The sequence below is a fragment of the Mesorhizobium sp. M0001 genome (genome assembly GCF_040324255.1).
Classification (GTDB): domain Bacteria; phylum Pseudomonadota; class Alphaproteobacteria; order Rhizobiales; family Rhizobiaceae; genus Mesorhizobium.
Window position 1 is genome coordinate 645,762 of record NZ_JAMYVS010000002.1, and the last position, 57,671, is coordinate 703,432.

The window sequence follows — 57,671 nt, forward strand, 5'->3', positions numbered from 1 at the left end:
CTCCTCATTGATGTCGACCATGCGGGCAAGCCGCTCCTGCGGCGCCGGCCTGATCTTCTGACGAAGATCGTCGAGTGGAGTCGGGCCTGGGCGGCTGCCGGGCAAGGCAGCCGGCGCCTGTTCGGCGCTGGCGGCTTCGGGTGTCGGCAGTGAACGCTGGACGTCGTCGAAGCTCGGACCGGCAAGTGCCGGCGTCGGCCGCGCGCTCAGCGCGGTGGCCATCGGCCTCAGGCCGAAGAAGGCGACCAGGAACACCACGACGATGAAAGCGCCGGCGTTGATCATCGTACCGGCATGGGTTCCGATCGACGCCATTATGCCCGGCTGTTCGACCGCCTCGCCGTCGAGCCCGTCGATGAACTCGACGGCCGAGACATCGATGATGTCGCCGCGCTTGTCGTCGAAGCCAGTGGCCGAAGCCACCATCTTCTGGATGTCGGCAACGCGCTTGGCGATCTGCTCGGGCGTTGCGTCCTTGCCGAGGATGGTCATCAGCCGCTGCTGATTGACGACGACGGCGATCGACATCTTGGTGACGGAATAGCCGTTCGAGACTGTGGCGATCTTCTTGGAGTTGATCTCGTAATTGGTGATCTCCTCCTTGCGATCATTCTCCGATGACGTCTGCGGACCATCGGTGCTGGTCGCCTGGGTCTCGGGCAGGTTCTGCTCGACGGTGGCCGGGGTCGAGGCCTGCCTCTGATTGCTGTTTTCGTTGGCGCGCACCGACTGCACGGAACGCTCCACGCGTGACTCCGGATCGAAGATCGTCTCTTCGGTCTGGCGGGTGTCGGTGTTGACATCGGCCTTGACGCTGGCGCGGAAATTGTCGGGGCCGAGATAAGGCGTCAGCGCGCGGCGGATGTTGTCGCCGATCTGCGCCTCGACGGTCTGCTCGACGCCGAGCGTGCGGGCAGCACTTGTGTTGGAGGGATCGTCGCCGGCGGCGAGAAGGTTGCCGTTGGAATCGAGCACGGTAACCTTGTCGGCCGACAGGCCCGGCACGGCGGCGGCGACGAGATGGCGGATCGACATGGCGCTCTTTTCGGCGTCGATGCCGGAATAGCGGATGACCACCGAGGCGGAGGGTTGCTGTTCGTCGCGGCGGAAATTGGCGCGCTCGGACATGACGATGTGAACGCGGGCGGCCTTGATGCCGGATATCGACTGGATGGTGCGGGCGATCTCGCCTTCCAGCGCGCGCACGCGGGTGATCTGCTGCATGAAGGAGGTCAGGCCAAGAGAACCGACATTGTCGAACAGTTCGTAGCCGGCATTGGCGCTGGTCGGCAGGCCCTTTTCGGCGAGCAGCATGCGCGCCTGCGCGGTGGTGCCGGCCGGCACCAGCACGGAGGTGCCGTCGGAGCCGACGTCGAAGCCGATGCCGGCTTCGCCGAGCACCAGGCCGATCTGGTTCACGTCGGAGCGATCGAGCCCGACATAGAGCGTCTCATAGGCCGGGCGGTTGAGATAGACCGAGCCGATGCCGATGACGGCCATCACCAATGCGGCAATGCCGGCCAGCATGGCAAGGCGCCTGACGCCAAATGCCCTGAGATTCGAGATGATGCTCTGGATCTGTTGCGGCACGATTCAAGCGCTCCCAGCATGATATTCCGTGGGAACACTAGACCGCGAAGCTTGTGCGAAGATGATAGAGCATGTCGCCCGGAAGTGTGCAGCGGTTCCGGGTCAACGACATGCGTCAAAACACACCCATACAGGAAAGGGCCGCGCTGTTGGCGCGGCCTATTCAAGGAAGAGAAAGCCGGGTCAGGCTTACTGCTTGAACAGCGCCAGGATCGACTGCGAGTTGCCGTTGGCGATCGACAGCGACTGGATGCCGAGCTGCTGCTGGACCTGGAGGGCCTGCAGCCGCGTGGATTCCTTGTTCATGTCGGCGTCGACCAGCGCGCCGACGCCCTTGTCGATGGAGTCCGAGAGGTTCGACAGGAAGCTCTTCTGGGTGTCGATGCGCGACTTGGCGGCGCCGAGATAGGCGGCACCCGTGGACAGCTTGGCAAGCGCCGTTTCAACGGCGCCGAGTGCGGTGTCGATGGCCGCCGGGAGGACCTGGGTGGTGCTGGGATCGAAGAAGGTCGTCGCCAGCAGAGCGCCGACGATGCCGCCAGTGCCAGGAAGATCGAGAACCTGCGTGTCGGCCGCCTTGACGTCGATGGTGTCGATGGCGACGGTCGTGCCGGTGCGGTTATAGGACGCGACGATCTTCAGGTCGGAGGTCGCAGCAGCGTCGTTCTGCAGCAGGTTCGAGCCGGCATAGGAGGCGTTGGTGACCGACGACTTGATCTGGTCCTGGATGGCCTTGATTTCGGTCGCGATCTTCTGCTGGTCGTCCTTGCTGGCGCTGCGTGCAGTGACCAGCTTGGCCTTGATCAGGTCGACCTGGTCCTTGATGTCGGTGATGGCGGTGTAGGCGGTATCGACCTTGCCGGCGCCGAGGCCAAGCGCGTCCTGAACGGCCGAAAGCGCCTTGTTGTCGGACTTCATCGTGGTGGCGATCGACCAGTAGGCGGCGTTGTCGCTGGCGGTGGCGACGCGGTAGCCGGTCGAAATGCGTGACTGGGTGGTTTCAAGCTGCTTGTTGGTGTTGTTCAGGCTCTGCAGCGCGGTCAGAGCCGAAGCGTTCGTCATGATGCTAGCCAAGATATTTACCCCTTTTCAAACACTGGCGTGTCCCGAACACGCCGGATCAACTTCATCAAGGGGGTAGGCATAAGCCCATCGACCGTATGGTCTGCCCGCCATGGAATGGTTAACCATGACTACCGGGATATGGTTAACGGCCTGTTAAACCAAGCCATTCAGGGCGCTGGCCAAGAGCAAAAATCGGCAGCCATTCAGCAAGACAATCAACAGCCGCAAAAGAAATCGGGCCGCGCTGTTGGCGCGGCCCGACGGATGGTGTCAGTCGTAATGTCGAGAGATCAGCCGCGGAAGAGCGACAGGATCGACTGCGAGTTGCCGTTGGCGATCGACAGCGCCTGGATGCCGAGCTGCTGCTGGACCTGCAGGGCCTGCAGCCGCGTCGATTCCTTGTTCATGTCGGCGTCGACCAGCGCGCCGACGCCCTTGTCGATCGAGTCCGACAGGTTCGACAGGAAGCTCTTCTGGGTGTCAATGCGCGACTTGGCGGCGCCGAGCGAGGCAGCGCCGGTGGACAGCTTGGCAAGCGCGGTTTCAACAGTGCCGAGCGCGGTGTCGATGGCGGCGGGGGTAACCGCCGTGGTGCTCGGGTCGAAGAAGGCAGCGGCGAGCAGGCCGCCGACGATGCCGCCCGTGCCGGCGACATCGAGAACCTGCGTATCGGCTGCCTTGACGTCGATGGTGTCGATGGTGACGGTCGCGCCGGTACGGTTGTAAGCCGCAACGATCTTCAGGTCGGACGCAGCGGCAGCGTCGTTCTGCAGCAGGTTCGAGCCGGCGAAGTTGGCGTTGGCGACCGAGGACTTGATCTGCGCCTGGATGGCGTTGATTTCGGTCGCGATCTTCTGCTGGTCTTCCTTCGAGGCGCTACGGGCAGTGACCAGCTTGGTCTTGATCAGGTCGACCTGGTCCTTGACGTCGTTGATGGCGGTGTAGGCGGTGTCAACCTTGCCGGCGCCGAGGCCGAGGGCGTCCTGCACGGCCGAGTTGGCCTTGTTGTCGGACTTCATCGAGGTCGCGATCGACCAGTAAGCGGCGTTGTCGGAAGCGGTGGCAACGCGGTAGCCGGTCGAGATGCGGGCCTGCGTCTGCTCGAGGGATTTGTTGGTGTTGTTCAGGCTCTGCAGCGCGGTCAGCGCCGAGGCGTTCGTCATGATACTGGACATGGCTACTCGTACCTTGATTTTTACAGGGTGTTTTTGACATACCGGCTTTTCCGGTATGACGGAGCGGCATCATGCCAATGATCGTGAGACCCGATCACCCGCCATCTGCGAGCAATATGCGGGCAAGTCCCTACCAAAGGGCTAAACGGGACGGTTAACCGGAAATATATTGCATAAAACTTTAGCAAGGCGCCAACGGCGCGCGGACGGTCAGGTGAAGGAGCGCACCAGGCTGCCGACAAGCAGGTTCCAGCCGTCGATGAGGACGAAGAACAGGATCTTGAAGGGCAGCGAAACGACGGTCGGCGGCAGCATCATCATGCCCATGGCCATGGTGATGGTGGCGACGATCAGGTCGATGACGAGGAACGGCAGCACGATCAGGAAGCCGATCTCGAAGCCGCGGCGGATTTCGGAGATCATGAAGGCCGGCACCAGGATGCGCAGGTCGACGGTGTCCCTGGCAACGACCTGGCCGCGTTCGCGGGCGAGATCGGCGAACAGGTCGAAGTCCTTGTCGCGGACATTGTGCAGCATGAAGGTGCGGAACGGGTCCGAAATCTTTTCGAACGCCTCGGTCTGGCTGATCTGGTTGTCCATCAGCGGCTTGACGCCGGTGTTCCAGGCCTGGTCGAAGGTGGGCGCCATGACGTAGAAGGTCATGAACAGCGACAGCGAGATCAGGATCAGATTGGCCGGCGTCGACTGCAGGCCGATGCCGGCGCGCAGGATCGAGAAGGCGATGACGAAGCGGGTGAAGCTCGTCACCATGATCAACAGGCCCGGCGCCACCGACAGCACGGTGATCAGACCGAACATCTGGATGATATAGCCGACGGTGGCGCCGTCGGCCTTGCCGATGCCGCCGAGATCGAGCTGCTGGGCGGCGGCGACAGAGGTGGCGGCGACGACGATCGCGGCGGCGAGGACGAGTTTTCTCATTCGAGCAGCAATGTCCTGATCAGAACCTGTTTGGCATGGCCACCGCTGCGGATTGCGGCGCGCTCCTCGAGGTCGGCTTTCAAATGCTGGTAGCCGCTGGCGCCTTCGATCTGATGCATCTTCAGGGTGCGGACCATGGCAAGCAGGTCCTGGTGAATGCTTTCGGTAAGTTCCGGCGGCTGCGGCGCATCGTAGACCACCGACGCTTCCAGCCTTATCCAGGTGTCGGCAGGCGAAGCCAGATTGGTGGTGATCGGCGCCAGCTGGACAAGCGTCGGCCCGGTGCCGGGCGCATGTTCGGCCGCCTTGCTCGGTTGCTCGGCGTTGGACTGGTTCTCGGGCGCGGCGGGCACCGGCACCGGTCCCCCGACGCCCTTCAGATAGCCGCCGGACATCCAGCCCATGCCGATCGCGGCGCCCGTCATCGCCAGCAGCATCGCAAGCTGGATGACAAGCGACGGGCCCTTTTTTTGCTGAACCTGTTCGACATTTGCCACGGCGCCGTTCTCCAGTCCTAAAAGGGGAGGACTTGGTCGAGGATCTGCTGACCGTAAGCGGGCTGCTGGATTTCGCTGACGCGGCCGCGGCCGCCATAGGAGATGCGCGCCTCGGCGATGCGTTCATAAGAGATGGTGTTTTCAGCGCCGATATCGGATGGACGCACCATGCCGGCGATGGTCAGCACCCTGAGCTCGTAATTGACGCGCACCTCCTGTGAGCCCCGGATCATCAGATTGCCGTTGGGCAGGACTTCGGTGACGACGGCGGCGACGTTGAGCTCGAGGTTCTCCGAGCGCTTGATTTCGCCGTCCGCATTGGTTTCGGTGGTGGAGCTCAGCCCCGCGTCGCCCTTGCCGCTGGTGGTGGCACCTTCCCATCCGAGGTTGACGTCATAGCCGAGCTTGCGCCCGGCGGTGCGGCTGCGGTCGTTCTGGTTCTTGAAGTTGGCCTTGTCGTTGAGCTTGATCCTGACGGTGAGGATGTCGCCGTCGCGCAGCGCGCGTGGGTCGGTGAACAACCGGCTCTGGCGATCATCCCACAGCGAGAATTTCTTCACTGGCGCGGGTGGCGTTTCGGGATAGGAGTAGGGCGCATTGACGCTGCCGGTAATGCCGGTGCCAACCGGCGACAGCGCCGGCTCCCTGCCGATCTCCCTGGGGTCGGAGGCGCAGCCGGCAAGTGAAGCGGTGGCGACCAGGGCGAGTATATGCGACTTCATGACGGGTCTACCCTTCGCGCCGCGCTGGCCATGATGCCGGTGAGCGTGGCTGCCGCCTTCTGGTCCATTTCGTTGAGAATGACGCCGGCCTTGCGCGAATCGAGTTTCATCAGGATGGCGGCGGCGAGATCGGTGTTGACCATGGCCAGGCGCTCGGCCGCGGCATCCGGTTTCATGCCGGCATAGATCTTGACGACGCCATCCTCGGCGCGGGCCAGGAAAACTTCACGCCGCTTCAGCCATTGCTCGTATTCGGCGCGCTTGTCGTCCAGCGCCTTCATGCGCTGGTCGATGCCAGCCTGCAACTGCTTCAACTCGTCGGCCTGCAGCGCGTAACGGCGGTCGCGGGCGGCGTCGGCGATGTTGGAGCAGAAGCGCTGGATCTCGCTTTCATCGGGCACCTTCTCGCGGACCAGCTGCTGCACTGCCGCCGGCTGTTGCCCGCCAGGAAGAACCTGCCGCACCGCTTTTTCCGCGCGAACAGTGCCGCCGGCAAGGACGGTGGCGGCGATGACGCAAGCTGCCAAGGCTGCGCTTCGGCGGTGCTGCTTTTGGGAAAAGAAATCGATCATCGGTATGGCCTATTGGAGAACCAGATCGGCCTGCAAAGCGCCGGCCGACTTGATGCCTTGCAAAATGGCAATGATGCCGTCCGGCTTGACGCCGAGACGGTTGAGGCCCGACACCAGCGTTTCGAGGTTCGGTCCGTCGAGCACATTGACGCGGGCGTCAGGCCGCGTGGCATCGATGGTGGTGAAGGGTTCCTCCGCTGTCACGCCCTTGGAGAACGGTTCTGGCTGGACGATCTTCGGCTGTTCGGTGATGCGCACGGTGAGCGTGCCGTGGCTGATCGCCACCCGCGAGATCTTGACCTCGTTGCCGATGACGATGGTGCCGGTGCGTTCGTCGATGACGACGCGTGCCGGCGTGTCGGTCTCGACCACCAAATTCTCGATCTCGGCGTAGAAGCGCGCCGCCGAAACATTCTTCGGCCGCCTGATCTGCACGGTACGTGCATCGCGCTCCGCCGCCATGCGCATGCCGAAGCGTTGCGAGGTGTAGCCGTTGATGGCGTCGGCGATGCGGACGGCAGTGGAGAAATCGGGGTTGCGCAATTGCAAGGTGAGCAGCGCCTGGTCCTCGAATTCGGCGCGCACAGTGCGCTCGACGATGGCGCCGTTGGGCACGCGGCCGGCCGTCGGCACGCCCTGCGTCAGCTTTTCGGCATCGCCTTGGGCAGTGAAGCCGGAAACGATGACCGAGCCTTGCCCGACAGCATAGATCTCGCCATCGGCCGCCTTCAGTGGCGTCATTATCAGCGTGCCGCCGGCAAGCGATGTGGCGTCGCCCATGGAGGAGACGTCGATGTCGATGCGGGCGCCAGACTGCACGTAAGGCGGCATGTTGGCGGTGACGATGACGGCGGCGACGTTCTTGGCCCGCGCGCTGCCACCTTCGGTGGCAATGCCGAGATTTTCGAGCATGGCGCGGATCGACTGTTCGGTGAAGGGCGAATTGCGCAGGCTGTCGCCCGATCCGGCGAGGCCGATGACGAGGCCGTAGCCGACGAGCTGGTTGTCGCGCGAAGCCTGCAGCTGCGCAATGTCCTTGATGCGCGATGCGACCTGGCCGGGTGGCAGAGAGCTTGGGCCGTTGGAGACCCTGAACATGCGGTTGGTGGTGGCCGGATCGTATTCGGGATCGACAAAGGCGCCGCCATTCTGGCCGGCAAGATCGCGCTTTTGCTTCGGCGTAAGACCGTCGGCCAGCGCCGGCTGCAGGCCGACAACGGCCGCGAGCAGAAGGGCAGCTCCGCGTCTCATGACGCGCTGACCCGGATGGTGCCGTCAGCCATCACCGTGCCGGAAAAGATCTTGCCGCTGTCTGTGTTGCGGACCTTTATCAAATCGCCGGCGGCACCCGGCTGCAGCGACACCGCCGTGGCCGAAATGGTGAGGTCGCCGGCGATGAAATAGACCTGCACGGCGGCACCCTGTTCGACCAGCCAGGCGTCGCGGATGGCGGCGACCGGGATATAGCGGCCGGGCAGCAGCGTGCGCTTGGCGACCTTGCCCTGGAGTTCCATGGCCTGCGTGGCGACCGCATCCGGCCTGTGCTTGCCGGGGAGCAGCGTCACCGGCTTCAGCGCGCCGGTGTCGATCATCTCGCCGGGATAGATGACCCGGTTGGGGATCAGCACGATCTCGCCGGTTGCCTGACTGCTTGCGACCTGGGTGGTGGTCTCCTGATTTGCCGCTTCCTGCGCAAACGCCGGCACACCGCCGGCTACCAGCGCGAGCATCAGCGCGGTGCGGCAAAGCGCGGAGCGGGAGGCCGGAGAGACCATCAAACCTTACCTGATGTTCTTGGACACGACGGAGGCCATGTCGTCGGCGGCCTGGATGACCTTGGAGTTCATCTCATAGGCGCGCTGCGCCGAGATCAGCTCGGTGATTTCCTTGACCGGATCGACGTTGGAGGCCTCGAGATAACCCTGCTCGACCGAGGCGAAGCCGGGATCGCCGGGCACGCCGACATTGGCCGGGCCGGAGGCCGGCGTCTCCTGGAACAGATTGTCGCCGAGCGGCGCCAGGCCGGCTTCATTGGCAAAGTTGGCGAGCTGCAGCTGGCCCAGCAGCTGGAGGTCGGTCTGGCCGTCGATGCGGGCAAAGACCTGGCCGGTCTTGTTGACGACAACTTCGATGGCATCGGTCGGCACGGTGATGGCCGGGATGACATTGGCGCCGTCGACGGTCACCAGCTGGCCGGTGGCGTTGGTATTGAAGGCGCCGGCGCGGCTGTAGAGCGTGCCGCCGTCGCCGCCCTCGATCTGGAACCAGCCGCGGCCCGTCAGCGCCATGTCGAAACTGTTGCCGGTCGAAGTCAGTTCGCCCTGCGTATGGACGTTGCGCACCGCCGTCGTCTTGACGCCGAGGCCGATCGACACGCCTTCCGGCACAAGCGATGAATTGGAGCGGTTGGGCACGCCCTGCGTGCGGTCGACCTGGTAGAGCAGGTCGGAGAATTCGGCGCGCGCGCGCTTGTAGCCGGTGGTGTTGATGTTGGCGATGTTGTTGGCAATGACTTCCAGATTTGTCTGCTGGGCATTCATGCCGGTCGCTGCGATGGCGAGTGCTTTCACGGCAAGTTCTCCTCAGATGCCCATACGGCTGATTTCGAGATAGGCGGAGACGACCTTGTCGCGGATCGCGATCGTGGTCTGCAGGGCCTGCTGGGCGCTCATGACGGCGTCGACGACCTGACGGGTATCGGCGTCGCCCCTGAGTGCCTGGATCGACACCTGCTCGGCATTCTGCAAGGTGTTGACGGTCTTCGAGGCGGCCTGGCTCAGCGCCTCGGCAAAGGTGGTGCCGATTTCGCTGCCGGCCATCGGCGCCTTGGTGCCCTGGAACAGGTCGGTCGTGGTATCGGCGCCACCGATCTCCGGCTTGAGGGGAAGCGATCCGATACCGCCAATGCCGCTGATCATTACTGGTTCCTCATCAGGTCGATGGTCATGGAGATCAGATCACGCGCCTGCTTGATGACCTGAAGGTTGGCTTCGTAGGAGCGGTTGGCTTCGCTCATGTCGGCCATCTCGACCAGCACGTTGACATTGGGCATCTTGACGTAGCCCTTGTCGTCGGCGGCCTCGTTGCCGGGCTGGAATTCGACGGGAAAGTCGCTGGGGTCGCGGTCGATGGAGTTGACCTCAACCGTCGTGCCACCCGAGGCACGATCGAGTTCCGAGACGAAACTGATGGTCTTGCGGCGATAGGGGTCGGCGCCCGGGGTGTTGCCGGTCGACTGCGCGTTGGCAAGGTTTTCCGAAACGACGCGCAAACGGTCAGACTGGGCGCTGAGGCCGGACGCGGCGATCTTGAGGGCTGAGGTCAAGGCGTCCATGGTCAGCTCTTCACCGCCATCATCATCATCGAATGGAAGGCCTTGACGATCGCGGTGTTGAGTTCAAACGAGCGGCGGACCTCGCCGGCCTTCATCAGTTCGTTCTCGACCACCACCGTGTTCTTCGAGGGCATGATGGCGCCGGTCGTCTCTTCTGGCTTGACCGTGAAGCCGGCATTAGTGGCGGCAGTGCCGAGGTGGCCTGCCTGGGTGGCGGTCAGCGACACTGCCGTGCGGTCGAGCACCTTCTCGAACGGCTCGACATCGCCGGCGGTGTAGCCCGGCGTGTTGACGTTGGCGATGTTGCCGGCAATGGCCGACTGGCGCACCGACAGCCATTGCGACTGCTTGGCGGCGAGATCGAAAAGATTGACGGGCTCCATGGGGATCTCCGGGCTGGTACGTACAAGACTAGGCTGCCAGTCTTGCGCGGACCTTGCGCGGCTCGGGGGTAAATCCGGTGTGCCGCTATTTGGAGAGTTCGATCACCTGGTCGGTGCTGGTGACCATGACCCACTTGCCGCCCCGTTGCTCGATCGACGAGACGACGCTGGTATCGGGCAGCTTCGAGCCGCGCTGGACGATCCACAGGCCGGCATCGTCCTCGATCATGGCGCGGCCATTGGCGACATGAACCATGCGAAATTTGGCGTCCGCCGGGAAGGGCTGCTCGTCGACGCCGGGAGGCTGGGTCTTGTCCTCGGGGTCCTGCAGCGTGCCGGTGGCGAACAGGTCGACATCGGGAACATCGTTTGCCGTCAGCGGCTGACCGCTGTTCTCCATCTGCGAGCCGCCGCTGACCCGCCCTGCATTGGTGCCGCTGCCGCCGAACTTGATCGCCTGCACGCCGAACTGGTCCTGATTGAAGAAGATATACCAGGGAAACAGCGCGCAGATCAGGCCAAGCGTGATGCCGAGCGCGGCAAAGACGATATCGCTGCGGCGGTCGGATTTCTTGTCGAGCCTGGGATATTGCGGCCTTGGCGGCTGCGGCCATTCGGTGACCGGGAACAGCCCGTCGAGAAGCGAGTCACGACTGGTCTCGATCGCTTCTTTGGGGCCGGCGCGAGGGGTCCTTGGCAATTCAGGCTTGACGACGCTGGGCAAGGCAGGCTCGGCCAAGCGAGGCACAGTGGACTCGACTACGCTGGCTACCCTGGGCAAGAATGGCCTGGCGGCCCTGGCCAGAATGGCCTCAGCCTTGGCGGCCTTGTCGAGATCGGCCTTTGCCCTGACAGCTCTCGCTTCGTTGGCCCGGGCTTCCTCGGCGGCACTGGCCTCTGCGATCATCTCGCGCAAAAGCCGCTCGGTGTACTGAAGCTCAGTCTCCTGCATCGACACTTTGCTTGCCTTTCAGATGACGGGCGAGGTCGGAGAATGCGTCGCTCGAGGCGCGATCCCTGGGCGACTGCGTCAGCGCCTCGTAGATCAGCGGCACCTGGCGCACGGCAATATCGAGCTCGGCATCGGCGCCGCCCTGATAGGCACCGAGCAGGCGGATGTCGCGGGTGTCCTCGAAGCGCGAGATCATCGATTTCAGCCTGGTCACCAGCATGCGTTGCTCGGGGCTCCATGCCTTGTCGGCGAGGCGCGAGATCGACGACAGCGGATTGACCGGGGGGTAGCGGCCCTGTTCGGCAATGGCGCGGTCGAGCACGACATGGCCGTCGAGGATGCCGCGTACCGAATCGGCGACCGGGTCGTTGTGGTCATCGCCGTCGACCAGCACCGAGATGATGGCAGTGATCGATCCCTGTCCTTTGATACCGGGGCCTTCAGCGCCAGGTCCGGCGCGTTCGAGCAGCTTCGGCAGGTCGGTGAAAACCGAAGCGGGATAGCCCCGGGCGACCGGCGGCTCGCCGGTGCCGGTCGCCACCTCGCGCAGCGCATGGGCAAAGCGGGTAATCGAATCCAGCACCAGCAGCACGCGATGGCCCTGGTCGCGAAAATGTTCGGCAACGCGCATGGCGGTATCCGGCGCGCGCCGGCGCATCATGGCGCTCTCGTCGCTGGTGGCGACGACGGCGACCGTCTTGGCCATGCTCTCTGCGCCGATCGTGTCTTCGAGGAATTCGCGTACCTCGCGGCCGCGCTCGCCGATCAGCGCCACGACCACGGTGTCGAAGGCGTCGGCGCCGGCCAGCATGGCGAGCAGCGTCGACTTGCCGACGCCGGAACCGGCAAAAATGCCGAGGCGCTGGCCGAGGCAGAGCGGCGTGAAGATGTCGATGACCTTGACCCCGGTCGTGAAGGCGGTGCCGACGCGCTGCCGCGCCATGGCGCCGGGCGTGGTGCCGTCGCCGCTCGCAGCCTCGCCGATCCTGATCAGCGGCGGGCCGCCATCGATGACGCGGGTCAGCGCGTCGATGGCGCGCCCGCGCCACGAGGCAAGCGGCGTTACCGTCAGCGGGCCGCGGCGAAACACGGCGCCGCCGATGCCGGCGTCGGCGCTGCGTTCGAAGGGGGCGATGACGACTTCGTCGCGGCCGATCCTGACGATCTCGCCGCGGCGCGTGCCGGCATTGCCGCGCTGTTCGACGAGGTCGCCAAGCCTGGCGACTTCAGACAGGCCGCGCACCTTGTAATGCGTTGGCGAAACCTCCGAAACACGGCCGCCGCGCCGCAGCAACGTCTCGGTGTCATCGAAGCGGCGCCAGATCCGCTCCAGCGCAGCCAGCCGGTTTTCCGGTGCTGTCTCCGGTTGCCGTTCAAGCGCGCGTATCGATGATTTGCTGCTCGACATGCTGCTACGACTTGGAGCCGAGCGTCTTGATGGCGTCGTCGGTCGAGGCATCTGTCTGGCGCATCAGCGCCGCCGTGTTCTCGAAGGCGCGCTGGACCATGATCAGGCGCGTCATCTCCAGCACCGGATTGACGTTGGATTCCTCGACATAGCCCTGCGCGACGCCGAGATCGGAACGGTCGGTGACCGGCTCCGGCGCACGCGCGGGCACGATGCCAGAATTGCCGTAGCGGACGAAATTCGGGCCGGGATCGAAATTGAACAGGCCGATGGCGCCGACGAGCTTGTCGCCCTGGCGCAGCGAGCCGTCGGCGCCCGCCTTGGGTGGGCCGTCGCGCGGGTCGAGCTGGATCGGCGCACCGCCGGCGTCGAGCACCGGATGGCCTTCGAGCGACATCAACTCGCCGTTCTCGTTCATCGAAAAACGTCCGTCGCGCGTCATCACGGTGCCGGCCGGGGTGTCGATGCCGAACCAGGCATCGCCCTGGACGGCGAAGTCGAACGGGTTGCCGGTCTGCGTCATCGCGCCATGCGCGCCGGACAAATAGGTCTTGCCGGAGGAGGCGAAGGACACCGATTTGGGGCCGCTGCCGGAGACGACATCCTCGAACTTCACGCCGGTGGCGCGAAAGCCGATGGTCGAGGCGTTGGCGACATTATCGGCGATGGTGTCGAGACGGCGCTCAAGCGCGATCTGCGAGGAAAGGGCGACGTAAAGGCTGTCCTGCATGGTGTTCTCAGAATCTCAGTTTCTGCATGGCCATCATCAGATCGGTCGAGATGCCGACGGTGGTCGGCTGCGCAAACAGCACACCGATCGATGTCTGGGCGGTCGAGGTCGGATGATTGATTTCCCAAAGGCTGGTGAAGCGGGTGAGGAATTTCTCGAGCTTGGCCGGGTCGGTGAAATCGGTGAGGTCGAGCTTTGCGTCGAAGGCCTGCGCCTGCTTGTCGATATCTGCGGCAGCGAAGGAATCGGGCAGGCCGATGGCGGTGCGTACCACGCTGGCCAGGGCCGTGTCGGCCAGCACGTCGTACCAGTTGGTGATGGTCGAGGCCTTGCGCTCGAAATAGAGCGCCAACCGCACGCCCTCATTGGTCTTGCCGGCGTCTTCTTCCAGGGTCTGGCGCATGTATTTGTCGACCACCGGCTGCTGCGACGGGCTGCGGGTCGTTGCCGCTTCGCCGTAGGCCTCGAAATTCAACGAGGTGGCGAGCCTGGCATAGGCCTTGTTGGAGAGCTTGTTGGCGACACTGGCGGGATCGCGGACACCGCCCTCAAGGACATCACGGACGAGATCCTTGTTGGTGGTCGCCGGATCGAGCCCGCTTGCGGACAGAGCATAGTTATAAAGGCGGCTGTCGGCCATCAGGTCGTCGACCGATTTCACCTTGGTGATGTTGGCGAGGTAGTAGCTGGTCTCGGCCTGGACGGCGTCCGCATTCGGCTTGATGAGGCCAAGACTGGACTCGGTCGTGTAGAGCTTCGGCGTGGTCTTCAGCACCGCGTCGCGCGTGATCGTCTGATCGCCATACTGGGCAAAATCAAAGGCGCTGACGAAGTTGGCGTAGCTCTTGTCGGTCAACAGGTTGGCGGGACTCAACGGATCGGTGACGCCGCCATTGACCATGGTGCGGATCTGCTTCGTCGTCTGGGTCGATGCATCAAGCCCATAGGCAGCCATGGCGAAGGTCAGCAGGCGCTTGTCCTTCAGCAGGTCTTCGATGGACTTCACCTTGGAGATGTTGGCTGCGTAGTAGTCGGCCTCGCCCTTGATGTATTGCGCGGTCGGCTTGACGAGCAACAGTCCGGTTCCGCCGATCACAGCCTTCGGCACCGCCTGCTGGACGGCGTCGCGCGCCGTAGCCTGGTCGCCATATTGGGCAAAGTCGAAAGCCGCGACGAAAGCCGCATAGCCCTTGTTTGTCGACGTGTTTGCGGGGCTGTTCGGGTCGGTGACGCCGCCTTCCAGCATGGCCCGCACGGTCGCAGCCGGCTCGGCGTCGGCGTCCAGGCCGAACGCGGCCATCGCATAGGTGAGCAGGCGATCGTTGCCCATCAGGTCGTCGATCGATTTTACGTTGGAAATGTTGCTCAGGTAGTACGAGGTTTCGCCCTTGTAGTAGGTGAAGCCGTTCTGCGAAGGGCCGACCGAGACCTGGAGACCATAATTGTTGGTCACGCCCTGCTGTGCCGAATTGTAGCTCGTGGCATTAGCGCCAAGTGCGGCGAAATTGAAGGCCGACACGAACTCGGCATAACGCTTGTCGCTCAGTTTGTTGGCGAAGCTGTCGGAATCCGACACCCCTTCCTTCAGGGCTTTGACCATGAAGGCCTTGGCGTAAGCCATGTCGCCGAGACCGAAGGCTTTCATGGCATATTTGAACAGCCGGTCGTTCTTGACGAAATCGTCGATCGATTTCACGCTGCCGATGTTCGCGAGATAGTAGTCGGTGTCGCGCTTGGTGATCGGCTCCGCCTCGATGCGGTCGATCGCCTTGGGGATGTCCCTGGCGATGAGCTGGTAGCTGGTAAAAGTGCTCAACACGACATGCCTCCGGTCGCAGCTTCAAAAGCAAGACTATGCGGACTTGCTTGCGCGAGGCTGAATCGCCTCACCTTGCATGATTCAAGCCTCACACAAGGCACGGGGGCTATCGGTTAGGCCTGACGTGATGCGGAAGGATCTGGCGTGGGCATTCTGATCGGACTTGTGGTGACGCTCGGCTGTGTTCTCGGCGGCTTCATGGCGATGGGCGGCCATCTGCATGTGCTGATGCAGCCTTGGGAAGCGGTGGTCATCTGTGGCGCCGCACTTGGAACCTTTCTCGTCGCCAACCCGATGAAGACGGTCAAGGACACCGGCAGGGGTATCCTCGAAGCGTTCAAGCAGGCGGTGCCGAAAGAGCGCGACTATCTGGAGACGCTGGGCGTGCTGCACAGCCTGATGCGCGAACTGCGCTCGAAGTCGCGCAGCGAGGTCGAGGCGCATATCGACAATCCGGAGGAGTCGGCAATCTTCCAGGCGTTCCCGACCGTGCTCAAGAACCACGACCTGACGAATTTCATCTGCGACTACTGCCGCATCATCATCATCGGCAATGCCCGCTCGCATGAGATCGAGGCGCTGATGGACGAGGAAATCCAGACCATCAAGTCCGACAAGATGAAGGCTTACCATGCGCTGGTGGCGGTGGGCGATGGTCTGCCGGCGCTCGGCATCGTCGCCGCCGTGCTCGGCGTGGTCAAGGCGATGGGCGCGCTCGACCAGTCGCCCGAAATCCTCGGCGGCCTGATCGGCGCTGCCCTTGTCGGAACCTTCCTCGGCATCTTCCTGTCCTATGCGGTGGTCGGGCCGGTCGCCACCAAGATCAAGACGGTGCGCGAGAAGAAGAACCGCCTCTATATCATCGTCAAGCAGACGCTGCTTGCCTACATGAACGGCGCCCTGCCGCAGGTGGCGATCGAGTTCGGTCGCAAGACCATCTCGTCCTATGAGCGGCCGACGATCGATGCCGTCGAGCAAAGCACGATGAACACAGCTTCCGCCGAGAAGAAAGCGGCTTGAGCCATGCATGACGACAGACAGGACCGCACGCCGTCATGACAAGTCCTGGCAGCCCCTCGCAAGCCCGCTCGCTGATCATTGAGCGTCTGGTCGGTGACAGCGGTGAGGCCGCTCATGTCATCGGCACCGGGCGCTCGATGGGCGAGCGCGCCCTGCCGCTGCTGCAGAAGAGCCTGGCCGGCGAACTCGGCGCACCGGTCACCGTCGACCTGCGCGCGGTCGAGATCAGCCGTGTTCCCGATGCCCGCACGAATGCCGGCGATGCCTTTGCCATGGCCATCATAGCATCGCCGACGTCTTCGGATGCGATGACGCTGGTGGCTGATGCGCCGGCCATCGCCGTGATGGTGTGCGCGCTGTTCGGCGGCGATCCGGATCAGCCGGTTTCGCCGATCGAGCGCGCTCTGTCGCAGATCGAGACCGATGTCGCGACCACGGTCTTCCAGGAAGTTGCGCAGGCGTTGAACGGATCGGGCCGGCGCTCGCTCGAGCTGCGGCTGCCGGTGCCGCGGGCGCTTTCGGGCAGCGAAGCCAAGCGTCGCGTGCTGCGCGATGGCGCGGCGGTGCGCATCGTCTTCGGCATCTCGACGCCCACCGACAGCGGAACGGTCACGGTGATGATCCCGCAGCGCATTCTGCTTGCCACACGCGGTATCGCCGATGTCCACGACAGCGAAGGCACGACCTCCGACTGGCGGGCACGTTTTTCCGAAGAAGTGATGCGCTCGACGGTGACGCTCGAAGCGACCATGCCGCTGGCCCGCCTGACGCTCGGCGATCTCGCCGGTTTCGAGCCAGGCCAGGTCATCGAGTTCGAGGAAACCGCGCAGTCGCAGGCCAAGCTGAGCGCGCGCGACAAGACGCTGTTTGTCTGCGAGTTCGGTAAACTCGGGCAGAACTACACCGTCCGGATCAGGCATCCTTACGATGCTGGTCAGGATTTTATCGATGGGCTCATGCCGGGCTGACGCCGGGCAAGCCCAAGCATTTGGAGACGACTGATGGCCAAGACCAAGGTGGAAGCCAATATCGACCAGCCGGACGAACAGCTCGACCGCGCCATCGAGGAATTGCGCGGCGTCCTCCAGGAGGAGGAAAAGCGCCCCGACGCCGCCTTGCGGGCTGCCACGTCCGGCGCCAATTCCAACATCATCATGAGCATCCCGGTCGATGTGCAGATCATCCTCGGCAGTACGGAAATGCCGGTGTCGGACCTGATGGCGCTGCAGAAGGGCTCGACGGTGGCGCTCAACCGGCGCATCGGCGAACCGGTCGATGTCGTGGTCAACGGCCGCAAGATCGCGCGCGGCGAGATCACCGTGCTGGAAAGCGATCCGTCGCGCTTTGGCATCAGGCTGACCGAAATTATCGCGGCGACCAAGGGCGCTTGAGCAATGAATGACATGCGGTCTCAGCAGGAGCGGATGCCATGACGACGCCGGTGACGCTCACGCGCCCGCAAAAGGCCGCCGCCATCCTGGTGGCGATGGGCAAACCTTCGGCCAGCCGGCTGCTGAAATTCTTCAAGCAAGAAGAACTGAAGGCACTGATCGAAGGGGCGCGGCTGCTGCGCACCATTCCGCAAAGCGACCTCGAACGCATCGTTGCCGAATTCGAGGCCGAGTTCACCGAAGGTGCGGGCCTGCTCGATTCCGCCGACCGGATGGACACGATCCTCAATGAATCGCTGTCGCCCGAAGAGATGAGCGCCATCATGGGCGACAAGCGCTTCGAGGTTGCGCCGGAAGGGCCACCGCCGATCTGGCCGGAGCTGGAAAAGCTCGAACCGACGCGTCTGGGCACATTCCTTGCCGCCGAGCATCCCCAGACCGCGGCCATGGTGCTGTCGAAGCTTGCGCCGCAAGCCGCCGCCAACATTTTGCTGACCATGGAAAAGCCGATGCGCAGCGAGATCATCAAGCGCATGGTGACGATGGCGACCATTCCGGACGCGGCCACCAGGATCATCGAGAACCAGCTGCGCGCCAGCGTGCTGGCGCAGACCGCGACCAAGGATATCTCGGCGGGACAGGCGCGCGTCGCCAGTATGCTCAACGAGATGGACAAGCCTCAGTTGGAAGAGGTCATGCAGGATCTGGAAGAGGCCGGCACGCCGGACCTCGGCGGTGTTCGCTCCAGGTTGTTTGCCTTCGACGATCTGCCGCTTTTGACGCAGAAGGCGAGGGTACTCCTTTTCGACGGGCTGTCGACCGAACTGATCACGCTGGCGCTGCGCGGTGCGGCGCCCGCATTGACGGAATCGGTGCTGTCGGCGATCGGCGCACGGTCGCGGCGCATGATCGAGTCCGAGCTCGGCCAGGGCTCGGAAGGCATTCAGCTTGCCGACATCATGACGGCGCGCAAGAACATCGCGGTGGCGACAATCCGGCTTTCGCGCGAGGGGGCTTTCGAACTGCCCTCATCGCAGCAGAGCGAAGCGGCTTAACGCCGAGCGCTGAATGGCTGAAGCGGCGGACAAAGACTCCAAAACCGAGGACGCGACCGAAAAGAAGATCCGCGACACCGTCGAACAGGGCAAGCTGCCCCATTCGCGAGAGGCCGCACTTCTGGCGTCCTTCATCGCCATACTGGTGTTCACCGTCTTCTACGCCAAGGACGCGGTCGTTGATCTCGGCATGTTCCTGTCGATGTTCCTGGAAAAGCCCGAGGCGTGGCCGATGGACACCGAGACCGACGTCATCGCGCTCTACAAGACCGTGATGATGGAAATAGGCAACGCCGTCGTCAGCCTGCTGGTGCTGCTGGTGGTGGCCGGCATCGGCGCCTCGGTGCTGCAGAACATGCCGCAAGTCGTCGGCGAGCGGATCCGGCCGCAACTGTCGCGCATCTCGATAGCCAAAGGCTGGACCAGGATGTTCGGCATTCAGGGCTGGGTCGAGTTCCTGAAATCGCTGGGCAAGCTCGGCTTCGCCAGCATCGTGCTCTACTTCACGCTATCGCAGGACTACCGCCAGCTCCTGGCCGGCATGATCACCAACCCCGTCGCTTTCGGCCTCGTCATCAAAAGCATCACCGTCGACATATTGGTGGCGATCGTCTTCGTCATGGGGCTGATCGCGGCGGTCGACGTCGTCTGGTCGCGCTTCCACTGGAAGCAGGATCTGCGGATGACCAAGCAGGAGGTCAAGGACGAGTTCAAGCAGTCCGAGGGCGACCCGATCATCAAGTCGCGGCTGCGCTCGCTGGCGCGCGACCGGGCGCGCAAGCGGATGATGACGGCGGTGCCGCGCGCGACGCTGATCATCGCCAATCCGACGCACTTTTCCATCGCGCTCAGATATGTCCGCGACGAGGATTCAGCACCCATGGTGCTGGCCAAGGGCCAGGACCTTGTGGCGCTCAAGATTCGCGAGATTGCCAAGGAGCACAACATCCCGATCTTCGAGGACGTGGCGCTCGCCCGCTCCATGTACAAGCAAGTTTCGGTTGATAGCGTGATCCCGTCGCAATTCTACCAGGCCGTCGCCGAACTGGTGCGGATCGTCTACTCCAAAAAGGCTGAGCGGAGACAAATTTCATGAACCGCCAACCGCACGCAAAATCCCGCGAACTCATCGTCGCCAAGGCCATCGAGCAGGTGGTCGACGAGTTGCGGCTGATCGACGTCGCCGACTACATCGCCTTCATCCGGCTCGAGCATTTCGCTTGCCTGTCGGATCTGGTGGATTCGGCTGTGGAGCTTTTTTTCCTCCCAGGCACGCTCAGGCTCGGCCATGGCGGAGAGGCACATGTCGACTGGAGCGGCAGCCCGCGCATCGTGCTCGATCTCGAGCTTCGGCCGCCGGGCGTCACCGTCTATTTCCAGCTGACGCTGAGCGAGGAGAGGTCTTCGGTCGCGGTCAACTATGTGTCGTTCGAAAAGCCCGGGGAAGACCCCGAGCACAACACCGCTTTGCTGGAGACGGTGATCGAAGAGGCGCGAATCCGCAGGACCGAGCCGCTCGCCTATCGCTGATCTTTTGTCTTACTCCAACTGCCAGACGCGATCACTCGATCAGCCCCAGCCGCAGCGCCTTGGCCACCGCCTGGTTGCGGTTGACCGCGTTGAGCTTCTGCGTCGACTGGGTGAGATACTGGTTGGCGGTGTGGACCGACAGCTTCAACAGCCTGGCGATCTCTTCGCTGGTGTTGCCGTTGGCGGTCAGCTTCAGGCACTCCAGTTCACGCTTGGAGATCGACCGCATCCGGCCGGCATCGTTCGGACGAATGCGGGCGACGGCGGCGAACAGCGAAAAACAGCGGGCGTGGATTTCGTAGAGCGTGTCCTCCGGCAAAGCGATCGTCGAGCCGAGGAACACCACCAGCCCGCAATGGCCGCGATCGGCATGGACGGGAAAGCCAATGCCGTTGGTGCCCGGCGCCAGCGGCTCCGTCCGCTCCGCCCAGGCGAGGTTCTTGAAGACGGCGTCCGAGCCGGCGATGCCGTCATCGGCCCACCAGCGCGGCGCTGTCGAGGCGCCGCTGTGGCGAACCATCTCCTCACCGTTGGCGCCGGCAATGAATTTGGTTGTCACCGCGGTGGCGGGATAGTCGGAATCGAAGCTCGGCACCAGGCGCGCCCGTTCCGGCGAGGGGCTGACGAAGTAGAGGCCAAACGCCGACGCGTTGATGTCGACGGCGATCCAGCGGCAGCGGCGCACCGCGTCCGGGATGGTAACGGCATGGTGCGTCTCGGAACCGATGGAGAAGGCGCCGAACGGATTGCGCTGCTCGTTGAAAAGGGCTTCGGCCGCCGCCTTGATGTCAGCATGTTTCAAATGATGCCGCTCCTGATCGCCGTGGCGATGGCCATCGCGCGGTTCGACGCCGCGAATTTCTGGATGGCGTGGGTGATGTAGCTGTTGACGGTGTTGGACGAGACCCCGAGGATCACTGCGACCTCATCGGTGGTTTTGCCTTCAGACACCCAGAACAGGCATTCGCGCTCGCGGTCGGACAGCGGGTCCTGCATGGCGACGGCGGCGATCAATTGCGGGATGGCGGACAGCGCGTAACAGCACTTCAACTGAGCCTTCATCAGCGCCGGCTGGTCGATACTGCCGGCCTCGGCCGCCGAGAAAAGCGCAAACAGCCGCTGGCGGCCGACATTGAGCCGCAGTGAATAGACTTCGGCATGTCCAAGCACGTCGAGCAGGCGCGCCTCTTCGCCTGTGAGCAGTCCGCCGGCGTCGGGTGCCGCGGCGGCGACCAGGGGCCTCGGGCGGATGCCAGGTGCAACGGTCAGCGGTCCCTGGGCAAGGCCGGCGATCAGCCGCTTGCCGATCAGTTCAATGGCGTCGAAGATCCAGTTGGATGAGACGATGCGGGCGTCGTTGCGGTCCTGGTCGTGGACGATGGCGACGAGCATGTAGCTGTCGGCGCCGATCTCGGCGGCAAGCTGCATGAAAAAGGAGGTGAGATCGCCGCGCGATTCGAGGCGCGAGCCTAACGTATCGGATTGGAGAAGCGCGGCGGAACTGCTCATTGGATGCTTTGGTTGTATGTCATGGCCGGAGTCTTTTCTTGAGCCCGGACGCTGGGGTTAGCAGCGGCCGAACTTGAAGACGCATCACGTTTACGAAGCACTCACACGGCGCGGCGGTCGCGCTGATCGCCGAATCCATTCAGGGAACGCGAAGCCGTCCGCGTCTGGTGCCGGTCATTGGCCGGAACTTGAGACTTTGGGTGGTCGCCGCGCCCCCCAAGGACCGGCTGATTCGGGTCTAATCTACCCGCAGATGAATCCGACATCAAACGCGATTTGACAAAATCAATATTATTGGACTCAAGCGACTCAGGGGCTGCTTTCGCGGCCTTTTCCGCCGCAAAAGGCCTGAAACGCCGACACGAAAAAGCCAGAGGGTGTTGCGATACTGCCGTATCGAGGGCCGATCGATTCCGATAGGGTCTCGGCAGCCGGCAGGGGTGGGCATCCCTTCGGTCATACGGCGGATTTGGCGGCGCTTGCTCGCGGCCATCAGCATCGGGGGTCATGATGAAGCAGGTTTTCCTGGCGTTCACGGTGGTGCTTGCGGCTCTTGCCGGCATGGCAGCGCCCGCCAAGGCTGAGCCGACCGTTACCTATGCGCTCGACAACGGGCTGCAGGTGGTGCTGGTGCCCGACCATCGCGTGCCGAAGGTGGTGATGAACCTGCGCTACCGCGTCGGGTCGATGAATGAACCCGCGGGACGCTCGGGCTTTGCGCATCTGTTCGAACATCTGATGTTTTCCGGCACGCCGGCCTGGCCGAACGTGTTCGGCGCGCACGCCGCGCTCGGCAACGAGATCAATGCCTGGACCACCGAAGACGGCACGGTTTATTACGTCGACGGGCTGTCGTCGTCACTGCCGATGATCTTGTCGCTGGAGGCCGACCGCATGGCCAATCTCGGCCGCTCGGTGACTCAGGCCAAGCTCGATCTGCAGCGCTCGGTGGTCAAGAACGAGATGCGCCAGAACGTGCTCGACAAGGCCGGCGCATCCGGCTGGGAAGCTTTCTGGTCCGGGCTGTTCCCGAAGCCGCATCCCTATAGCCGCATGGTCATCGGCTCGGTCGCCGATCTCGATGCGGCGACGCTCGACGATGTCAGGGGTTTCTTCAACAGCTACTATCTGCCCAACAATGCGGTGTTGGTGCTGGTCGGCGACTTGGAGATCGACGACACCAAGGCGCTGATTGCCGACACGTTCGGCCGCGTGGCGCGCGGCGCCGATGTGGCGCGGCCCGCCGTGCCGGAACCGACGCAGGCCCGGCTCAAGCTGGTGCTCGAGGATCGCGTGCCAAGCCCCATCGTTGTGGTCGGCTTCAGTGGCCCGGTGGCGCAGTCGCCCGACAATGGTGCGCTCAGCATTGCCGCCGAACTGCTCGGCAACGGCGAATATGGTTTTTTGCGCAACCGGCTGGTTTCGCAGTTGGGCATTGCCACCTATGCCAGCGCGAGCTGGACCGGCGGTCTGCTCGGTGGCCGCTTTACCTTCGAGGCGGGTGCCGCCGAAGATGTGGCGCCGGAAGCGCTGGAAAGCGCGATGAAAACGGCGTTTGCGGATTTCCTGAAGACCCCGCTCGATCCGGTCGATGTCGAGCGTGCGCGCACCGGCATCTTGCAGGCAGCGCGGCTCGGCAGCGAAGCATTGAAGGATCGCGCCGGCGTCGTCTCCTACAATGCCGACGTGCTCGGCGATGCGCAGAGCGCGCTGGTCGACGACCCGCGGGTGAAGGACGCCAGCGTGGCGGATCTCGAGGCAACGATGAAGCGGCTGTTGAAACCGGAAGACGCCAGCGTGCTGGTGCTGAAGCCCGGCCCGCGCGGCGGCTATCCCGATGCACTGATCGGCTCGTCCGGCACACCGCAGCCGTTCACCGCGCCGGAGCGAGCGGCGATCGACATTCCGAAGCATGCGGCCGGGCAAGCGCCTTCGGCAACACTGCCCGCCATGGAAACGGCGACGCTCTCGAATGGCATCAAACTCGTCCACTACACAATGCCGGAAGCGCCGATGGTCTATGTCGCGGCCAGTGCCGCCGGCGGCTGGAACAGCGTGCCGGAAGGCAAGGAGGGATTGCTGGAGCTTGCAGCAAGCATGGCGACACGCGGGGCCGCCGATCGCGGCTCGGCTGATTTCGCCAAGGCGGCCAGCGACATCGGCGCCGGCGTCAGCCACCAGGCCGGAACGCTGGCCACGATGATGACGCTTGGCGTGCCGCCGGAAAAGCTCGACCAGGGTATTGGGCTGCTCGCCGACGCGGTACTGAAGCCTCGTTTCGACAAGACCGAATGGACGGTGCTGATGGCGCAGACGGTCGACTGGCTAAACGGCCGCGAGGCGGATCTGCCCGGCGTTGCCGGCCGCATGGCAAAGGCGACGCTGATCCCGCAGGTGCCGGGCAAGGCAGCGGTGGACTGGTCGGCAAAGGCGCTGGCCTCGATCTCGCTCGACGAGGCGAGGGACGCATTCAAGGCGGAGTTCACGCCGAAGGCGGTGACCTTCTACAGCGTCGGCCCGATGCCGGTCGCGACCGTCGCCGCCAGCCTTGAAAAAGCATTTGGCGCGTGGACAAGCGACACCGCCGGCTATGCCGTCGAGCCGTCGCCGGCGGCGCATTTCAACGGGGGACAGAAAGTGCTGCTGGTGCCCGAACCCGGCGCCAGCCAGTCGGCGCTGTTCGTGGCGCGGCCGGCGCCCGGCACCGACGAGAGCGAGCGCGCTGAATCGACCGCGGTCTCCAACCTGCTTGGCGCCGATTTCTCCAGCCGGCTGAATTCGGTGATCCGCGAGGAGAAGGGCTACTCCTATGGCGTGTCGAGCTATCTGATGAGCCCGATGAAGGCCGGCTCGGGATTGGTCGTGGCAACCACCGTCGAGCGCGCCAACACCGGGCCGGCGATTACCGAAATCCTGAAAGGATTTGCCGGCCTGACAACCTTGCCGGTAGCGCAGGACGAGGTCGACCGCACGGTGACCGTCTATCGCCGGGCGCTGGCTGGATCGGCCGAGACGTCGGCTGGTCTGTTCTCCTCGCTGATTGGCGCGGTCGGCAGCGGATCGACGCTGGAGGACCAGCAAACCCGCATGGCGGCGCGCACAAAGCTGACGCTCGATGCGGTTCAGAAACAGGCGCTGGCCCTGGCGTCGCTCGATCCGTCGCTGATCGTGGTGGCGGGCGACCCCGATGTGGTGATGCCGCAGCTTGCCGCGATCGGCCTCAAGGACGTCGAGATCGTCAAGCGTGACGAGGCTGGCGAAGACACGGCGATGCGGGCGCTCGATCTTCTCGGGGGCAATCGCCAGGCGCCGCTGTCTGCCTCGCCGTGGCGGGTTGGCGATGGCGGCACGACACGCGCGGTGCACGCCTGCGCCGGCGACAGGGATTGCGGCGCGCAGATCCACGCCGACTGATCGATACGAGGCGGCCGCCGGCCGCGTTTAAATCTTGGGCAACTTTGTTTCGGGGAAACGATGAGCGATTCATTTCGGGAAGTAACGTCCGTCTCGTGGTTCGGGCGGATCAAGCGCGCGGTCGGCGGGGTCATCTTCGGCCTTATCCTGATCGTGCTGATGGTGATCGGGCTGTTCTGGAACGAAGGCCGCGCCGTGCAGACGGCGCGCTCGCTGGCCGAAGGTTCTGGAGCGGTGGTTTCGGTCGGCGCCGACAGCGTCGATACCGCCAATGACGGCAAGCTGGTTCATGTCAGCGGACTGGTGACGGCGGACAGCGGCCTGGCGGATCCGGATTTCGGCATCGCCACGCAAGGGCTGCGGCTGTCGCGCAGTGTCGAGATGTATCAGTGGAAGGAAGAGTCCAAGTCGGAGACGACCAAGAAGCTCGGCGGTGGCGAAGAGACGGTGACCACCTACAGCTATTCCAAGGTGTGGGACGACAGCCAGATCGACTCGTCGGACTTCAAGAAGCCGGACGGCCACCAGAATCCGCCGATGGAAATCCACGGCCGGACCTTCCAGATTCCTGAGGGCAAGCTTGTCGCCTTCGATCTCGATACGCCAGTGCTGGACCGTATCGAGGGTGACAAGGACTATTCGCTCTCAGCCGACCAGTCGGCGGCGATAAAGGCTGCCTATACCGGAACGAAACCGCTCAGCATCGTCGATGGCAAGATTTTTCTCGGCAATGACAACACGACGCCCGCTTTGGGCGACTATCGCATCGGCTACGAACTGGCGCCGCTGGGCGTGATCAGCATCATCGCGCGCCAGGCCGACAGCCGCTTCGAGCCCTACCAGACGCAAGCCGGCGATGCGCTGCTGATGGTCGACACCGGCAACGTCCCGGCCGAAAAGATGTTCGCCGACGCCGTCAGCGCCAACACGCTGATCACCTGGCTGCTGCGCGGCGCCGGCTTGCTGTTGCTGACCATAGGCTTTGCGCTGTTCCTCAGCCCGATCGGGGTGATCCTCGATGTCATACCCTTCCTCGGCAGCATGGCGCGGATGGGTACCGGCATTATCGCCTTCGTCCTGGCGATCCTGGTCGGCACGGTGACGATTGCGATTGCCTGGTTCTGGTACCGGCCGTTGCTGGCGGTGGCCATCCTGGCGACAGGCGTGATTGCGGCGGTGATTGTCTACCGCATCGGCCGGTTGCGAAGGCCAGCCGTTCCGGTGGTTGCACCCAACCCGGCTGCGGCCGCCTAGATGGTCGGGGCGGCCGGAGCCGCCCCATATCTCCTTGGCGCAATTCCGGCCGGAAAACCGCCTCACACTTATCCTGGAATTGCTTTCCTATTTGTCCTCGAAGCCGGTGAGCACGCCGACGGCGTTGATGCCGATCTCCTCGACGGCGTAGCCGCCTTCCATCACGAACAGCGTCGGCAGGCCGAGCTTGGCGATGCGATGGCCGATCTTCGGATAGTCCGGGCTTTTCAGCTTGAACTGGCTGATCGGGTCCTTCTCGAAGGTGTCGACGCCGAGCGACACGATGACGATATCGGGGGCGTAGGCGGCGAGCTTGGCGCAGGCATCCTCCAGCGAGGCGTTCCAGGCGTCCCAATTGGTGCCGAAGGGCATGGGATAATTGACGTTGAAACCTTCGCCGGCGCTGGCGCCGCGTTCATCGGCATGGCCGAGGAAGAACGGATACTCCACCATGGGATCGCCATGCAGGTTGAGAACCTGCACGTCGGCGCGTTCATAGAAGATCTCCTGCGTGCCATTGCCGTGGTGATAGTCGACGTCGAGGATCGAGACGCGTTTTGCGCCCTGATCGAGGAACCACTGCGCGGCGACCGCGGCATTGTTGATGTAGCAGTAGCCGCCCATGAACCCGGCACCGGCGTGATGGCCGGGCGGGCGGCAGAGCGCGAAGGCCGACCGCTCGCCACCCTTGACCAAGGCCGCCGCCGTCAGCGCCACGTCGTAGGACGATTTGATCGCGGTCCATGTGCCTTCGACGAAGGTGGCGCCGGCGTCGAAGGAATAGTAGCCGAGCAAGGCGTCGACGCGCTTGGGTGGCACGTCGCCGCGCAGGCCGCGCGTCGGCCAGGTGAAGGGCATCGCCGTGCCCTCGAAGCCGGCGGCCTTCCACGCCGGCCAGACGGTCGGCAGGAAGTCGATATAGTCGGCCTTGTGGATGCGCTTGGCGGCTGTGAGATCGTGCTCGACCGGTCCGATGATCGGCCCCAGCTTCTCGCTCTCGACCCGCGCCTTGATGAACTCGGCCCGCGACGGCTTTTCGAAACCCGGCACGATTGCCGACGTGACCAGTTCCATCTGGCCGGCATGGCCGGTATGAAGCGGCGAATAGACAGTCTTCATGAATTTCCTCTCGAAATAGCGAAATCAGTCAAGGTTGAGATAGGGGGTGACCAAAGCGAGCCACATTCTTTCCACATCGTCCTCGATGAGGTCGTATGTCTTGCGATCCCGCTTCAACCCCACAAGCCGGCAGGCGTGCCCGACATCCATCATCAGCACGCCGAGCCGGCTGGCGATCTTGTCTTCAAGGGCCGGGTTCACATGCTGCAGCCACGCGGCGTAAAGCGCGATGATCTGCTCGTCATATTCGTCCTGGATCGGCCTGAGGTCGGCATTGCCGGATATCGCCTCGATCACCGGCATCAGGGTGGCGTTTTCGAGATATATTCTGGAGGTATCGATGAAGAGCTTGCGCACCTCCTGCCGAAACTCGTCGCGGTTGGTGGGTGGGGTGACCTCGATGCGCCTGGCGATCACCTCGGGAAACGACGACAGCCAGCGCCGGGCGAGGTCGAGGAGAATGGCTTCCTTGTTGGGAAAGTACTGGTAGACCGAACCGACCGACAGGCCCGCGCGCCGGGCAATGGCGAGCGTCGTCGGCGTCTTGGTTCCCTGCTCCCGCGTCAGGATCAAAGCCGCGTCGAGTATCCGGTCGACCACCTTGCTCGACCGTTCCTGCCGCGGCTGCTTGCGCGGTTCGAGCGCCATCCTGGTTTCGCGGCTGAGACTGCGCTTCACGGATTGATGCCTTCGTTCCCTGCCGGTTTCAACACAGGTCCCGGTCTCAACATTGGCGTGGTGTGTTGTCCACAATACATTCGAAATTCGGCACGTTGACAAATGCGAATAATTAGTCGCATTCTTTTATCCACGCTGTTTTGAGAGATCACAAGGGGAATTTCGAAACAGCGCACTGGCATCAGTTTTCGTCCGATAACGCCGCTCCAGCGGAGTGGCAGCTTGTCGGACAAGAGGGTTGTCGGTCTCAGCCAGTCGTCAAAAGCGCGGAGTCGCGATGTCTGTCACGGGTGCGGGTCAAAATGCTGATCTGATCGTCATCAATGGTCGCGTGCGGACCATGGACGATGACAATCCCGCCGCCGATGCGATTGCCGTCAAGGACGGCGCCATCATCGCCATAGGCAACCACGCCGCCATCGAAAAACTCAAGGGAACGACCACAGAGGTGATCGACGCCAAGGGCGGTTCGGTCCTGCCCGGTTTCATCGAAGCCCACATGCATCTGTTCTCGGGAGGGGCCGAGCTCGCGCATCTTCAACTCGGCGGTATCCATGGCTTCGAGGCGCTTCAAAGCGCCATCCGCGACTACGCAACGACGCGGCCCGAGGCGAAAATGCTTGTGGGCCAGGGCGTCGACTACACCGTGCTCGGCGACGAGCGGGTGACACGCCATCATCTCGACGCCATCCTGCCCGACCGCCCCTTCTGCATGGCAGCGCCCGACCACCATACGATGTGGGCCAACACCAAGGCGTTGGAGATAGCCGGCATCCTGAAGGGACGCACGCTCGGTCCGGGCAACGAGATCGTGATGGGTGGCGACGGCCTGGCCGCGGGCGAATTGCGCGAGGGCGAGGCCTTCGGTCCGGTGCTCGACCTTGCCGGCGAAAGCCGGGTGCGGCTGGGGCTGTCGACCGGCGGTGAGCCCGACCCAATGCCGTCGGCCGCCGAGCGGGCCGCTGACCGTGACATCATGCGGCGCGGGCTTGCATGGTCCGCGCGCCACGGCATCACCTCGATCCAGAACATGGACGGCAATCTCTACCAGCTCGAACTGCTTTCCGAGATCGAGGCCGAGGAGGGATTGCCCTGCCGCGTCAAGATCCCGTTCCACTACAAGAATTTCATGACACTCGACATGCTCGAGAAGGCGTCCGTCATGGCCGAGCGCTACCACAGTGAGTGGCTGTCATCGGGCATGGTCAAGGTGTTCTATGACGGCGTGCTCGATTCCTGGACCGCTGTTATGGTCGAACCCTATGCGGATCGTCCCGACTGGGTCGGCGAGCCGCTGTTCACGCCGCAGCAATTTATCGATCTCGCCGTGGCTATCGACAAACGCGGGCTGCAGATCGCGGTGCACTCGATCGGTGACGGCGCGGTGCGCGCAGTGCTCGACGGTTACGAGGCAGCGCAGAAGCTCAATGGCAAGCGCGACAGCCGGCACAGGGTTGAGCACATCGAGGTCACCACAGCAGCCGACGTGCCGCGTTTTGCCGAACTCGGCGTCATCGCCTCGATGCAGCCGTCGCATCCGCCCGGCGCCATGGATTTTCCACTGGAGCCGACGGTGTCACGCATCGGACCGGCCCGCTGGCCGCTGAGCTATGCCTGGCGCACCCTGAAAAGCGCCGGCGCCCATGTCGTGTTCGCCTCGGACTGGCCGGTGGCGGCGATCGACCCGATCCTGAGCATTCAGGCGGCAGTGCAGCGCAAACCATGGGCAGAAGGCGATCCTGACCAGAGTTTCTCGCTGCAGGAAGCGATTGCCGCCTACACGGTCGAGGGCGCCTGTGCCGAATTCGCCGAGCATCGCAAAGGCGTTCTGAAACCCGGCTACATGGCGGATCTGGTGGTTTTGTCGGCCGATATCGAGAAGACGGCGCCCGCCGATCTGCACAAGCTGCGACCGGTGACGACGGTCTGCGGTGGCAAGGTCACCTACCAGGCCTGACAATGGCATGCGGCTTGCACAGCTTGCCGCTTGCAAGACGAAATGACCGACTGAACTGTGATTCAATGCCGGACTTGCCAACCTACCGGCCGTGTGGTCACATCGAACAGGGGAAAAACTCCGCCAGCAAGAGCGGGGTCAACAGTGAGGCGTATCGTGCCGGAAAAACCGGATCGGAATGCAATTGAAGTCGTAAACGTCAGTAAAATTTTCGGATCGGGTGAGGGGCAGGTCGCTGCCCTCGATACGGTCTCGGTATCCATCCGCGAGAATGAGTTCTTCACCCTGCTGGGACCATCCGGCTGCGGCAAGACCACGTTGCTGCGGCTGATTGCCGGCTTCGACTTTCCAACCGCCGGCGAAATCCTCCTCTACGGTCAGGACATCGCGCCGTTGCCGCCCTTCAAGCGGCCGGTCAACACCGTCTTCCAATCCTACGCGCTGTTCCCGCATATGACGGTCGCCGACAATATCGGCTTTGGCCTGGAAATGCTGGGCAAGCCGAAGGCCGAGATCAAGGCGCGCGTCGCCGAGATGCTGAAACTGGTGAAGATGGAGGCGCTGGCGGGTCGCCGAACCAGCCAGATCTCCGGCGGCCAGCAGCAGCGCGTGGCGCTCGCCCGGGCGCTGGCGCCGCAGCCCAAGGTGCTCCTGCTCGACGAACCGCTCTCGGCGCTCGACTACAAGCTGCGCAAGGAAATGCAGATCGAATTGAAGCGGCTGCAGCACGAGACGGGCATTACCTTCATCTTCGTCACCCACGACCAGGAGGAAGCGCTGACCATGTCGGACCGCATCGCGGTGATGTCGTCGGGCAAAATCCTGCAGGTCGGCTCGCCGCGCGACATCTACGACCGGCCGGCCGAGCGTTTCGTCGCCGACTTCATCGGCGAGTCGAACTTCCTCAAGGCGGATGTGGTTAGCGCGACTGGTGGCCGGGCGACGGTGAAGCTGCCGTCTGGTGTGGAAATCCCAGCCTCGCTGCCGGAAGGCTTCAGCCCCAGCGGCAAGGTCACCATCGTCGTGCGTCCAGAGCATGCGCAGTTGGGCACGGCCAGCCCGATCGCTTCGCTGTCCGGCACCGTCGAAAACATCGTCTATCTCGGCACCGACACGCACTTCCATCTGCGCCTTGCCGGTGGCGAGCCGTTCATCGTGCGGCGTCAGAACAGCCGCGGCGCCGGTGACGGCTTCGTGCAGGGCGGCCAGATCGGCATCATGATCGGCAACGACGCCGCGCAAGTGCTGAAGGACTGATCATGGCGACCGCGGAACAAGTCGCCAAGGCAGCGGAGCGGCGCGATGTGCGCGACCGCTGGCTGCTGTCAGCGCCAGCCTTGCTGGTGATCTTCCTCGCCGCGACCGGCCCCTTGCTGATCGTGCTGATCTACTCGTTCCTGACGCCTGGCCCCTATGGCGATGTGAAGTGGCAGTTTTCGCCCGATGCCTGGCTGTCGGTGTTCATGGAACGCGACATTTTCGACGATACGCTTTCGCTTGCGGCAGCGCATGTCACCATCTTCTGGCGCTCGATCAAGCTGGCGGTGATAACGACGATCGCCACTTTGGCGTTGGGGTTTCCAACCGCCTATTTCATGGCGACGCGCAGCGAGAAAACCAGGGATCTCTGGCTGTTCCTGATCACCATTCCGTTCTGGACCAACCTTCTGATCCGCACCTTCGCCGTGCTGCAGATCATCCGCAACGAAGGCATCATCAACACCATCCTTATGAAGCTTGGTATCGTCTCAGCGCCGGTGCAGATTCTCTTCACCGACACGGCGATTCTGATCGGCATGGCCTATGTCTATCTGCCGCTGATGGTGCTGCCGATCTATGCCAGCATGGAGAAGCTTGATTTTCGCCTCGTCGAGGCGGGCTACGACCTCTACGCGACCCGTTTCAATGTATTGCGGAAGATCATTTTCCCGCTGGTCAAACCCGGCGTCATTGCCGGCTCCATCCTGGTCTTCATTCCAGCCCTTGGCGCCTATGTGACGCCGAGCGTGCTTGGCGGCGGCAAGAATATGATGCTGTCCAACCTGATCGAATTGCAGTTCGGCCAAGGCCGCAACTGGCCGCTCGGCTCGGCGCTGTCGATCACGGTGATGATCATCGTCATGGTGGCGCTGCTTGCCTATGTGCGCAATGCCGGCAAGTCGGGGGCGCGGCATGGCTAAGAACTTTTCCATCAAGCACCAGACCGGCTTCACGGTGATCGCTGCGACCTGTTTTATCGTGCTCTATCTGCCGATCATCGTGCTGGTCGCCTATGCCTTCAACGCGGCGAACTCGACGTCCGAATGGGGCGGCTTTTCGATGCGCTGGTTCCAGTCGGCTTGGCAGAACGTGCAAGTTATCGACGCGACGCTACGCTCGTTCCAGATCGGCGCCGTCGCTGCGGTGCTGTCGACAATCTTTGCCACCATGGCCGCGCTCGCCACCACGCGCACCGCGTCCTATCCGGGCCTCACCTTCAAATATGCGGCGATCAACCAGCCGCTGATGGTACCCGAGATCGTCACCGGCGTGGCGCTGCTGATCTTCTTCTCGCGCATCAAGATCTTCACCGGCTATTCCGGCATTGGCTATCTGATCGCCGCGCACACGGCGTTCTGCATCCCGTTCGCCTATCTGCCGATCCGGGCGCGGCTGGAAAACATGGACCTGACGCTGGAGCGCGCGGCCGCCGATCTGTACGCGACGCCTTGGAAGACCTTCCGCCGCATCACGCTGCCGCTTTTGTGGCCCGGCATACTGGCCGGACTGATGCTGGCCTTCGTCATCTCGCTCGATGACGTCGTCATCACCGAGTTTGTCAAATCGGGCGGCCAGGATACGCTGCCCACCTACATGCTCGGCCAGATCCGCCGCGGCATCACGCCTGAGATCAACGCGATATCGACCGCCTTCCTGCTGCTTTCGGTCGCGATCGTCACGTTGTTTTTCTTCGTCAGCAGGAAAAGAGACTGAACCGACAAATGGGAGCTAAAACCATGAACTGGAAAACAACGACAGCCGCCATCGGGTTGGCGCTGCTCGCAACGACGAGCCTGGCCCGCGCCGATGGCGAGCTGAACATTTACAATTGGGGCAACTATACCAGCCCCGATGTGATCAAAAAGTTCGAAGCCAAATACAACGTCAAGGTGACGATCACCGATTACGATTCCAACGATACGGCGCTCGCCAAGGTACGCCAGGGCGGCACCGGCTTCGACATCGCCGTTCCGTCGCAAACCTACGTGCCGATCTGGATCAAGGAGGGCCTCGTGCAGGAGACCGATCCGGGCAAGATGGAGAACTTCAAGAACGTGGCGCCGGAATGGGCCAATCCAGACTTCGACCCCGGCCGCAAATATTCCGTGCCGTGGGCGCTGGGCACCGTCGGCGTCGTCGTCAACACCGATGCCTACAAGGGACCAGCCGACAGCTGGGGCATCATCTTCAACACGCCGGACGAGCTGAAGGGCAAGACCAATGTCGTTCCCGAGATGAATGACGTTATCTTCGCGGCGATCAAATATGTCGGCGGCCAGCAGTGCACCGACGACAAGACGGTGCTGAAGAAGGTGCGCGACACGCTTGTCGCGGCCAAGCCGAACTGGATCGCCATGGAATACAACACCATCGAAAAGATGGGCGCCGGCGACTTCAAGGCGACCAGCGACTGGAACGGTTCGGCGCTGCGTCAGCGGCTGGCCAATCCGGCCATCCATTACAATTATCCGAAGGAAGGCTACGGCCTGTGGAGCGATAACGTCGTCGTTCTCAAGGAAGCCAAAAATGTCGAGAACGCCAAGCTGTTCCAGAACTTCATCATGGATCCGGAAAACGCGGCCGGCCTCTCGGCCTTCCATCGCTACGCAAACGCCATTACCGGCTCGGACAAGTACATGCCGGCCGATATGAAGGATGCCCCGGAAGTCGTCATTCCGGAGGCTGCGAAGGCACAAGGCGAATTCCAGAAGATGTGCGCGCCTGAGATCCAGGACATCTACACCAAGATCTGGACCGAACTGCAGAAATAACCGCAGTCTGACAGACCCGGCGGCATGCGCCGCCGGGTCTTTTCTTTTCCGGAATGGCTTTCATGGACTCCTATCGCAACAGCGATCCGCGGCCGTCGATCATGCAGGGCTCGCCGCCTCAAATGGTGCTGCCGAAGCTCGACTGGGACCGGCCGCCATGGAATCGCTGGGCCTTCCAACACATCCGCGAATTCCTGCCGACCATCGAGGTCTGGCGCGGTAACGGCCATCGCCATCGTCTTGAGCGCGCAGAGACCGATCTCGACGCGCTGCCGGTGGAAGACAGCAAGGGCCGTCCGACGACGCTCGTTGGCCTGCTCGACGAGACCTACACGGACGGCTTCCTGGTGCTCAAAGACGGCAAGGTCGCCTATGAGCGCTATTTCAACGGCATGGCCGAGCGCACGCTGCATCTGTCGCAGTCGATGGCGAAGTCGGTAACAGGCACCGTGTTCGGTATTCTGGTTGGGCGCGGCTTGATCGACCCGGCCAAACCGGTGACCGCCTATCTGCCGGAGCTCGGCGCGACCGGCTGGGACGGCGCCAGCGTGCAGCATGTGCTCGATATGACCACCGGCGTGCGCTTTTCCGAGGAATACACCGACCGTTACTCCGACATCGGCCAGGTTGATGTCGCCACGGGCTGGAAGCCGGTGCCGCCGGACAGCGATCCGGATTTCCAATGGCCGCCGCATCTGTTCGAGTTGATCCTGCAGCTGAAGGACAAGGTGCGGCCGCATGGCGCCGCGTTCGAGTACCGCTCGATCGAGACCGACGTGCTTGCCTTCATCATGGAGCGGGTCACCGGTAAACGGCTGGCGCAGCTGGTGTCCGAGGAGCTGTGGCAAAAGCTCGGCGCCGACGAAAGCGCTTGCTTCACGGTCGACAGCGCCGGCTATGCGCTGGCCGATGGCGGCTTCAACGCGACGCTGCGCGATTACGCCCGCTTCGGCCAGCTGATCCTCGACAAGGGCCGCGGCATCGTGCCGGCCGACTGGGTCGAGGCGACGCGCAACGGCAGGCATGGGCCGGACTTCAATCCGAGCCTGCCCGAAGGCAGCTATCGCAACCAGTTCTGGATCGAAGACCCGCGCTCACGCGCGCTGATGTGCCGGGGCGTGTTCGGGCAGATGATCCATATCGACTGGGACACCGGCATGGTCGTGGTCAAGCTTTCAAGCTATCCGGATTTCAGCAATGTCGCCTATTCGGTGGCAACGCTGAAGGCGGTGCACGCCATCGCCAAGGCGCTTGGTTGACCCACAACAAATCATCCCTCCGAGGAAACGTTCATGACTGGCAAGACTGCGTTCGAGATCCGCTACGGCTTTGCCCGCAATGAGGTGCTGCTCTCCAACTGGCGCGAAAACCCCTTCAACCGCTGGTCATTCCAGAACCTTGGCGAACTGGTGCCGACCGCTCCCGTGGCGGCGACGCCGGGAAGCGTCGAAGCGCCGGTGCGGGACCTGAGCGGCCTGCTCGGCGAAAAGGTTTCGATCGCCAGCGCCCCGGAAACGGTGGCCGAATTCCTCACACGTTCGACCAGCGACGCGCTGACGGTGATGAAGGCTGGCAAGGTCATCGGCGACTGGTTCGCGCCCAATATGGATTTCGGCGCCCGTCACATCATCTTTTCGATCAGCAAATCGGTCACCGCGATCATCGCCGGAATACTGGAAGGCGAGGGCGTGTTCGACCCGGAAGCGCCGGTGACCCAGTACATTCCGGAAGCCGTCGGTTCGGCCTATGCCGATGCAAGCTGCCGGCATGTGCTCGACATGAGCGTCAGCCTCGACTTCGAGGAGGCCTATCTCGATCCCGAAAGCGCCTTTGCCCGTTACCGTCGCGCTACGCTGTGGAATCCGGGCGGCGGCACTGAAAGCTTGCGCGAATTCATTCTGACCTTGCAGCGGCTCGAAGAACCGCACGGCAAAACCTTCCGCTACCGTTCGCCCAATTCCGATCTGCTCGGCCTGTTGCTCGAACGAGCTTCCGGCCAGCGCTTCCCGGACCTGATGCGCGAGAAACTGTGGCTACCGCTGGGTGCTGTCAGCGAGGCTTCGATCGGCGTCGACATGGAAGGTACGGCGCGCACCGCCGGCGGCATTTCGGTGACGCCGCGCGACCTGGCGCGTATCGGCGAGATGATGCGGCAGGGCGGCACGGCCAATGGCCGCGGCATCGTGCCGGAAGGCTGGGTGCGGGATACGACCGTTGCCGGCGGCAGCGCGGAGACTTGGCAGCGCGGCACGATGGTGCATCTGTTCCCGAAGGGCCGTTACCGTAACAAATGGTACCAGACGGGGGCGGCAAACGGCGCCTTCTGCGGCATCGGCATCCACGGCCAATGGCTCTACGTCGATCCGAAGATGGAAGTGGTGATTGCAAAAATGGGGTCGCAGCCGGTGCCTGAAGATTATCCGCTCGAACGCGAGATCGTTGCCTTTTTCGAGGCGCTGAGCGGGATGGTCTGAGGACGAGCCAAAGCAAGGCGCTTTCCTGTGGACCTCTTTGACGCTTGAGAACACTGCGGTTGGCGTGACGGACATCAGCGCCTATGGTCGCCGCTCTTTGCGACAGGGACCAGCATGGCAGCAGACAGCAAACGCATCGCATCCATCATCGCGGCAGAGATCGGGGCGCGGCCGGAGCAGGCATCGGCAGCTATAGGGCTGCTCGATGAGGGCGCGACGGTGCCGTTTGTGGCGCGCTACCGCAAGGAGGTCACCGGCGGGCTCGACGACACCCAATTGCGCGACCTTGCCGAGCGATTGGCCTATCTGCGCGAACTCGATGCGCGCCGCGATACCATTCTCGGTTCGATCCGCGAGCAGGGCAAGCTGACCGAAGAACTTGAGGCCAAAATTGTGGCTGCCGCCACCAAGGCTGAACTGGAAGACATCTACCTGCCCTACAAGCCCAAGCGGCGCACCAAGGCCGAGATCGCCCGGGAGCGCGGGCTGGGGCCATTGGCGGAGGCTATTTTGGCCAACCGGTCGTTGGTGCCCGCCGAGGCGGCGCTGGCTTATGTGACCGAGGATGTGACCGACGCCAAGGCCGCACTGGAAGGCGCACGCGACATCCTGTCGGAACAGTTCGCGGAAAATGCAGATCTGGTCGGCAAATTGCGAACCTACATGAAGGAGCGCGCTTTCATGCGTGCCCGTGTCGTCGACGGCAAGCAGGAGGCCGGGGCGAAATTCTCCGACTATTTCGACCATGTCGAGCGTTGGGCAAATGTTCCGAGCCACCGTGCGCTGGCCATGCTGCGCGGCCGCAACGAAGAGGTGTTGTCGCTCGACATCGAGGTCGATGCCGACCATGCCTCGCCGGTGAAGCCGGTCGAGCGGATGATCGCCAATGCCTACGCCATCGGCGGCAGCCTGCCGGGCGACCGCTGGCTGATGGAAGTCGCCGGCTGGACCTGGCGGATCAAGCTTTCGCTGCACCTGACGCTCGATTTGATGCGTGACCTGCGCGAGCGGGCGGAGGAAGAGGCGATCCATGTCTTTGCACGCAACCTCAAGGATTTGCTGCTGGCAGCGCCCGCAGGATCGCGTCCGACCATGGGGCTCGATCCCGGCATCCGCACCGGCGTCAAGGTCGCGGTGGTAGATGGCACCGGCAAGGTGCTGGCGACGACGACGGTCTATCCATTTCCGCCGCGGAACGATGTGCGCGGCACACAGGCGGAGCTCGCCAAGCTCATCCGCCTGCACAAGGTCGAGCTGATCTCGATTGGCAACGGCACCGGCAGCCGCGAGACTGAAAAGCTGGTCGCCGACATGCTGTCCGACATGCCTTCGGATGGTGGGCCAAAGCCGCTCAAGGTGATCGTCAGCGAAGCCGGCGCCTCGGTCTATTCGGCCTCCGCGACAGCGGCGGCTGAGTTTCCCGGGCTCGACGTGTCGCTGCGCGGTGCGGTGTCGATCGCCAGGCGCCTGCAGGACCCGCTCGCCGAACTGGTCAAGATCGAGCCGAAATCGATCGGCGTTGGCCAGTACCAGCATGATGTCGACCAGTACCGGCTTGGCCGCTCGCTGGAGGCGGTGGTGGAGGACGCGGTGAATGCTGTCGGCGTCGATCTCAACACCGCCTCGGCGCCGCTCTTGGCCCGCGTGTCAGGCCTGGGCGCGTCGCTTGCCGATGCCATTGTCGCGCATCGCGATGCGACCGGGCCGTTCGCCAGCCGCAAGGAACTGCTCAAGGTAGCGCGGCTCGGCCCGCGCGCGTTCGAACAGTCCGCAGGCTTCCTCCGCATTGCCAATGGCAGCGAGCCGCTCGACGCCTCGTCGGTCCATCCGGAAGCCTATGGCGTGGCCAAGAAGATCGTCGCTGCCTGCGGTCGCGATGTGCGCTCGCTGATGGGAGACAGTGCCGCGCTCAAGGCGCTCGATCCGCGCGTCTTCGTTGACGAACGGTTCGGCCTGCCGACGGTGCGCGACATCATTGCGGAGCTGGAAAAGCCCGGCCGCGACCCGCGCCCCGGCTTCAAGACGGCGACCTTTGCCGACGGCGTCGACGATATCAAGGATCTGAAGCCCGGCATGCTTCTCGAAGGCACCGTCACCAATGTCGCGGCCTTCGGCGCCTTCGTCGATATCGGCGTGCACCAGGACGGGCTGGTGCATGTCTCGCAACTGGCCGATCGTTTCATCAAGGACGCGCATGAGGTGGTGAAGGCGGGCGATGTGGTGAAGGTGCGGGTCGTCGATGTCGACATCAAGCGCAAGCGCATCGCGCTGTCCATGCGCAAGGACGGCGGCGAGGGCGGGACGCCGAAGGGGCCGCGCGACAATGGCGGCGGCAAGCCGGCGCAACCTTCGCCGATGCCGCAGCGTCAGCCGGAAGGACCGGCACAGCAAGGCGCGTTTGGTGCGGCGCTGGCCGATGCCTTGAAGCGGAAGTAGCCTCGAATGGTTCCTTGCAATCGCTAGAGCGTTATCTACCATCCTTGTGTGGAGATACGCGCGATATGGCAAGTTTCGAGAAAGTGAGTGTCCAAGAGTTGGGGCGTCTTTGGGACGGGGGCATGGCGAGTGGCAGTTCGGTCGATGGAGACCAGGCTTTCGCCCGGATCAAAAGCAAGCTCGATGCGAAAGTTGCCGAACGCAAGTCGCAAAAACGCTGCGCTTCCAGCCGGAAACCGAGCCGATGAAGCGGAAGTAGCTACCAGGCCAGAACGGCCGGTTCCTTCTCAACCTGGCCCAGCAGCCAGTCGCGAAAGCTGACGACGGGCGGGTGGCCGCGCTTGTCGTTCGGGACGACGAGGTAGTAGGCGCTGCGGCTTTGCATCGGCTGTCCCGGCGCCTGCACGAGCTGACCGCGCTGCAATTCGCCGGCGATAAGAACTTGCGGCAGGAGCGCGACGCCAAGCCCCGCCATGCAGGCTTGGGCAACGGTGCCGAATTGCTCGAACTGCATGCCGGGTCCGATCGGTGCGCTCAAGCCCTGTTCCTCGAACCATTCGCCCCAGGCCCCGGGACGCGTCGCCATGTGCAGCAGCGGCAGGCGGCTGATGTCGGCCGCCGTGGTGATATCGCGGCTGGCAAGGAAGTCTGGCGAGACCACCGGCATTACGGTCTCGCGCATCAGAAGCGTGGAGTCGGCGTCCGGCCAGTCGGGCTGGCCATGATGGATGGCGGCGTCGAGCCGCTCGCGGGCGAAGTCGAAGCGGCCGATGCGGGTGACAAAGTTGATGGTGATGTCAGGGTTTTCTGCGACGAAATCCGGGATCAGCGGCATCAGCCAGCGCGTGCCGAAGGTCGGCAGTATGGCGAGGTTCAGCATGCCGCTATGCCGATTGCTCATCAATCCGAGCGCGGCGTCGCGCAATTGCCCGAGTGCCGCCCGCACGGCTTCGGCATAGATTTCGCCCGCCGTGGACAGCCGAACATTGCGGCTGTCGCGCTCGAACAGCCGGCGGCCGAACTGTTCCTCCAGAAGTGCTATCTGGCGGCTGACGGCCCCTTGGGTCAAATCGAGTTCCTGGGCGGCAGCGGTGAAGGAGCCAAGGCGGGCCACGGCCTCGAAGGCGGCAAGGGCGCTGGTGCTGGGTAAAAGCCGGCGTTGGACGTTCATGATCCATTACTAAACCTCATTGATCTGTGATGCAATTTTGTTTGATTTTTCCGAAGCGGAGGTGGATAAGCCCGAGCACTTCAAGATTTTGGGAGAGAGCGAAGCCATGGCCGCCGACAAGAACGCGTTCGTCTGGGAAGACCCCTTCCTGATCGAGAACCAGCTTTCCGAGGATGAGCGCATGGTGCGCGATGGCGCGGCCGCCTTTGCCGCCGACAAGCTCGCGCCGCGCATCGAGGAGGCCTATCTCGAGGAAAAGACCGACGCCGGCATTTTTCGTGAGATGGGCGAGGCCGGCCTGCTCGGCATCACCATTCCCGAGGAATATGGCGGGCTCGGCGCCAATTACGTCACCTACGGGTTGGTGGCGCGCGAGGTCGAGCGGGTCGATTCCGGCTACCGCTCGATGATGTCCGTGCAGTCGTCGCTGGTGATGTATCCGATCCATGCCTATGGCTCGGAAGAACAGCGCAAGAAATTTCTACCTAAGCTGGCCTCCGGCGAATGGATCGGCTGCTTCGGCCTGACCGAACCGGATGCGGGTTCCGATCCCGGCGGTATGAAGACGCGGGCCGAGAAGACCGCGAACGGGTACAGGATTTCCGGCTCGAAAATGTGGATCTCCAACGCGCCGATCGCCGATGTGTTCGTCGTCTGGGCGAAGCTCAAGGGCGACAACGGCAAGGACGAAATCCGCGGCTTCGTGCTGGAAAAGGGCATGAAGGGGCTTTCGGCACCGAAGATCGGCGGCAAGCTCAGCCTTCGCGCGTCGATCACCGGCGAAGTGGTGATGGAAGGCGTCGAGGTTGGCGAAGATGCGCTGCTGCCCAACGCCAAGGGCCTCGGCGGTCCGTTCGGCTGCCTCAACCGCGCGCGCTACGGCATTTCCTGGGGCGCGATGGGCGCGGCCGACGATTGCTGGCGCCGGGCGCGGCAATATGGCCTCGACCGCAAGCAGTTCGGCAAGCCGCTCGCCGGCACGCAGCTGTTCCAGAAGAAGCTCGCCGACATGCAGACCGAGATCGCGCTGGGCCTGCAGGCCAGCTTGCGGGTCGGAAGGCTGATGGACGAGGGCAAGATGGCACCGGAGATGATCTCGATCGTCAAGCGCAACAATTGCGGCAAGGCGCTCGACATCGCCCGCCAGGCCCGCGACATGCATGGCGGCAACGGCATCCAGATCGGCTACCACGTCATGCGCCACGCGCAGAACCTGGAGACGGTCAACACCTATGAAGGCACGCATGACGTGCATGCGCTGATCCTTGGCAGGGCTCAGACGGGGATACAGGCGTTTTTCTAAGCTGTGCCGAATTCAAGTGAGGCCGGCCTGCAAATGGCCGATACCTGCGCTTCCGGTGCTCGCGTACCAAAAGTACGCTCTGCTCCGGTTCTCGGTATCAGCCATTTTCGACTCGGCCTGACCTGAATCTCGACACAGCGTAGCCGGCTTCGGCTGCTTAATTTAGGTGCAGCGCAACATCTCTGCTTGGAGAATGGCCAATAGATGTGTCAGGGTTCGGCTGAAGAAACGCCGATCTCCGGGGCCCCATGGCAATACTGGCAGCCGTCTACCACCTGACCCATTACAAATATGACCGGCCGGTGGTTCTCGGGCCCCAGGTCATCAGGCTGCAGCCGGCACCGCATTCCCGCACCAAGGTGCTCAGCCATTCGCTGAAGGTCGGGCCGGCGAACCACTTCGTCAATCTGCAGCAGGACCCCTACGGCAATTTCCTGGCCCGCTTCGTCTTCCCGGAACCGGTGACGGAATTGAAGATCGAGGTCGACCTCGTCGCCGACATGACGATCTACAATCCGTTCGATTTCTTCGTCGAGCCATCGGCCGAGACCTTCCCGTTCGAGTACCCCGAAGACATCAGGGACGATCTCGCCATCTACCGCACGCCGGAGCCGGCGGGGCCGCTGCTGTCTGCTTTCCTCGCAACCATCGACCGTAGCGCCACCAACACCGTCAATTTCGTCGTCGACCTCAATGCGCGGCTGCAGCGGGAGATCGCTTATATCGTGCGGATGGAAACCGGCGTGTTCTCGCCGGAGGAAACGCTGGCCGCGAAAAAGGGATCGTGCCGGGATTCGAGCTGGCTGCTGGTGCAAATCCTCAGGAATCTCGGCCTCGCCGCGCGTTTCGTCTCCGGCTATCTGATCCAGCTGAAGCCCGATCTGGTCGCGCTCGATGGCCCAGCCGGAACCGCTGTCGATTTCACCGACCTGCACGCCTGGTGCGAGGTCTATCTGCCGGGCGCCGGCTGGATCGGCTTCGATCCGACGTCCGGCCTGCTCACCGGCGAAAGCCATGTGCCGCTGGCGGCCACGCCGCATTTCCGCAACGCCGCGCCCATTTCCGGCATGGCGAGCTTTGCCAATGTCGAGTTCGGCTTCGACATGCGTGTCGACCGCATTGCCGAACATCCGCGCATCACCAAGCCATTCTCGGACGAAAGCTGGCAGGCGCTGGATGCGCTGGGCAACAAGGTCGACGCCGCACTTCAAGCGGGTGATGTCAGGCTGACCATGGGCGGCGAGCCGACCTTTGTGTCGATCGACGATTTCGAGTCCGCCGAGTGGAACACCGCCGCCGTCGGCCCGACCAAGCGCGAAAAGGCCGATGCGCTGATCCGTAAATTGCGCGAACGCTTCGCGCCGGGCGGCTTCCTCCATTACGGCCAGGGCAAGTGGTATCCGGGCGAAAGCCTGCCGCGTTGGACCTTTTCGCTCTATTGGCGCACCGATGGCCAGCCGGTATGGAGCGATCCGTCGCTGATCGCGCGCGAAAAGAGCGATGCGAAGGTCGGGCCGCAGCAGGCGGAAAACCTGCTGACGGCAATCGCCGGCGAACTCGGCATCGACAAGGCGATGGTCAGCGAGGCCTATGAGGACCCGGCCGAATGGCTGCTGAAGGAAGGTAAGCTGCCCGACAATGTCGATCCGTCCAACTCCAAACTGGAAGACCCCGAAGAGCGCAGCCGCATGGCGAAAGTGTTCGAGCGCGGGCTGACCAAGCCATCCGGCTATGTGCTGCCGGTCCAGCGCTGGAACAGCCAGGCATCGGACCCGCGCTGGCGCTCGGAGAAATGGAAGACGCGGCGCGGGCGGCTGTTCCTGGTGCCGGGCGATTCCCCGGTCGGCTACCGCCTGCCGCTGGGCACGCTGCCTTATGTGCCGCCGGCACAGTTCCCCTATATCGTGCCGGTCGATCCGTCGCTGCCGCGTGGACCGCTGCCGGCGCGGGAAGCCATACTGCCAGAACCGGCTCCGGCCGAACTGGAAGGCGCCGACGAGATGGCGCGGCGCCAGCAGGCGGTATCGTTCACTGCGACGACCGGCCAGCAAGACCGGGTGGAGCAGGAGATCACCGAGATCGGCGGCGCGGTGCGTACAGCACTTTCGGTCGAGCCGCGCGACGGGCGGCTTTGCGTGTTCATGCCGCCGGTCGAGGCGCTGGAAGATTATCTCGAACTGGTCGCAGCCGCAGAAAACGCGGCCAAGTCGATCCGCCTTCCCGTGCATATCGAAGGCTATGGACCGCCGCACGATCCGCGCCTCAACGTTATCAGGGTGGCACCCGATCCCGGCGTCATCGAGGTCAACATCCATCCGGCTGCCAACTGGCAGGACTGCGTGGCGACGACGACGGCGATCTACGAGGAAGCACGGCAGACGCGGCTTGGCGCCGACAAGTTCATGATCGACGGCCGCCACACCGGTACCGGCGGGGGCAACCATGTCGTCGTCGGCGGCGCGACGCCCAATGACAGCCCGTTCCTGCGCCGGCCCGATCTGTTGAAGAGCCTGGTGCTACAATGGCAGCGGCGCCCGTCGCTGTCCTATCTATTTTCCGGCCTGTTCATCGGCCCGACCAGCCAGGCGCCGCGCTTCGACGAGGCGCGGCACGACTCGCTTTACGAACTCGAGATCGCGATGGCGCAGGTGCCGCATCCGGGCCAGGGCAACACACCGCTGCCTTGGCTGGTCGACCGACTGTTTCGCAACCTGTTGACCGATGTCACCGGCAATACGCACCGCTCGGAAATCTGCATCGACAAGCTGTTTTCGCCCGATGGCCCGACCGGCCGGCTTGGGCTTGTCGAGTTCCGCGGTTTCGAGATGCCGCCCAATGCGCGCATGTCGCTGGCGCAGCAATTGCTGGTGCGCGCCATCATCGCCCGTGCGTGGAACAACCCGCTTGATGGCCGCTTCGTGCGCTGGGGCACCTCGCTCCATGACCGGTTCATGCTGCCGCATTATGTCTGGGCGGATTTCCTCGACATGCTCGACGACCTCAAGCTCAACGGTTTCGAATTCCGGCCGGAATGGTTCGATGCCCAGCTGGAGTTCCGCTTTCCGTTCTGCGGCGAAGTCCAGCATGCCGGCATCAAGCTGGAACTGCGGCAGGCGCTGGAGCCGTGGCATGTCATGGGCGAGCAAGGCGCAATCGGCGGCACTGTGCGTTTCGTCGACTCCTCGGTCGAACGGCTGCAGGTCAGGACCGAAGGCCTCAACCCGGAACGCCATGCCATTGTCTGCAATGGCCGAATCGTGCCGATGAAGGTCACCGACAATCGCGAGGTCGCGGTAGCCGGTGTGCGCTTCAAGGCCTGGCAGCCTTCGTCGGGCCTGCACCCGGCGCTGCCGGTCAACACGCCGCTCGTCTTCGATATCTACGACCGTTGGTCGGGGCGGGCGGTGGGCGGCTGCGTCTACCATGTCGCGCATCCAGGTGGGCGCAGCTACGACACGTTCCCGGTCAACGGCAATGAGGCCGAGGCGAGGCGTCTCGCCCGCTTCGAGCCGCGCGGCCATACGCCGTCGGCCTATGTGCTGCGCAATGAAGAAGCCTCTGAAGACTTCCCCATGACCCTTGACCTCAGGCGGCCAGCAAGACTCTGATCAGCGATGGCAAAGGGGAATCAGAAAAAGGTCCGCGGCAAGCCGCTGAGGCACAGTCTGCTGGAGCACTACCAGCCGATTGACGGCGTCGTCGACGAGATGGTCGATGCTTCGGGCCATCCGCGTCCGGCCTGGGCGCCCTTCATCGAGGCGCTGGAGGAGCTGGGTCCCGAAAAGCTGGGCCAGCGCTTTGCCCGCGCCGACCAGTATCTGCGCGACGCCGGCGTTTATTATCGCGTCTACGACAAGGCCGGCGCCAACGAGCGCGAATGGCCACTGGCGCATATCCCGCTGCTGATCGAAGACAAGGAATGGGCCGGGATCAGCGCCGGTCTCGTCCAGCGCGCCGAGCTTTTCGAGGAGATAGTCGCTGATATCTATGGCCCGAACCGGCTGATCGAGAAGGGAATCCTGCCGGCAGGCCTGATTGCGGCGAGCCCCGAATATTTGCGCCCCGTCGTCGGCACCATGCCGGCCAGCGGTCATTTCCTGCATTTTTGCGCCTTCGAGCTCGGCCGTGGACCGGATGGAAGCTGGTGGGTGCTGGGCGACCGCACGCAGGCACCGTCGGGCGCCGGCTTTGCGCTGGAAAACCGCGTCGCCACGACGCGGGCTTTGTCCGACATCTATGGCGAGATGCATGTGCATCGCCTGGCCGGTTTCTTCCGTCGCTTTCGCGATGCTCTGATCGGCATGGCGAAGGAGAATGACGGCCGCGTCGCCATTCTGACGCCGGGGCCGCTCAACGAGACCTATTATGAGCACGCCTATATCGCCCGCTATCTCGGCATCATGCTGCTCGAGGGCGAGGATCTGACCGTCGCCGGCGGCAAGCTGATGGTGCGCACGGTTTCGGGGCTGATGCCGATCAGCGTGCTGTGGCGGCGGCTCGATGCCGCCTTCGCCGATCCGCTGGAACTGCGGCCAGACTCGCATATCGGCACCCCGGGGCTGGTCGAGGCGATCCGCCGCGGCACGGTTTCGACGGTCAATGCGCTGGGTTCGGGCTTGATGGAAACCCGGGCGCTGCTCGCTTTCCTGCCGAAGATTTCGCGCGCATTGCGCGGCGAAGAACTTCTGTTGCCAAGCGTGGCGACCTGGTGGTGCGGGCAAGCAACCGAACGGGCCCATGTGCTTGCCAATATCGATCGCATGGTGATCGGTCCGGCGCTGTCGACGCGGCTGGCCTTTGAGGATGACGGCCAGACCAGGCTCGGTTCGGCACTGACGCCGGAGGAACGCATCGCGCTGATCGCGCGCATCGAGAGCGATGGCAGCGGTTTCGTCGGCCAGGAAGCGGTGACGCTGTCGACGACGCCGGTCTATGTCGGCGGCTGGCTGGAGCCACGGCCGGCAAGCCTGCGCGTTTATCTCGCGCGCACGCCCGATGGCTGGACGGTAATGCCCGGCGGTTTCGCCCGTGTCGGCCTTTCGCTCGACCCGACGGCCATCGCCATGCAGCGCGGCGGCCAGGCGGCCGACGTCTGGGTGGTCAGCGACCGGTCGGTCGAGCGCGAGACGCTGCTGCCGCAGGAGCATGACAGCTTCGTCCGCACCATGCCGGGCAGCCTGCCCAGCCGCGCGGCGGAAAACCTGACCTGGCTCGGCCGCTATATCGAGCGTTCGGAAGATACGGTGCGTATCCTGCGCGCCTATCATGTGCGGCTGGCCGAGACGTCCGATCCTGACATGCTGCTGCTCGCCGATATCAGGGACTATCTCGAACCCTTCGGCATCGATCTCGAAGCGGCCATTCCGCCCGGATTGATCGGCACGCTGGACAGCGCCGTCTACAGCGCCGGACAGATCCGCGACCGCTTTTCGCCCGATGGCTGGCTGGCGCTGAAGGACCTGTCGAAGACCATTCATCAGTTCGCCACCACGGTGGCGCCGGGTGACGACGCGACACGGGCGATGACGGTCATGCTGCGCAAGCTCGCCGGTTTCTCTGGCCTGTTGCACGAGAATATGTACCGTTTCACCGGCTGGCGTTTCCTCGAGATCGGCCGGCGGATCGAGCGCGGCATCCAGATCGCCCGTACGCTAGCCCGACTGACAAGGTCCGGTGCGCCGGACGGCTCGCTCGACATGATGCTGGAGATCGGCGACAGCGTCATGACCCACCGCCGGCAATATCCGGTGCGGGCCGGACGGCGCACGGTGATCGACCTCTTGGCGCTCGACCCACTCAACCCGCGCTCGATCCTGTTCCAGCTCGAACGGCTGAAGGCGGAGATCGGCCTGTTGCCATCGGTTGGGCCGGAGGGGCATATGTCGGTCGCGGCCAAGGAAATCCTGCAGCTCAACACGGCAATTGCCGTCATGGAGCCATCGGAGATGTCGGCGGAGGTGCTGGACGATCTCGCAACTGAGATCGGCAACCTCTATAGCAGCCTGGCTAAAGCGTATTTCGGTTAACATGCTGTACGATATCAGGCTTCATCTCAGCTACGATTATGACGCCGCGGCCGGTGGCAGCCGGCATCAGGTGCGTGTATTGCCGCCGACCATTGCCGGCGTGCAGCGCGTGATCGCGGCCTCGCTTTCGTTTGTGCCGACCCCATCGGAGCGCACGGATTTTGCCGATTTCTTCGGCAACAATGTCACCGCGATCGCCTTTCGCGACGTCCATGACGGGCTCGACATCAGAATGAGCGCGCGCGTGTCGGTGTCACGGCCGGAGCCTGGGCTCGACGTGTCGCCCGATCTGCAGCGCCTGCGGGAAGAACTCGGCGCCGTACGGTCACTGGCGCCGGATGCACCGCATCACTTTCTCGCCGCCAGCGATCATGCCGGCATCGATGCGGCGATCACCGCCTATGCCCGCGACAGCGCCGGCGGCTCGACGGTCGGCATGGCCATCGATCTGTGCAACCGCATCCACCGCGACTTCACCTATGACGGGGAAGCGACCACGGTGCGTACCGGGGCCAGCGATGCCTTCCGTTTGAAGCGGGGCGTGTGCCAGGACTTCTCCCACATCATGATCGCCGGCCTGCGCGGGCTAGGTATTCCTGCGGGTTATGTCAGCGGCTTCCTGCGCACCATTCCCCCGAAAGGGAAGCCGCGGCTCGAAGGCGCCGATGCCATGCATGCCTGGGTCAAGGTGTGGTGTGGGCGCGATGCCGGCTGGCAGGAATTCGACCCGACCAATGGCATGCGGGCCAGCAACGACCACATCACCGTTGGCTATGGCCGCGACTATTCCGACGTGGCTCCGATCGTCGGCGTGCTGAAAACCACCGGCGGCCAGGTCGGCGACCAGGCCGTCGACGTCATCCCGGTCGCGCTCGAGAAGGCCTGACAGCCTCGAAGCACAGCTTCTCAACAACGGCCATGCCCGTTATGCTCGGTCGAAACTTCGGGGAGGATCGGTCGGCAGGCATGCTGATGCGGAGTTCGGTATTGACGGCAATCAGCGTCATCATCCCGGCGCACAATGCGGCGGCAACCATTGCGGCCACGCTGGCCTCGCTTCGTTCCGAAGCCGAGGTTATCGGCGAGGTGCTGCTGGTCGACGATTCCTCCTCGGACGGGACGGCAGAAGCCGCGCTGAATGCCGCCACGCAATTCTCGTTGCCGTTGCGCGTGCTCAAGAGCAGCTGCCGGGACGCGGGCGGCTCCCGCAATGTGGCGCTGGCGCAGGCGCAATGCTCCTGGATCTACCTGATCGACGCCGACGACTTGCATCTGGAGGGCGGGCTGCGGTCGATGCTGGTCCGGGCGGGGGAGCAACCGGCCGCCGACATGGTGATCGGCGCCTACCGTCGGCGCACCGATGGCGAGAACCGGAACCTCAAGCTTCCAGCCGGCTACATAGAAGACGGTATAGCCAATGCCTCGGCCTATCTGGAAGGTCACATTCGCTCGATCGCCGTGGGCAGTGCGCTGGTTTCCCGGCGCGTCGTCGGCGACACGCGCTTCCCGACCGGGCTTGCCTATGACGAGGACACGCTGTTCTGGTCCAGGCTGATGGGCAGGGCGTCGCTTGCCCTGATCGTGCATCCCGTCATGATCTACCACGTTTCGGCAGTGCGTTCCGATGATCGCTTCATCACCAGGCCGGTGCGCCGCTTTCTCGACTGGCGGCTGGCGCTGCGCGAGCTGACTGACTGTGGCATCCCACTGTCGTCGCTAAAGACCAGGGAGGGGCTGGTCGCCCTCAAGATCGCCCGGGTTCACTATGCGCGCGGCGATCTGGAGACGGCGGCGCGGTTCCTGAGGATCGCGGCGGCGGCGCCGAAGGTGCGGTCGAACACCTGGCGTTGCAGGCGCTACCAGCTGAAGCTGGCGCTGCGGCGCTGGTTTTCCTCTCCGCGCGTCCAGTTGCAACGTGCCTGAATCAGCCCCGCCGCAGCTTGCCGTCATTGTCATCGGCTATCGCGCGCCGGCTCAAATCGTCGAGGCGGTGACATCCCTGCTGGATCAGGATGAGCCGCTCGAGATCATGGTGGTCAACTCGGGCGGAGGCGAGGTCCTGGCGCTGCTGACCGGCGCCGGGGTCAAGGTGCCAGTGATCGAGGTCGGTCGAAGGCTGTTTGTAGGCGCAGCCCGCAACCTCGGCATTGCGGCCACCAAAGCGCCTTTCGTTGCCTTTCTTGCCGATGATTGCCTCGCCTGTTCGGGCTGGGCCGAGGCACGGATGCAGCGGCATCTGGCTGGCGACCGCGCCGTGGCGAGCGCGATGGTGAATAGCCATCCGCGCAATCTGATCGCCTGTGCGGCTCATCTGATCATGTTCATGCGACGGCTTCCCGGTCTGCCGTCGGATCGTGCGCTGCGTTACGGCGTGTCGTTCGATCGGCGGCTGTTCGATGAATTTGGCTTGTTCGATGAAACCATGCCTGCTGCCGAAGACACCGAATTCCTGGGGCGGCTGCCGCAGGAACTGCAGCCGGTGTGGGAGTCTAAGGTGCAAACCGTTCATCGCAACGAAACCCGGCTGTCCAGATTGCTTGCCGATCAGTACAGGCGCGGCTGTCGCCGCGGCGATTACCTCGCAGCGTCCGCCCTGAACACTCCGTTTCGGTGTTTTCGCGACACGTTTCGCGATCGGCGGAATGCCCGCAAGCTGGCGAAGATCGGGCTTTCCGATCGGGATCGAACTTTCGCGATGATGTCGATGCCAATTGTCTGGCTTGCCCTGCTGGTCAAATCCGTGGGTGTCTATATTGGCGTGCGAAATCGCGTGAAAGCGGCAACAAGAAAATGATAACGAGCCAAATCAAGCCTCGACGCTGGCGACGGAGCCGACTGTTCTGGACGCGGCAGAGAACGGTCGCAGTTTTCAGCTATCGTTATGACGCGCATCTGGTTGCCGATCTGATCACCAATATCGATCCGGTAGTTGACGGCTGGATTGCCTATGACGATCGCGGGGCGACCGGCGTGTTCAGCAGCGAGCCGCAGCGGCGGCGGATCTTGCTCGACGCAGCGCATGAAGCTGCCGCCGACTGGATCCTGGCTATTGATCCCGATGAGCGGCTGGAACGCGGTACCGCGGAGCGGATCGGACAGCTGACGGGGGATTACAGGCGCATGGCCTGGGGGTTCCGGCTCCGCGAATTGTATTCGCCGACCGAGTACCGGGTCGACGGGCTGTGGGCCGAAAAGTTCCAGTATCGTCTGTTCAGAGCCTACGATCCGGCGAAGTACCGACCAGAGGACCTGCACGGGCTCTGGTATCCTCCCGATCTTGGTTTCAAGGCCCGCAACAGCGGGCTCAACCTCTATCATTTAAAGATGATGGAGCCGAAGCGGCGGATCGCCCGCCGCAATCTCTACCACCACCTGGATCCAAAGGGGCTCCTGCAGGATGTGGGCTATGACTACCTTGCCGATGAGGCAGGGGCCGTGTTCGAACAGATTCCGCCCGGGCGCGACTACCATCCGCCTCACGTCGACGATGGCGGCCTCTGGATGGCCGTGCCGGCTGGTGCCACCATTGGTGGACCCGACCACATTCCATAGCAACGGGGTGGAACCAGCAGTCGGCCTGGCGCTTATCTACGAGAAAAATTTCGTGGAGCGGGCATGCTTGACAAATCTGGGACGCCATCCGGCCGGTCGGCTGCCGGACGGGGGGACGATGGAGCGCCGAAGAACGGCGCGCAGACCGCTGCCGAACAGGCCTCGCTCACCTATATCAGCGACAGCGAGCCGGGGATCCGGCGCCTGAAGGCGGGCGAAGGCTTTTCCTACAAGGGCGCGAAAGGACAGGCCGTCGGCGCGGCAGCCATTGCCCGCATCAAGGCGCTGGCCATTCCGCCGGCATGGACGGATGTGTGGATCTCGCCCGATCCCGCCGGCCACATCCAGGCGACCGGCCGCGACCAGCGCGGGCGCAAACAGTACCGCTACCATCCGCTGTGGGCCGCCGAGCGCGACGGCGCCAAATACTCCAGCCTTGTCGCCTTTGCCGAAAGCCTGCCGGAGCTGCGCCGCCGGATCGATGCCGATCTGCGCCGCCGTGGCCTGCCGGCCGAGCGCGTCGTGGCGGCAATTGTCTGGCTGCTCGACAACACGATGATCCGGGTCGGCAATGCCGCCTATGCCCGCGACAACAAGAGCTTTGGGCTGACGACGCTGCGCGACCGCCACGTCGACATCAAGGGATCCAGCCTGCGCTTTGCCTTCAAGGGCAAGTCCGGCAAGGAATGGAAATTGAAGCTGGTCGACCGCCGCATCGCCCGGGTCGTGCGCGGCGCGCAGGATATTCCGGGGCAGCAACTGTTCCAATATCTCGACGAGGACGGCGAGAGGCATGGGGTGCGCTCCGACGATGTCAACCGCTATATCCGCGACGCGATCGGCGCCAATTTCAGCTCCAAGCATTTCCGCACCTGGGGCGGTACCATCCATGCCGCGTCGCTGTTTGCGCGGACGGATCTTCCCGAAAGCCAGGCGCAGACCAAGCGTGTAATGAACGCCGTCATCGACAAGGTGGCCGAGCGGCTCGGCAACACACGCGCCGTCTGCCGCAAATGCTACATCCATCCACAGGTTTTCGAAGCCTGGGTGGAAGGGCGGCTGCTTAGCGAAATGACCGAGGCCAACAAGCGCAAGCGATCGATAGACGGTCTCGATGATGAAGAGGCTCTTGTGCTGAGATGGTTGAAGGCAAGCGAAGGCTGACAAAAATGGCGTTTTTGTCGACGCCATGTCGGCATAGGCCCTACTGTTTCGTCCTTTGAGACAGAAAAGGACGTCCCATGCTCTACGCTATCCTCTGCTATGCCTCCGAAGATGTCGTCTCCTCCTGGAGCAAGGCACAGGATGACGAGGTCATGGCAAAGCTCATGCATGTGCAGGAAAAATACGCTCAAGCCGGCCGGCTTGGGCCGGTGGCGCGGCTTTTGCCCACCACCGCCGCGACGACGCTGCGCAAGGTCAAGGGCGAATCGGTCGTCATCGACGGACCGTTTGCCGAGACCAAGGAACAGTTCCTCGGCTTCTACACGCTGGAATGCGCCGATCTCGACGAAGCCGTCGACTTCGCGCGCGAGCTTTCCGAGGTCAATCCCAGCGGCGGATCCTATGAGATCCGACCGGTTTCCGTCTTCAACCCAACCAGAGTAGCCACATGACAGACCTCGCCTGGATAAGCTCGGCGATCAGCGCTGCCCGCCCGCAGGCTATGGGTGCGCTGCTGCGCTATTTCCGCAATCTCGATACGGCGGAGGAAGCTTTCCAGGACGCGTGCCTGAGGGCACTCAAGAACTGGCCGCAGAACGGGCCGCCGCGCGATCCTGCGGCCTGGCTGATCTTTGTCGGCCGCAACACCGGCATCGACGCGGTGCGCAAGCGCGCCAAGCAGGCGCCGATGCCGGAAGAGGACCAGATCTCGGACCTGGAAGATGCCGAGAGCGATATCGCCGAACGGCTGGACGGCGCGCACTACCGCGATGACATATTGCGGCTCTTGTTCATCTGCTGCCATCCGGATCTGCCGCCTACGCAGCAGATCGCGGTGGCGCTGCGCATCGTCTCCGGTCTCACCGTCAAGCAGATCGCGCGTGCGTTCCTGGTCGGCGAAAGCGCCATGGAACAGCGTATCACGCGCGCCAAGGCGCGCATTGCCGATGCCGGCGTGCCGTTCGAGACGCCCGGCGCGGTCGAGCGCTCGGAGCGGCTCGCCGCCGTTGCCGCCATGGTCTATCTGATCTTCAACGAAGGTTATTCCACCAACAGCGGCGAGGCGCCGGCGCGTGCGCCGCTTTGCGAGGAGGCGATCCGGCTGGCGCGCCTGTTGCTGCGGCTGTTCCAGACCGAGCCGGAGATCATGGGCCTGACGGCATTGCTTTTGCTGCAGCATGCGCGCGCGCCGGCCCGCTTCGACGAGAATGGCGAGATCGTGCTGCTCGACGACCAGGACCGCTCGCTGTGGAGCCGCAAGATGATCGACGAAGGCCTGGCGCTGGTCGACAAGGCCCTGCGCCACCAGAAGCCCGGACCCTACCAGGTGCAGGCGGCGATCGCCGCCCTTCATGCGCGGGCGGCAACCCCCGAGGAGACCGACTGGACAGAGATCGACCTGCTCTACAGCCTGCTGGAGGCGATGCAACCTTCGCCGGTGGTGACGCTGAACCGTGCCGTTGCGGTCGCCAAGGTGCGCGGGCCGGAAGCTGCCCTTGCCATGATCGAGCCGCTTGGCGAGAGGCTGTCCGGCTATTTCCACTTCTTCGGCCTCAAGGGCGGTCTGTTGATGCAGCTCGGCCGTGGCGAAGAGGCGCGTGTCGCCTTCGATCGCGCCATTGCGTTGGCCAACACGGCAGCGGAAGCCGCCCATATCCGCATGCATATCGACCGGCTGATGCGAGACGGAGCCGTGAAGGCGCCGGCGAAGACAGCGCACTAAGCCTGTTCCTCCTCTGGCTCAATCGTGCAATCTCGGCTTGGACCATGCCGGGGTGGCGATTTTCCCCTGAAACGAGTAATGGCACGCCATGACAGCGCCTGCGGCATGCGGGCGATAATGGCGCCAAGGCTCGACCGCCGCCCTATGATGGCGAGCGGATCTGAAAGGGACAAAAATGACGATAGCGAAGGAAACGGCCGAACTTCTGGCGAAACTGGGTGTGGCCAAGGACGCGCTGACCGGCGGCGACCTCGTCGTGCGCAGTCCGGTGACGGGTGAACAGATCGCGGCGCTGAAGACGATTTCGCCGGCCGATGCGGCCAAGACCATCGATGCCGCGCACACGGCGTTCCAGGCCTGGCGGATGGTGCCGGGTCCCCGGCGCGGCGAACTGGTGCGGGTGCTCGGCGAGGAGTTGCGCGCGCACAAAACCGAGCTCGGCCGGCTGGTGTCGATCGAGGTCGGCAAGATCCCGTCGGAAGGCCTCGGCGAAGTCCAGGAAATGATCGACATCTGCGATTTCGCCGTCGGCCTTTCCCGCCAGCTCTACGGTCTAACCATCGCCACCGAGCGTCCGGGACATCGCATGATGGAGACCTGGCATCCGCTCGGCGTCGTCGGCGTCATTTCGGCCTTCAACTTCCCGGTCGCGGTGTGGTCGTGGAACGCGGCGCTCGCGCTGGTCTGCGGCGACGCCGTGGTGTGGAAGCCCTCGGAAAAGACGCCGCTGACGGCGCTCGCCTGCGAGGCGATTTTTGCCGGCGCGGTCAAGCGCTTCGGCGCAGATGCGCCGCAGGGCCTGGCACCGGTGCTGATTGGCGACCGCTCCGTCGGCGAGATCCTGGTCGACCACCCGAAGGTGGCGCTGGTTTCGGCCACCGGCTCGACCCGCATGGGCCGGGATGTCGGCCCGCGTCTGGCCAAGCGCTTTGCCCGCGCCGTGCTCGAACTCGGCGGCAACAATGCCGGCATCGTCTGCCCGACCGCCGATCTCGACATGGCGCTGCGCGCCATCGCCTTTGGCGCCATGGGCACCGCCGGCCAGCGCTGCACGACGCTGCGGCGCCTGTTCGTGCATGACAGCGTCTATGACGCGCTGCTGCCGCGGCTGAAGAAGGCCTATGAGAGCGTCTCGGTCGGCAATCCGCTGGAGACGTCTTCGCTCGTCGGGCCGCTGATCGACAAGGCGGCCTTCGACGCCATGCAGAAGGCGCTCAAGGAAGCCACCGCTCACGGCGGCAAGCTGACCGGCGGTTCGCGGGTCGAGAATGGCCATCCCGATGCCTATTACGTGCATCCGGCGCTGGTCGAAATGCCGAAGCAGGTGGCTCCTGTCACCGAAGAAACCTTCGCGCCGATCCTCTACGTGATGAAATATTCCGATTTCGATGCCGTGCTCGACGAGCACAATGCGGTCGGCGCCGGACTGTCGTCGTCGATCTTCACCCGCGACCTGCAGGAATCCGAGCGCTTCCTCGGCGTCGATGGTTCGGATTGCGGCATCGCCAACGTCAACATCGGCACGTCGGGCGCCGAGATCGGCGGCGCCTTCGGCGGCGAGAAGGAAACCGGCGGCGGGCGCGAGAGCGGCTCCGATGCCTGGAAGGCCTATATGCGCCGCGCCACCAACACGGTGAACTATTCCAAGGCGCTGCCGCTGGCGCAGGGCGTGTCATTCGACATCGATTGAGATGCTGCGCCCGGCTTTTGACCAGTTGATCCACCCGAACCCGTCGGGCGGATCGCTGCCGCTCGCGCGGATCGTTCCGCTTTCAGGCTTCGCCCCCGCTGTCCAGATGTCCGTATCCCGACGGCGGAAAGGCCACCTCGGCCATGCGCCCGGACGGGTCCTCGCGGTCGGCACGATCGGCTGCGCAACAGCGTCTGCGCCGAACGTTCAGCCAGCGTGCGGCGACGCCGGTCGGCAGGCCTCGAACGCGGCATCGATGACGGCAAGCTTGGCGGCCTGCACGGTCATGTATTCCTGGTAGAAGCTGTTGGACACCCACATCACCGAATGCCCGCGCCGGCCCAGCCAGCCGACGCTGCCGAGCTTTTCGGCGTCGCGCAATTTGCGCGCAAGATGGGTGCGCGAGAGTTTTAGCCAACTGGCGAATTCGCCGATCGAAACCACGCTGGTCGGGATCCGGTCGAGGGCGGCATTGTCGGGATCGATGCCGGACATCAGCCAATCCATGACGATGCCGCCATTGTTGAGCCAGATGAACAGCGAAAACGTCTGCTTGGGCTCACGCACTGGGTTGGAGGAGAGCAGGCCTTCCGCCACCAGCGGCTGCAGCCTGGAAATCATGCCGTGCTGCTCGAGAAAGGCGGCGAGGCGGCTGCCGCTGTCGAGACCGTCGAGCGTGCGCAGATGCGCAACCACCCAGCCGTCGAATTCCTTCAGCGTCGCTGCCGTCACCTGAAAGGGATGGGCTCGTCCATCACCGGTGTGCGGCAGGTATTCGATGATGTGATAGTATAGCATCTCCTTGATGAAGGCTTCGGCCGTGTTGCGGCTAGCGACGGAATAGTGAAGCACGGCATCGATGAAGCGGGCCAGTGTCAGTTCCGTGCGGGGATCGCGCGGGTCGCGGGCGAAATGCAGGGCTAGGCCGGTGTGAGCCAGCAACCAGCGCTGTTGCGTGGCGAACACGGCGGCCAGGCGTGGGCTCGTTTCATAGATATGCAGCAACGCCTTCGACTGCGCCTCGACATGACGGTGCAGCGCCGGATGGCCGGCAATATATTCGAAATTCAGCGCCATCCTCCTCGTCCTCCGGCCAGCCCCCCGGCAGCGAAGACGTGCAATCACATTTCCAGCCTTAGCCGCCCGTGTCCGGCCATGCCAACCCGGACAAAAGGCCTAGAGCGATCAACCGTTCTACAGACACGTTGAAACCCCCGTCATCTCTTGATTTCGAGGCAAATTGCTTGAGAAGCGCCGCGCGCTTCTGCAGAGAAAACCGTGTCACACTTTTTTGGAAACGCTCTGGTCCGTTCGCGCCTAGGGCGTGTCGGAAAACGCTAAGCCATTGCAACCGTTGAAAAACCTACCGCAATAATAGTCAGCCCGGCAGCCTGCGGTTGAATTTGCCTTAAGATCGCCAGCACGTTGCGCGCGGTCCGTTTGTATCCAGGCGGTTCGCCACGTCGGAGCGCCTGGGCTATCGTTCCGGCTATTACGGCCGCAAGCGCGAGGTGATGGAGAGCCATCGCGTCCTAGCCACCAAGACCACATCGTGGCAAACTTCTTGTTAACCACATGCTCGGTGAAATTATCGGATTAACCCCAGATGCCACTATCGAGGTTATGTTCCGTACCTTAGCGTTCAATATGAGTTCAAGGGATGTGTGGATTCGGGGGTTATTTCGGGTCAATCCGGGATGCGGAAGCTTTGCTCACGCACATGGTAGCCGCAATTGCCCATCGTGGGCCGGATGAGCAAGGGAAATTCGTAGCACCCGATGCCGGGCTCGGGCATGCGCGGCTGTCGGTGATCGGCATCGGCGATGGCCAGCAACCGATGTCCGACGAGGCCGGCAATTTGACGATTGCGTTCAACGGCGAGATTTTCAACTACATAGAACTGCGCGAAGGGCTGATCGCCAAGGGCCGGCACTTTCGGACGTCGAGCGACACAGAGGTCATCCTTCAGCTCTATGAGGAGATGG

General features: G+C 63.5%; 52 protein-coding genes (2 of these 52 cut by a window edge). 29 read left to right on the forward strand and 23 right to left on the reverse strand.

Features of this window, described 5'->3' with window-relative positions; translation table 11 throughout:
• The 17 genes from fliF to NKK50_RS08170 all read right to left on the reverse strand — a co-directional run.
• Positions 1-1,590: the 5' portion of a flagellar basal-body MS-ring/collar protein FliF gene (gene fliF / locus NKK50_RS08090; protein WP_023686350.1), read on the reverse strand. It extends 51 nt beyond the left edge of the window; the window shows 1,590 of its 1,641 coding nt (coding positions 1-1,590); it begins with the start codon at positions 1,588-1,590; the stop codon falls past the left edge of the window.
• Between the two features lie 189 nt (positions 1,591-1,779).
• Entirely contained in the window at positions 1,780-2,664 is an 885-nt protein-coding gene (locus NKK50_RS08095; RefSeq protein WP_023683302.1) for a flagellin N-terminal helical domain-containing protein, read from the reverse strand.
• Positions 2,665-2,945: 281 nt separating this feature from the next.
• Positions 2,946-3,830, reverse strand: coding sequence for a flagellin N-terminal helical domain-containing protein (locus NKK50_RS08100; RefSeq protein WP_023683303.1), 885 nt, complete (start codon positions 3,828-3,830; stop codon positions 2,946-2,948).
• 210 nt (positions 3,831-4,040) lie between these two features.
• A complete protein-coding gene (gene fliP, locus NKK50_RS08105; protein WP_023686348.1) occupies positions 4,041-4,772 on the reverse strand; it encodes a flagellar type III secretion system pore protein FliP in 732 nt (243 codons plus the stop codon).
• Positions 4,769-5,269 carry a flagellar basal body-associated FliL family protein gene (locus NKK50_RS08110; RefSeq protein ID WP_023686347.1) on the reverse strand — a complete coding sequence of 167 codons (501 nt, stop codon included), beginning with the start codon at positions 5,267-5,269 and terminating at the stop codon, positions 4,769-4,771. The genes fliP and NKK50_RS08110 overlap by 4 nt, the downstream gene beginning before the upstream one ends.
• Positions 5,270-5,286: 17 nt before the next feature.
• Positions 5,287-5,991, reverse strand: coding sequence for a flagellar basal body L-ring protein FlgH (flgH, locus tag NKK50_RS08115; protein ID WP_023673654.1), 705 nt, complete (start codon positions 5,989-5,991; stop codon positions 5,287-5,289).
• A complete protein-coding gene (locus NKK50_RS08120; protein WP_023833558.1) occupies positions 5,988-6,563 on the reverse strand; it encodes a MotE family protein in 576 nt (191 codons plus the stop codon). Before NKK50_RS08120 ends, flgH begins: the two co-directional genes overlap by 4 nt.
• Positions 6,564-6,572: 9 nt before the next feature.
• On the reverse strand, positions 6,573-7,814 hold the full coding sequence (locus NKK50_RS08125) for a flagellar basal body P-ring protein FlgI (RefSeq protein WP_023833557.1): 1,242 nt from the start codon (positions 7,812-7,814) through the stop codon (positions 6,573-6,575).
• The gene (gene flgA / locus NKK50_RS08130; protein ID WP_023737678.1) at positions 7,811-8,338 is read right to left on the reverse strand and encodes a flagellar basal body P-ring formation chaperone FlgA; all 528 of its coding nucleotides are present in this window, start codon (positions 8,336-8,338) and stop codon (positions 7,811-7,813) included. The genes NKK50_RS08125 and flgA overlap by 4 nt, the downstream gene beginning before the upstream one ends.
• 6 nt (positions 8,339-8,344) lie before the next feature.
• Positions 8,345-9,133, reverse strand: coding sequence for a flagellar basal-body rod protein FlgG (gene flgG / locus NKK50_RS08135; RefSeq protein WP_023673650.1), 789 nt, complete (start codon positions 9,131-9,133; stop codon positions 8,345-8,347).
• A gap of 12 nt (positions 9,134-9,145) precedes the next feature.
• Positions 9,146-9,481 (reverse strand): flagellar hook-basal body complex protein FliE, encoded by a 336-nt coding sequence (fliE, locus tag NKK50_RS08140; protein WP_023737680.1) that lies wholly within the window; start codon positions 9,479-9,481, stop codon positions 9,146-9,148.
• Positions 9,481-9,897 (reverse strand): flagellar basal body rod protein FlgC, encoded by a 417-nt coding sequence (gene flgC, locus NKK50_RS08145; protein ID WP_023686341.1) that lies wholly within the window; start codon positions 9,895-9,897, stop codon positions 9,481-9,483. The genes fliE and flgC overlap by 1 nt, the downstream gene beginning before the upstream one ends.
• A gap of 2 nt (positions 9,898-9,899) precedes the next feature.
• Positions 9,900-10,280 carry a flagellar basal body rod protein FlgB gene (flgB, locus tag NKK50_RS08150; protein ID WP_023683310.1) on the reverse strand — a complete coding sequence of 127 codons (381 nt, stop codon included), beginning with the start codon at positions 10,278-10,280 and terminating at the stop codon, positions 9,900-9,902.
• 85 nt (positions 10,281-10,365) lie between these two features.
• Positions 10,366-11,232, reverse strand: coding sequence for a hypothetical protein (locus NKK50_RS08155; RefSeq protein ID WP_023673646.1), 867 nt, complete (start codon positions 11,230-11,232; stop codon positions 10,366-10,368).
• Positions 11,219-12,640: a flagellar protein export ATPase FliI gene (gene fliI / locus NKK50_RS08160; RefSeq protein ID WP_352543253.1), complete on the reverse strand. Its 1,422-nt coding sequence runs from the start codon at positions 12,638-12,640 to the stop codon at positions 11,219-11,221. Before fliI ends, NKK50_RS08155 begins: the two co-directional genes overlap by 14 nt.
• 4 nt (positions 12,641-12,644) lie before the next feature.
• On the reverse strand, positions 12,645-13,370 hold the full coding sequence (gene flgF / locus NKK50_RS08165) for a flagellar basal-body rod protein FlgF (RefSeq protein WP_023671749.1): 726 nt from the start codon (positions 13,368-13,370) through the stop codon (positions 12,645-12,647).
• Positions 13,371-13,377: 7 nt separating this feature from the next.
• Positions 13,378-15,189, reverse strand: a complete 1,812-nt coding sequence (locus NKK50_RS08170) for a DUF1217 domain-containing protein (protein WP_023686338.1) — start codon at positions 15,187-15,189, stop codon at positions 13,378-13,380.
• Between the two features lie 144 nt (positions 15,190-15,333).
• Here NKK50_RS08170 and motA point away from each other — a divergent pair, with 144 nt between their 5' ends.
• Genes motA through NKK50_RS08200 form a run of 6 tightly spaced genes read left to right on the forward strand, consistent with a single transcriptional unit; the run spans position 15,334 to position 20,185 of the window.
• Positions 15,334-16,209 (forward strand): flagellar motor stator protein MotA, encoded by an 876-nt coding sequence (motA, locus tag NKK50_RS08175; protein ID WP_023671751.1) that lies wholly within the window; start codon positions 15,334-15,336, stop codon positions 16,207-16,209.
• A 35-nt stretch (positions 16,210-16,244) separates the two neighbouring features.
• Positions 16,245-17,177, forward strand: coding sequence for a FliM/FliN family flagellar motor switch protein (locus tag NKK50_RS08180; RefSeq protein WP_023683478.1), 933 nt, complete (start codon positions 16,245-16,247; stop codon positions 17,175-17,177).
• Positions 17,178-17,210: 33 nt separating this feature from the next.
• Complete coding sequence (fliN, locus tag NKK50_RS08185; protein WP_023683477.1) at positions 17,211-17,600, forward strand: flagellar motor switch protein FliN; 390 nt, start codon at positions 17,211-17,213, stop codon at positions 17,598-17,600.
• 38 nt (positions 17,601-17,638) lie between these two features.
• Positions 17,639-18,655, forward strand: coding sequence for a flagellar motor switch protein FliG (locus tag NKK50_RS08190; protein WP_023683476.1), 1,017 nt, complete (start codon positions 17,639-17,641; stop codon positions 18,653-18,655).
• 13 nt (positions 18,656-18,668) lie between these two features.
• Positions 18,669-19,751 carry a flagellar biosynthesis protein FlhB gene (gene flhB, locus NKK50_RS08195; protein WP_023683475.1) on the forward strand — a complete coding sequence of 361 codons (1,083 nt, stop codon included), beginning with the start codon at positions 18,669-18,671 and terminating at the stop codon, positions 19,749-19,751.
• Positions 19,748-20,185: a BspJ family T4SS effector nucleomodulin gene (locus NKK50_RS08200; RefSeq protein ID WP_023671756.1), complete on the forward strand. Its 438-nt coding sequence runs from the start codon at positions 19,748-19,750 to the stop codon at positions 20,183-20,185. The genes flhB and NKK50_RS08200 overlap by 4 nt, the downstream gene beginning before the upstream one ends.
• Before the next feature lie 31 nt (positions 20,186-20,216).
• Here NKK50_RS08200 and NKK50_RS08205 read toward each other — a convergent pair whose 3' ends face one another.
• Positions 20,217-20,987 (reverse strand): helix-turn-helix transcriptional regulator, encoded by a 771-nt coding sequence (locus NKK50_RS08205; protein ID WP_023683474.1) that lies wholly within the window; start codon positions 20,985-20,987, stop codon positions 20,217-20,219.
• Positions 20,984-21,694 (reverse strand): helix-turn-helix transcriptional regulator, encoded by a 711-nt coding sequence (locus NKK50_RS08210; RefSeq protein WP_023683473.1) that lies wholly within the window; start codon positions 21,692-21,694, stop codon positions 20,984-20,986. The genes NKK50_RS08205 and NKK50_RS08210 overlap by 4 nt, the downstream gene beginning before the upstream one ends.
• A 507-nt stretch (positions 21,695-22,201) precedes the next feature.
• On the opposite strand from NKK50_RS08210, the gene NKK50_RS08215 reads away from it, so the two are divergent.
• Complete coding sequence (locus tag NKK50_RS08215; protein ID WP_023833556.1) at positions 22,202-25,108, forward strand: M16 family metallopeptidase; 2,907 nt, start codon at positions 22,202-22,204, stop codon at positions 25,106-25,108.
• A 60-nt stretch (positions 25,109-25,168) separates the two neighbouring features.
• Positions 25,169-26,362 (forward strand): TMEM43 family protein, encoded by a 1,194-nt coding sequence (locus NKK50_RS08220; RefSeq protein ID WP_023744235.1) that lies wholly within the window; start codon positions 25,169-25,171, stop codon positions 26,360-26,362.
• Between the two features lie 87 nt (positions 26,363-26,449).
• Here NKK50_RS08220 and NKK50_RS08225 read toward each other — a convergent pair whose 3' ends face one another.
• Positions 26,450-27,481, reverse strand: coding sequence for a histone deacetylase family protein (locus tag NKK50_RS08225; protein ID WP_023725145.1), 1,032 nt, complete (start codon positions 27,479-27,481; stop codon positions 26,450-26,452).
• A gap of 24 nt (positions 27,482-27,505) precedes the next feature.
• Entirely contained in the window at positions 27,506-28,159 is a 654-nt protein-coding gene (locus NKK50_RS08230; RefSeq protein WP_023686329.1) for a TetR/AcrR family transcriptional regulator, read from the reverse strand.
• Between the two features lie 277 nt (positions 28,160-28,436).
• Between NKK50_RS08230 and NKK50_RS08235 the strand changes: the two genes are divergently transcribed.
• The 9 genes from NKK50_RS08235 (at position 28,437) to NKK50_RS08275 (ending at position 39,305) form a co-directional block, all read left to right on the forward strand.
• Complete coding sequence (locus NKK50_RS08235) at positions 28,437-30,116, forward strand: amidohydrolase (RefSeq protein ID WP_352499088.1); 1,680 nt, start codon at positions 28,437-28,439, stop codon at positions 30,114-30,116.
• Between the two features lie 156 nt (positions 30,117-30,272).
• Positions 30,273-31,373: an ABC transporter ATP-binding protein gene (locus NKK50_RS08240; RefSeq protein ID WP_023683467.1), complete on the forward strand. Its 1,101-nt coding sequence runs from the start codon at positions 30,273-30,275 to the stop codon at positions 31,371-31,373.
• A gap of 2 nt (positions 31,374-31,375) precedes the next feature.
• On the forward strand, positions 31,376-32,296 hold the full coding sequence (locus tag NKK50_RS08245) for an ABC transporter permease (RefSeq protein ID WP_023683466.1): 921 nt from the start codon (positions 31,376-31,378) through the stop codon (positions 32,294-32,296).
• Positions 32,289-33,089, forward strand: coding sequence for an ABC transporter permease (locus NKK50_RS08250; RefSeq protein ID WP_023671766.1), 801 nt, complete (start codon positions 32,289-32,291; stop codon positions 33,087-33,089). Before NKK50_RS08245 ends, NKK50_RS08250 begins: the two co-directional genes overlap by 8 nt.
• 23 nt (positions 33,090-33,112) lie before the next feature.
• On the forward strand, positions 33,113-34,147 hold the full coding sequence (locus NKK50_RS08255) for an ABC transporter substrate-binding protein (RefSeq protein WP_023671767.1): 1,035 nt from the start codon (positions 33,113-33,115) through the stop codon (positions 34,145-34,147).
• Positions 34,148-34,209: 62 nt separating this feature from the next.
• Entirely contained in the window at positions 34,210-35,406 is a 1,197-nt protein-coding gene (locus NKK50_RS08260; protein ID WP_023754993.1) for a serine hydrolase domain-containing protein, read from the forward strand.
• Positions 35,407-35,439: 33 nt separating this feature from the next.
• Positions 35,440-36,621, forward strand: a complete 1,182-nt coding sequence (locus tag NKK50_RS08265; RefSeq protein ID WP_352543254.1) for a serine hydrolase domain-containing protein — start codon at positions 35,440-35,442, stop codon at positions 36,619-36,621.
• Between the two features lie 114 nt (positions 36,622-36,735).
• Positions 36,736-39,057 carry a Tex family protein gene (locus tag NKK50_RS08270; RefSeq protein ID WP_352499090.1) on the forward strand — a complete coding sequence of 774 codons (2,322 nt, stop codon included), beginning with the start codon at positions 36,736-36,738 and terminating at the stop codon, positions 39,055-39,057.
• Between the two features lie 65 nt (positions 39,058-39,122).
• Positions 39,123-39,305 (forward strand): hypothetical protein, encoded by a 183-nt coding sequence (locus tag NKK50_RS08275; RefSeq protein WP_023714001.1) that lies wholly within the window; start codon positions 39,123-39,125, stop codon positions 39,303-39,305.
• An 11-nt stretch (positions 39,306-39,316) separates the two neighbouring features.
• On the opposite strand, the gene NKK50_RS08280 is transcribed toward NKK50_RS08275, so the two are convergent.
• A complete protein-coding gene (locus tag NKK50_RS08280; protein ID WP_286439811.1) occupies positions 39,317-40,228 on the reverse strand; it encodes a LysR family transcriptional regulator in 912 nt (303 codons plus the stop codon).
• Positions 40,229-40,334: 106 nt separating this feature from the next.
• Between NKK50_RS08280 and NKK50_RS08285 the strand changes: the two genes are divergently transcribed.
• The 11 genes from NKK50_RS08285 to amaB all read left to right on the forward strand — a co-directional run bounded on the left by NKK50_RS08285 (position 40,335) and on the right by amaB (position 55,686).
• A complete protein-coding gene (locus tag NKK50_RS08285) occupies positions 40,335-41,531 on the forward strand; it encodes an acyl-CoA dehydrogenase (protein ID WP_023751298.1) in 1,197 nt (398 codons plus the stop codon).
• A gap of 248 nt (positions 41,532-41,779) precedes the next feature.
• Positions 41,780-45,139 carry a transglutaminase family protein gene (locus NKK50_RS08290; RefSeq protein ID WP_352499091.1) on the forward strand — a complete coding sequence of 1,120 codons (3,360 nt, stop codon included), beginning with the start codon at positions 41,780-41,782 and terminating at the stop codon, positions 45,137-45,139.
• Between the two features lie 6 nt (positions 45,140-45,145).
• Positions 45,146-47,557, forward strand: a complete 2,412-nt coding sequence (locus tag NKK50_RS08295) for a circularly permuted type 2 ATP-grasp protein (RefSeq protein ID WP_023696879.1) — start codon at positions 45,146-45,148, stop codon at positions 47,555-47,557.
• Between the two features lies 1 nt (position 47,558).
• Entirely contained in the window at positions 47,559-48,443 is an 885-nt protein-coding gene (locus NKK50_RS08300; protein ID WP_023683456.1) for a transglutaminase family protein, read from the forward strand.
• Positions 48,444-48,544: 101 nt separating this feature from the next.
• Entirely contained in the window at positions 48,545-49,480 is a 936-nt protein-coding gene (locus NKK50_RS08305; RefSeq protein WP_023686317.1) for a glycosyltransferase family 2 protein, read from the forward strand.
• A complete protein-coding gene (locus tag NKK50_RS08310; RefSeq protein WP_023833549.1) occupies positions 49,473-50,351 on the forward strand; it encodes a glycosyltransferase family 2 protein in 879 nt (292 codons plus the stop codon). Before NKK50_RS08305 ends, NKK50_RS08310 begins: the two co-directional genes overlap by 8 nt.
• The gene (locus NKK50_RS08315; RefSeq protein ID WP_023686315.1) at positions 50,348-51,109 is read left to right on the forward strand and encodes a hypothetical protein; all 762 of its coding nucleotides are present in this window, start codon (positions 50,348-50,350) and stop codon (positions 51,107-51,109) included. The genes NKK50_RS08310 and NKK50_RS08315 overlap by 4 nt, the downstream gene beginning before the upstream one ends.
• A gap of 63 nt (positions 51,110-51,172) precedes the next feature.
• Positions 51,173-52,273 (forward strand): DNA topoisomerase IB, encoded by a 1,101-nt coding sequence (locus NKK50_RS08320; RefSeq protein ID WP_023744241.1) that lies wholly within the window; start codon positions 51,173-51,175, stop codon positions 52,271-52,273.
• 77 nt (positions 52,274-52,350) lie between these two features.
• Complete coding sequence (locus tag NKK50_RS08325; protein ID WP_023671781.1) at positions 52,351-52,725, forward strand: YciI family protein; 375 nt, start codon at positions 52,351-52,353, stop codon at positions 52,723-52,725.
• Complete coding sequence (locus NKK50_RS08330; protein WP_023707663.1) at positions 52,722-53,996, forward strand: RNA polymerase sigma factor; 1,275 nt, start codon at positions 52,722-52,724, stop codon at positions 53,994-53,996. Before NKK50_RS08325 ends, NKK50_RS08330 begins: the two co-directional genes overlap by 4 nt.
• 175 nt (positions 53,997-54,171) lie before the next feature.
• Complete coding sequence (gene amaB / locus NKK50_RS08335) at positions 54,172-55,686, forward strand: L-piperidine-6-carboxylate dehydrogenase (RefSeq protein WP_023744242.1); 1,515 nt, start codon at positions 54,172-54,174, stop codon at positions 55,684-55,686.
• Positions 55,687-55,893: 207 nt separating this feature from the next.
• Here the strand turns inward: amaB and NKK50_RS08340 are convergent, their stop codons facing one another.
• On the reverse strand, positions 55,894-56,763 hold the full coding sequence (locus NKK50_RS08340) for a hypothetical protein (RefSeq protein WP_023828185.1): 870 nt from the start codon (positions 56,761-56,763) through the stop codon (positions 55,894-55,896).
• A gap of 583 nt (positions 56,764-57,346) precedes the next feature.
• On the opposite strand from NKK50_RS08340, the gene asnB reads away from it, so the two are divergent.
• On the forward strand, positions 57,347-57,671 hold the 5' end (the start) of the coding sequence (asnB, locus tag NKK50_RS08345; protein WP_352543255.1) for an asparagine synthase (glutamine-hydrolyzing). It continues 1,613 nt past the right edge of the window; only the first 325 of its 1,938 coding nucleotides appear in the window; its start codon is at positions 57,347-57,349; its stop codon lies beyond the right edge, outside the window.

Coding starts and splice junctions, on each gene's coding strand:
- fliP (WP_023686348.1), bottom strand. CDS start 4,772: ATGAGAAAACTCGTCCTCGCCGCCGCGATCGTCGTCGCCGCCACCTCT.
- NKK50_RS08155 (WP_023673646.1), bottom strand. CDS start 11,232: ATGCAGGAGACTGAGCTTCAGTACACCGAGCGGCTTTTGCGCGAGATG.
- NKK50_RS08125 (WP_023833557.1), bottom strand. CDS start 7,814: ATGAGACGCGGAGCTGCCCTTCTGCTCGCGGCCGTTGTCGGCCTGCAG.
- NKK50_RS08300 (WP_023683456.1), top strand. CDS start 47,559: ATGCTGTACGATATCAGGCTTCATCTCAGCTACGATTATGACGCCGCG.
- NKK50_RS08235 (WP_352499088.1), top strand. CDS start 28,437: ATGTCTGTCACGGGTGCGGGTCAAAATGCTGATCTGATCGTCATCAAT.
- NKK50_RS08260 (WP_023754993.1), top strand. CDS start 34,210: ATGGACTCCTATCGCAACAGCGATCCGCGGCCGTCGATCATGCAGGGC.
- NKK50_RS08255 (WP_023671767.1), top strand. CDS start 33,113: ATGAACTGGAAAACAACGACAGCCGCCATCGGGTTGGCGCTGCTCGCA.
- NKK50_RS08325 (WP_023671781.1), top strand. CDS start 52,351: ATGCTCTACGCTATCCTCTGCTATGCCTCCGAAGATGTCGTCTCCTCC.
- NKK50_RS08250 (WP_023671766.1), top strand. CDS start 32,289: ATGGCTAAGAACTTTTCCATCAAGCACCAGACCGGCTTCACGGTGATC.
- NKK50_RS08225 (WP_023725145.1), bottom strand. CDS start 27,481: ATGAAGACTGTCTATTCGCCGCTTCATACCGGCCATGCCGGCCAGATG.
- NKK50_RS08220 (WP_023744235.1), top strand. CDS start 25,169: ATGAGCGATTCATTTCGGGAAGTAACGTCCGTCTCGTGGTTCGGGCGG.
- NKK50_RS08340 (WP_023828185.1), bottom strand. CDS start 56,763: ATGGCGCTGAATTTCGAATATATTGCCGGCCATCCGGCGCTGCACCGT.
- NKK50_RS08295 (WP_023696879.1), top strand. CDS start 45,146: ATGGCAAAGGGGAATCAGAAAAAGGTCCGCGGCAAGCCGCTGAGGCAC.
- flgH (WP_023673654.1), bottom strand. CDS start 5,991: ATGAAGTCGCATATACTCGCCCTGGTCGCCACCGCTTCACTTGCCGGC.
- NKK50_RS08100 (WP_023683303.1), bottom strand. CDS start 3,830: ATGTCCAGTATCATGACGAACGCCTCGGCGCTGACCGCGCTGCAGAGC.
- NKK50_RS08275 (WP_023714001.1), top strand. CDS start 39,123: ATGGCAAGTTTCGAGAAAGTGAGTGTCCAAGAGTTGGGGCGTCTTTGG.
- NKK50_RS08280 (WP_286439811.1), bottom strand. CDS start 40,228: ATGAACGTCCAACGCCGGCTTTTACCCAGCACCAGCGCCCTTGCCGCC.
- flgB (WP_023683310.1), bottom strand. CDS start 10,280: ATGGAGCCCGTCAATCTTTTCGATCTCGCCGCCAAGCAGTCGCAATGG.
- flgC (WP_023686341.1), bottom strand. CDS start 9,897: ATGGACGCCTTGACCTCAGCCCTCAAGATCGCCGCGTCCGGCCTCAGC.
- NKK50_RS08215 (WP_023833556.1), top strand. CDS start 22,202: ATGATGAAGCAGGTTTTCCTGGCGTTCACGGTGGTGCTTGCGGCTCTT.
- NKK50_RS08270 (WP_352499090.1), top strand. CDS start 36,736: ATGGCAGCAGACAGCAAACGCATCGCATCCATCATCGCGGCAGAGATC.
- NKK50_RS08245 (WP_023683466.1), top strand. CDS start 31,376: ATGGCGACCGCGGAACAAGTCGCCAAGGCAGCGGAGCGGCGCGATGTG.
- NKK50_RS08315 (WP_023686315.1), top strand. CDS start 50,348: ATGATAACGAGCCAAATCAAGCCTCGACGCTGGCGACGGAGCCGACTG.
- NKK50_RS08200 (WP_023671756.1), top strand. CDS start 19,748: ATGAACCGCCAACCGCACGCAAAATCCCGCGAACTCATCGTCGCCAAG.
- NKK50_RS08210 (WP_023683473.1), bottom strand. CDS start 21,694: ATGAGCAGTTCCGCCGCGCTTCTCCAATCCGATACGTTAGGCTCGCGC.
- NKK50_RS08265 (WP_352543254.1), top strand. CDS start 35,440: ATGACTGGCAAGACTGCGTTCGAGATCCGCTACGGCTTTGCCCGCAAT.
- flgA (WP_023737678.1), bottom strand. CDS start 8,338: ATGGTCTCTCCGGCCTCCCGCTCCGCGCTTTGCCGCACCGCGCTGATG.
- NKK50_RS08290 (WP_352499091.1), top strand. CDS start 41,780: ATGGCAATACTGGCAGCCGTCTACCACCTGACCCATTACAAATATGAC.
- fliN (WP_023683477.1), top strand. CDS start 17,211: ATGGCCAAGACCAAGGTGGAAGCCAATATCGACCAGCCGGACGAACAG.
- NKK50_RS08285 (WP_023751298.1), top strand. CDS start 40,335: ATGGCCGCCGACAAGAACGCGTTCGTCTGGGAAGACCCCTTCCTGATC.
- NKK50_RS08180 (WP_023683478.1), top strand. CDS start 16,245: ATGACAAGTCCTGGCAGCCCCTCGCAAGCCCGCTCGCTGATCATTGAG.
- amaB (WP_023744242.1), top strand. CDS start 54,172: ATGACGATAGCGAAGGAAACGGCCGAACTTCTGGCGAAACTGGGTGTG.
- NKK50_RS08330 (WP_023707663.1), top strand. CDS start 52,722: ATGACAGACCTCGCCTGGATAAGCTCGGCGATCAGCGCTGCCCGCCCG.
- flhB (WP_023683475.1), top strand. CDS start 18,669: ATGGCTGAAGCGGCGGACAAAGACTCCAAAACCGAGGACGCGACCGAA.
- NKK50_RS08190 (WP_023683476.1), top strand. CDS start 17,639: ATGACGACGCCGGTGACGCTCACGCGCCCGCAAAAGGCCGCCGCCATC.
- NKK50_RS08320 (WP_023744241.1), top strand. CDS start 51,173: ATGCTTGACAAATCTGGGACGCCATCCGGCCGGTCGGCTGCCGGACGG.
- fliE (WP_023737680.1), bottom strand. CDS start 9,481: ATGATCAGCGGCATTGGCGGTATCGGATCGCTTCCCCTCAAGCCGGAG.
- flgF (WP_023671749.1), bottom strand. CDS start 13,370: ATGCAGGACAGCCTTTACGTCGCCCTTTCCTCGCAGATCGCGCTTGAG.
- fliI (WP_352543253.1), bottom strand. CDS start 12,640: ATGTCGAGCAGCAAATCATCGATACGCGCGCTTGAACGGCAACCGGAG.
- NKK50_RS08120 (WP_023833558.1), bottom strand. CDS start 6,563: ATGATCGATTTCTTTTCCCAAAAGCAGCACCGCCGAAGCGCAGCCTTG.